Annotated in this window: 50 protein-coding genes, 2 tRNA genes, 1 other RNA gene and 1 pseudogene (1 of these 54 running past the window's edge); 46 read left to right on the top strand and 8 right to left on the bottom strand. The window is 45.2% G+C overall.

Going from position 1 to position 57671, the window contains the following annotated elements; all coding sequences use genetic code 11:
* Positions 1-117: the final stretch of a DNA alkylation repair protein gene (locus tag NSA57_RS01770; RefSeq protein ID WP_257463815.1), read on the top strand. 636 nt of this gene lie to the left of the window's left edge; the window shows 117 of its 753 coding nt (coding positions 637-753); the start codon falls outside the window, past its left edge; the stop codon is at positions 115-117.
* Positions 95-922: a TrmH family RNA methyltransferase gene (locus tag NSA57_RS01765; RefSeq protein ID WP_257463814.1), complete on the top strand. Its 828-nt coding sequence runs from the start codon at positions 95-97 to the stop codon at positions 920-922. The genes NSA57_RS01770 and NSA57_RS01765 overlap by 23 nt, the downstream gene beginning before the upstream one ends.
* A gap of 103 nt (positions 923-1025) precedes the next feature.
* Here the strand turns inward: NSA57_RS01765 and NSA57_RS01760 are convergent, their stop codons facing one another.
* Positions 1026-1898 carry a phosphoribosylaminoimidazolesuccinocarboxamide synthase gene (locus tag NSA57_RS01760; protein WP_257463813.1) on the bottom strand — a complete coding sequence of 291 codons (873 nt, stop codon included), beginning with the start codon at positions 1896-1898 and terminating at the stop codon, positions 1026-1028.
* Between the two features lie 214 nt (positions 1899-2112).
* Here NSA57_RS01760 and NSA57_RS01755 point away from each other — a divergent pair, with 214 nt between their 5' ends.
* The 9 genes from NSA57_RS01755 (at position 2113) to NSA57_RS01715 (ending at position 12090) form a co-directional block, all read left to right on the top strand.
* The gene (locus tag NSA57_RS01755; protein ID WP_022068618.1) at positions 2113-2892 is read left to right on the top strand and encodes a 4Fe-4S binding protein; all 780 of its coding nucleotides are present in this window, start codon (positions 2113-2115) and stop codon (positions 2890-2892) included.
* Positions 2889-3647: a TraX family protein gene (locus NSA57_RS01750; RefSeq protein WP_257463812.1), complete on the top strand. Its 759-nt coding sequence runs from the start codon at positions 2889-2891 to the stop codon at positions 3645-3647. The genes NSA57_RS01755 and NSA57_RS01750 overlap by 4 nt, the downstream gene beginning before the upstream one ends.
* 118 nt (positions 3648-3765) lie before the next feature.
* Positions 3766-4464, top strand: coding sequence for a response regulator transcription factor (locus tag NSA57_RS01745; RefSeq protein WP_257463811.1), 699 nt, complete (start codon positions 3766-3768; stop codon positions 4462-4464).
* The gene (locus NSA57_RS01740) at positions 4461-5483 is read left to right on the top strand and encodes a sensor histidine kinase (RefSeq protein ID WP_257463810.1); all 1023 of its coding nucleotides are present in this window, start codon (positions 4461-4463) and stop codon (positions 5481-5483) included. The genes NSA57_RS01745 and NSA57_RS01740 overlap by 4 nt, the downstream gene beginning before the upstream one ends.
* A gap of 13 nt (positions 5484-5496) precedes the next feature.
* The gene (locus NSA57_RS01735; protein ID WP_257463809.1) at positions 5497-6189 is read left to right on the top strand and encodes an ABC transporter ATP-binding protein; all 693 of its coding nucleotides are present in this window, start codon (positions 5497-5499) and stop codon (positions 6187-6189) included.
* Entirely contained in the window at positions 6173-7405 is a 1233-nt protein-coding gene (locus tag NSA57_RS01730; RefSeq protein WP_257463808.1) for an ABC transporter permease, read from the top strand. The genes NSA57_RS01735 and NSA57_RS01730 overlap by 17 nt, the downstream gene beginning before the upstream one ends.
* A complete protein-coding gene (locus NSA57_RS01725) occupies positions 7392-8714 on the top strand; it encodes an ABC transporter permease family protein (RefSeq protein WP_257463807.1) in 1323 nt (440 codons plus the stop codon). The genes NSA57_RS01730 and NSA57_RS01725 overlap by 14 nt, the downstream gene beginning before the upstream one ends.
* A gap of 121 nt (positions 8715-8835) precedes the next feature.
* Positions 8836-9507, top strand: a complete 672-nt coding sequence (locus tag NSA57_RS01720) for an ABC transporter ATP-binding protein (RefSeq protein ID WP_257463806.1) — start codon at positions 8836-8838, stop codon at positions 9505-9507.
* Positions 9508-9522: 15 nt separating this feature from the next.
* Complete coding sequence (locus tag NSA57_RS01715; protein ID WP_257463805.1) at positions 9523-12090, top strand: ABC transporter permease; 2568 nt, start codon at positions 9523-9525, stop codon at positions 12088-12090.
* 144 nt (positions 12091-12234) lie between these two features.
* On the opposite strand, the gene NSA57_RS01710 is transcribed toward NSA57_RS01715, so the two are convergent.
* Positions 12235-12804, bottom strand: a complete 570-nt coding sequence (locus NSA57_RS01710) for a TetR/AcrR family transcriptional regulator (RefSeq protein WP_022068622.1) — start codon at positions 12802-12804, stop codon at positions 12235-12237.
* A 250-nt stretch (positions 12805-13054) separates the two neighbouring features.
* Between NSA57_RS01710 and NSA57_RS01705 the strand changes: the two genes are divergently transcribed.
* The 5 genes from NSA57_RS01705 to NSA57_RS01685 are packed head-to-tail and all read left to right on the top strand — an operon-like array spanning position 13055 to position 19774.
* On the top strand, positions 13055-14773 hold the full coding sequence (locus NSA57_RS01705; RefSeq protein ID WP_257463804.1) for an NAD(P)/FAD-dependent oxidoreductase: 1719 nt from the start codon (positions 13055-13057) through the stop codon (positions 14771-14773).
* The gene (locus NSA57_RS01700) at positions 14770-16044 is read left to right on the top strand and encodes an NAD(P)/FAD-dependent oxidoreductase (protein ID WP_257463803.1); all 1275 of its coding nucleotides are present in this window, start codon (positions 14770-14772) and stop codon (positions 16042-16044) included. Before NSA57_RS01705 ends, NSA57_RS01700 begins: the two co-directional genes overlap by 4 nt.
* Positions 16041-16469: a DUF1667 domain-containing protein gene (locus NSA57_RS01695; RefSeq protein WP_147599083.1), complete on the top strand. Its 429-nt coding sequence runs from the start codon at positions 16041-16043 to the stop codon at positions 16467-16469. Before NSA57_RS01700 ends, NSA57_RS01695 begins: the two co-directional genes overlap by 4 nt.
* On the top strand, positions 16462-18207 hold the full coding sequence (locus tag NSA57_RS01690; protein ID WP_138270496.1) for an FAD-binding oxidoreductase: 1746 nt from the start codon (positions 16462-16464) through the stop codon (positions 18205-18207). The genes NSA57_RS01695 and NSA57_RS01690 overlap by 8 nt, the downstream gene beginning before the upstream one ends.
* 22 nt (positions 18208-18229) lie before the next feature.
* Positions 18230-19774: an FGGY-family carbohydrate kinase gene (locus tag NSA57_RS01685; RefSeq protein WP_257463802.1), complete on the top strand. Its 1545-nt coding sequence runs from the start codon at positions 18230-18232 to the stop codon at positions 19772-19774.
* A 287-nt stretch (positions 19775-20061) separates the two neighbouring features.
* Here NSA57_RS01685 and NSA57_RS01680 read toward each other — a convergent pair whose 3' ends face one another.
* Positions 20062-20940, bottom strand: a complete 879-nt coding sequence (locus NSA57_RS01680; RefSeq protein WP_147599086.1) for an aldose 1-epimerase family protein — start codon at positions 20938-20940, stop codon at positions 20062-20064.
* 259 nt (positions 20941-21199) lie between these two features.
* On the opposite strand from NSA57_RS01680, the gene NSA57_RS01675 reads away from it, so the two are divergent.
* Positions 21200-21385, top strand: a complete 186-nt coding sequence (locus NSA57_RS01675) for a helix-turn-helix domain-containing protein (protein ID WP_257463801.1) — start codon at positions 21200-21202, stop codon at positions 21383-21385.
* A gap of 701 nt (positions 21386-22086) precedes the next feature.
* On the top strand, positions 22087-23427 hold the full coding sequence (gene eno, locus NSA57_RS01670; protein WP_257463800.1) for a phosphopyruvate hydratase: 1341 nt from the start codon (positions 22087-22089) through the stop codon (positions 23425-23427).
* Positions 23428-23599: 172 nt separating this feature from the next.
* Here the strand turns inward: eno and NSA57_RS01665 are convergent, their stop codons facing one another.
* Positions 23600-25588, bottom strand: coding sequence for a hypothetical protein (locus tag NSA57_RS01665; protein WP_257463799.1), 1989 nt, complete (start codon positions 25586-25588; stop codon positions 23600-23602).
* Between the two features lie 165 nt (positions 25589-25753).
* Here NSA57_RS01665 and secG point away from each other — a divergent pair, with 165 nt between their 5' ends.
* The 21 genes from secG to rnpB all read left to right on the top strand — a co-directional run bounded on the left by secG (position 25754) and on the right by rnpB (position 46176).
* Complete coding sequence (secG, locus tag NSA57_RS01660) at positions 25754-25990, top strand: preprotein translocase subunit SecG (protein ID WP_022068631.1); 237 nt, start codon at positions 25754-25756, stop codon at positions 25988-25990.
* Positions 25991-26108: 118 nt separating this feature from the next.
* The gene (gene rnr, locus NSA57_RS01655; protein WP_257463798.1) at positions 26109-28139 is read left to right on the top strand and encodes a ribonuclease R; all 2031 of its coding nucleotides are present in this window, start codon (positions 26109-26111) and stop codon (positions 28137-28139) included.
* A gap of 3 nt (positions 28140-28142) precedes the next feature.
* The gene (smpB, locus tag NSA57_RS01650) at positions 28143-28613 is read left to right on the top strand and encodes an SsrA-binding protein SmpB (protein ID WP_147599092.1); all 471 of its coding nucleotides are present in this window, start codon (positions 28143-28145) and stop codon (positions 28611-28613) included.
* Positions 28614-28856: 243 nt separating this feature from the next.
* Entirely contained in the window at positions 28857-29792 is a 936-nt protein-coding gene (locus NSA57_RS01645; protein WP_257463797.1) for a hypothetical protein, read from the top strand.
* 39 nt (positions 29793-29831) lie between these two features.
* Complete coding sequence (pyrH, locus tag NSA57_RS01640) at positions 29832-30527, top strand: UMP kinase (protein WP_257463796.1); 696 nt, start codon at positions 29832-29834, stop codon at positions 30525-30527.
* 56 nt (positions 30528-30583) lie between these two features.
* On the top strand, positions 30584-31135 hold the full coding sequence (gene frr, locus NSA57_RS01635) for a ribosome recycling factor (RefSeq protein ID WP_138269865.1): 552 nt from the start codon (positions 30584-30586) through the stop codon (positions 31133-31135).
* Between the two features lie 84 nt (positions 31136-31219).
* Positions 31220-31927, top strand: a complete 708-nt coding sequence (locus NSA57_RS01630; RefSeq protein ID WP_257463795.1) for an undecaprenyl pyrophosphate synthase — start codon at positions 31220-31222, stop codon at positions 31925-31927.
* A gap of 3 nt (positions 31928-31930) precedes the next feature.
* A complete protein-coding gene (locus NSA57_RS01625) occupies positions 31931-32725 on the top strand; it encodes a phosphatidate cytidylyltransferase (protein ID WP_257463794.1) in 795 nt (264 codons plus the stop codon).
* Between the two features lie 34 nt (positions 32726-32759).
* Positions 32760-33902 (top strand): 1-deoxy-D-xylulose-5-phosphate reductoisomerase, encoded by a 1143-nt coding sequence (locus NSA57_RS01620; protein WP_257463793.1) that lies wholly within the window; start codon positions 32760-32762, stop codon positions 33900-33902.
* 1 nt (position 33903) lies between these two features.
* Positions 33904-35190: an RIP metalloprotease RseP gene (rseP, locus tag NSA57_RS01615; protein WP_257463792.1), complete on the top strand. Its 1287-nt coding sequence runs from the start codon at positions 33904-33906 to the stop codon at positions 35188-35190.
* Positions 35191-35246: 56 nt separating this feature from the next.
* Complete coding sequence (locus NSA57_RS01610; RefSeq protein ID WP_173752268.1) at positions 35247-36590, top strand: phosphodiester glycosidase family protein; 1344 nt, start codon at positions 35247-35249, stop codon at positions 36588-36590.
* Between the two features lie 63 nt (positions 36591-36653).
* Positions 36654-37940: a peptidoglycan-binding protein gene (locus tag NSA57_RS01605; RefSeq protein ID WP_147599099.1), complete on the top strand. Its 1287-nt coding sequence runs from the start codon at positions 36654-36656 to the stop codon at positions 37938-37940.
* 136 nt (positions 37941-38076) lie between these two features.
* Positions 38077-38161, top strand: a tRNA-Leu gene (locus NSA57_RS01600).
* 106 nt (positions 38162-38267) lie between these two features.
* Positions 38268-38352 (top strand) — tRNA-Leu (locus NSA57_RS01595).
* Positions 38353-38581: 229 nt separating this feature from the next.
* Positions 38582-39589: a deoxyguanosinetriphosphate triphosphohydrolase gene (locus NSA57_RS01590; RefSeq protein ID WP_147599100.1), complete on the top strand. Its 1008-nt coding sequence runs from the start codon at positions 38582-38584 to the stop codon at positions 39587-39589.
* Positions 39590-39608: 19 nt separating this feature from the next.
* Positions 39609-41405: a DNA primase gene (gene dnaG, locus NSA57_RS01585; protein WP_257463791.1), complete on the top strand. Its 1797-nt coding sequence runs from the start codon at positions 39609-39611 to the stop codon at positions 41403-41405.
* 39 nt (positions 41406-41444) lie between these two features.
* Complete coding sequence (gene rpoD / locus NSA57_RS01580) at positions 41445-42569, top strand: RNA polymerase sigma factor RpoD (RefSeq protein ID WP_022068647.1); 1125 nt, start codon at positions 41445-41447, stop codon at positions 42567-42569.
* A gap of 10 nt (positions 42570-42579) precedes the next feature.
* Complete coding sequence (locus NSA57_RS01575) at positions 42580-43278, top strand: tRNA (adenine(22)-N(1))-methyltransferase (protein ID WP_257463790.1); 699 nt, start codon at positions 42580-42582, stop codon at positions 43276-43278.
* Positions 43268-44050, top strand: coding sequence for a Nif3-like dinuclear metal center hexameric protein (locus NSA57_RS01570; RefSeq protein WP_147599103.1), 783 nt, complete (start codon positions 43268-43270; stop codon positions 44048-44050). Before NSA57_RS01575 ends, NSA57_RS01570 begins: the two co-directional genes overlap by 11 nt.
* A 59-nt stretch (positions 44051-44109) precedes the next feature.
* Positions 44110-45777, top strand: coding sequence for a nucleoside kinase (locus NSA57_RS01565; RefSeq protein WP_257463789.1), 1668 nt, complete (start codon positions 44110-44112; stop codon positions 45775-45777).
* 48 nt (positions 45778-45825) lie between these two features.
* Positions 45826-46176: RNase P RNA component class A (gene rnpB / locus NSA57_RS01560), an RNA gene on the top strand.
* A gap of 116 nt (positions 46177-46292) precedes the next feature.
* Here rnpB and NSA57_RS01555 read toward each other — a convergent pair.
* From NSA57_RS01555 to NSA57_RS01545, 3 genes are all read right to left on the bottom strand, one after another.
* Positions 46293-46730 carry an aspartate carbamoyltransferase regulatory subunit gene (locus NSA57_RS01555; protein ID WP_022068651.1) on the bottom strand — a complete coding sequence of 146 codons (438 nt, stop codon included), beginning with the start codon at positions 46728-46730 and terminating at the stop codon, positions 46293-46295.
* Positions 46724-47647, bottom strand: a complete 924-nt coding sequence (gene pyrB / locus NSA57_RS01550) for an aspartate carbamoyltransferase (RefSeq protein ID WP_257463788.1) — start codon at positions 47645-47647, stop codon at positions 46724-46726. Before pyrB ends, NSA57_RS01555 begins: the two co-directional genes overlap by 7 nt.
* Positions 47648-47732: 85 nt before the next feature.
* Positions 47733-48119: a putative ABC transporter permease gene (locus NSA57_RS01545; protein WP_147599106.1), complete on the bottom strand. Its 387-nt coding sequence runs from the start codon at positions 48117-48119 to the stop codon at positions 47733-47735.
* Between the two features lie 184 nt (positions 48120-48303).
* On the opposite strand from NSA57_RS01545, the gene pheA reads away from it, so the two are divergent.
* The 7 genes from pheA (at position 48304) to NSA57_RS01510 (ending at position 57212) form a co-directional block, all read left to right on the top strand.
* Positions 48304-49452: a prephenate dehydratase gene (pheA, locus tag NSA57_RS01540; protein ID WP_257463787.1), complete on the top strand. Its 1149-nt coding sequence runs from the start codon at positions 48304-48306 to the stop codon at positions 49450-49452.
* Positions 49453-50763, top strand: a complete 1311-nt coding sequence (locus tag NSA57_RS01535; protein ID WP_257463786.1) for an ATP-binding protein — start codon at positions 49453-49455, stop codon at positions 50761-50763.
* Complete coding sequence (locus NSA57_RS01530; protein ID WP_173752262.1) at positions 50760-52295, top strand: Ppx/GppA phosphatase family protein; 1536 nt, start codon at positions 50760-50762, stop codon at positions 52293-52295. The genes NSA57_RS01535 and NSA57_RS01530 overlap by 4 nt, the downstream gene beginning before the upstream one ends.
* 45 nt (positions 52296-52340) lie before the next feature.
* Positions 52341-54497, top strand: a complete 2157-nt coding sequence (locus NSA57_RS01525; RefSeq protein ID WP_257463785.1) for an RNA degradosome polyphosphate kinase — start codon at positions 52341-52343, stop codon at positions 54495-54497.
* 46 nt (positions 54498-54543) lie between these two features.
* Complete coding sequence (locus NSA57_RS01520; protein WP_173752260.1) at positions 54544-55680, top strand: PTS sugar transporter subunit IIC; 1137 nt, start codon at positions 54544-54546, stop codon at positions 55678-55680.
* A gap of 209 nt (positions 55681-55889) precedes the next feature.
* Complete coding sequence (locus tag NSA57_RS01515) at positions 55890-56435, top strand: GNAT family N-acetyltransferase (protein ID WP_173752259.1); 546 nt, start codon at positions 55890-55892, stop codon at positions 56433-56435.
* Positions 56436-56465: 30 nt separating this feature from the next.
* Entirely contained in the window at positions 56466-57212 is a 747-nt protein-coding gene (locus NSA57_RS01510) for an N-acetyltransferase (RefSeq protein WP_147599112.1), read from the top strand.
* A 279-nt stretch (positions 57213-57491) separates the two neighbouring features.
* On the opposite strand, the pseudogene NSA57_RS20025 reads toward NSA57_RS01510, so the two are convergent.
* Positions 57492-57671, bottom strand: a pseudogene (locus tag NSA57_RS20025) (IS91 family transposase); the annotation flags it as partial.

Here is a 57671-nt window from a genome sequence, read left to right as displayed (position 1 = left end):
GAAAGTTACCGGATCACGCCGGAACAAAAGGCTTATCTGAGAACTCTGAAGGTAAAAAAAGCCCGGTCACAAAAAATAATACAGAGGAATAGTTATGAACAGGATAATAGAGATTAAAGATTTTCAGAGCCCGGAGTTGGACGTTTATGCAAGGCTTTCGGAGGTACAGCTTTTAAGAGCCTGTGAGCCAAAGCCCGGACTTTTTATTGCGGAAAGCCCGAGAGTGATCGAGAGAGCCATTCAGGCAGGATACTGCCCGATTTCTTTTCTGGCAGAAAAAAAGGAGTTAAAAGGTCCGGCGGGAGAGCTTACAGAAAAATTTCCGGACATTCCGGTTTATACAGCCCCACAGGAGATTCTGACACAGCTGACCGGCTTTGCCCTTACCAGAGGAATGCTGTGCGCCATGAAAAGAAAAGAGCTCCTGTCTCCGGAAGTCATCTGCGCAGACGCACAGCGCATTGTCATTCTTGAAGATGTGGTGAATCCCACAAATGTGGGAGCAATCTTCCGGTCAGCGGCAGCCCTGAATATGGATGCGGTTCTTCTGACTGCAGGATGCAGCGATCCCCTGTACCGGAGAGCTGCCAGAGTCAGTATGGGAACTGTGTTTCAGATTCCCTGGACCAGATTTGGAAAAAAGGACTGGCCGGAAAAGGGGATGGGCTGTTTAGCCGGTATGGGATTTAAAACAGTTTCCATGGCTCTTTGCGAGGACTCGGTCAGTATTGATTCTCCGGAACTGCAGGCAGAAAAAAAGCTGGCAGTGATCCTTGGCACAGAGGGAGAGGGTCTGGCAGCCGGTACTATTGCCGGCTGCGATTATACAGTACGTATTCCCATGGCTCATCAGGTGGATTCTCTGAATGTGGCAGCTGCTAGCGCGGTAGCTTTCTGGGAGCTTGGAAAAAGAACAAAATAAAATGCAGCAGGTTTCACAGATCCAGGAGAAGCCTGCATAAGAAAAACACTGTACAGACACTCAGTAAAAGAGCTGCTGCACAGTGTTTTTTTCGTCAGAAGATTTATTTCAGTTTTTCGCCTGTAAGCATTTCATATGCCTGAAGATATTTGTCGATAGTCTTGTCAACGATCTCCTGAGGAAGAGTCCAGTCATGACCGTCATTTTCTTTCAGCCAGTCGCGGGCAAACTGCTTGTCAAAGGAAGGCTGACCGTGTCCCGGTTCATATCCGTCAGCAGGCCAGAAACGGGAGCTGTCCGGTGTAAGCATTTCATCACCGATCACCATGTTTCCGTTTTCGTCAAGACCAAATTCAAATTTTGTATCTGCAATGATGATTCCTTTGCTGAGTGCGTATTCTGCGCATTTTTTGTACAGAGCAATGGTGTTGTCACGAAGCTTTTCAGCAAGCTCGCGGCCTTTTCCGGGGAAGTATTTTTCCAGATGATCAACGCTCTGCTCAAAGGAGATGTTTTCGTCATGATCTCCGATCTCAGCTTTTGTGGATGGTGTGTAGATTGGTTCAGGAAGCTTGTCAGATTCTTTCAGGCCCTCCGGCAGTTTAATGCCGCAGACTGTGCCGTTTTCCTGATAGCTTGCCCAGCCGCTGCCGGTAATGTAGCCGCGGACAATACATTCGATAGGAAGCATGCTCAGCTTTTTGCACATCATGGATTTTCCGTCATATTTTTCATTCTGGAAAAATTCCGGCATATCTTTTACATCTACAGAAATCATGTGGTTTGGCAGAATATCTTCTGTCATATCAAACCAGAATTTAGACATCTGTGTAAGGACAGTGCCTTTTTTGGTAACCTCGTTGTTCAGAATTACGTCAAAGCAGCTGATGCGGTCAGTTGCAACCATGATCAGGCTGTCGCCGTTATCGTAGATCTCGCGTACCTTACCTTCTTTGATCGGTTTTAAATTCTGCATGTGTTCACACCTCATCATTAGATTTTTGTTTTTCGTTTCCCTGTAAAAAGTAGCACTGTTTGACAGTTTCTGTCAAGAGCAATTTCAAAACTTCTTTCGGGTTCTTTTAAAAATACAAAAATACAAAGTGAACAGTCAAATTCAACAGGATTCCGATTGAACGGGGAATTTGTTTGCAGTATAATAATATTCGACAAAAAATAAGGAGGACACCATGATGGCAGTGTATGAGATCACATTCAGCCCCACAGGGGGAACCGATAAAGTAACAGAACTTCTGACGGAAGCAATGGACGGCGAAAAAAGAAGGATAAGTCTTTTGCCGGAAAAGGAAGATTACAGCAGACATGTATTTAAAAGCGGGGATATCTGTTTTATTGCAGTTCCTTCTTTTGGGGGAAGAGTTCCTCAGGAGGCTGCAAAAAGGCTTGGAATGATGAAAGGAAATCAGGCCCGGGCGGTTCTGGTATGCGTTTACGGAAACAGGGCGTATGAGGACACGCTGATTGAATTAAAAGATGTGGCTGATAAGGCAGGATTTGTCCCGGCAGCGGCAGTGGCAGCCATTGCAGAACATTCCATTATGCATAAATTTGCAGCGGGAAGACCGGATGAAACAGATCAGAAAGAACTCCGGGAGTTTGGAAAAAGGGTCAGAGAATATCTGGAACATCAGGAAAAAACAGGAGAGCTCAGTGTTCCGGGAAATCATCCTTACAAAGAGCTGGGGACGATTCCTTTTATTCCGAAGCCGGGAAAAGCATGCAATTCCTGCGGACGGTGCGCGGCGCTCTGTCCGGTGGGCGCTATTGACCTGAATAATGTAAAGAAGGTGGATGAAGAGAAATGTATCTCCTGTATGCGATGTATTGCGGTCTGTCCGAAACATGCACGCAGCCTGAATAAAGTGGTTCTTTTTGCAGCAGAAAAGAAAATGGCAAAGCTGTTTGAAACAAGAAAAGAAAATGAGCTGTTTCTGGGGGAAGCTGAATGACGGACAGCAGAAATCTTACAGAAAAAAGAGGAATGAACCGGGACACGATTAAATATATTGCCATGATCACCATGCTTTTGAACCATGTTTCCTTTATTTTTCTGGAACCGGGAACTGTATTGGCTGAGATATTAACAGCTGTGGGGTATTTTACCGCTCCTGTGATGTGTTATTTCCTGGTGGAGGGAATGACTTATACCAGATCTCCGAAAAAATATGGACAGAGACTGCTTTTGTTTGCTGTGATCTCGGAGCTTCCCTATTGCCTGGCCATGACAGGGGAAGGAATCATAGGCTTTGCGGGAATGGATATGCTGTTTACGCTGTTTTTATGTTTTCTGATCATAAAAGCCATGAGAGAGATCATCAATCCTCTAAGCAGAAATCTTGCTCTGGCAGGGCTGATTCTTCTGTCTCTGTTCTGTGACTGGGCAGTTCTTGCGCCTGCGTTTACCATTCTTTTTGTGAATGCAGGCAGGGATCACAGAAAGCTTAAAAGGGCGTTCCTGACAGGAACTCTGGTATTCGGGGCATTCAACTTCCTGGGCGGCTTTGGAAGATTTTCTATGGACATTAATATACTCTGTACGATTCTGAGTATGGCAGGACCGGCTGCGGCAGGTATCTGTATCCTGCGGTTTTATAACGGCAAAAGGGCAGAAACACACAGGAATTTTTCCAAGTGGTTTTTTTACTGGTTTTATCCGGTACATCTTTTGATACTGGGACTTGTGAGAGTGCTTTTGTTTGTCTGACAAAAAATAAGCTGGATCTGGCAGGCTTTATATCTGCCGGGTAAGGCTTTGTTTCCGGTTTGATGTAAATAACGGACGGACATAAAATTTGATAAACAGATATTAAAAAGAAAAAGGAATGGACAGAAAAATGAAAATACTTGTAGTGGAGGATGACCTTGCATTAAGCGCAGGCCTGTGCTTTGAGCTGGATGCCGGCGGCTATCTGACTGTAGCGGCATATACAGTCAGAAAGGCAGTCCAGCTTTTGGAAAATGAAGAATTTGCTCTTGTGCTTCTTGATGTAAATCTGCCGGACGGAAATGGATTTGAATTGTGCAGGGAGATCAAAAATAAGAAGCCGCAGCTTCCGGTGATCTTTCTGACAGCAAATGATCTGGAGGAAGATGTGCTGAACGGATTTGATCTGGGGGCAGAGGATTATGTGACAAAGCCTTTTAATATGAACATTCTTCTTCGGAGAGTCGAAGTTGCGCTCCGCAGGGGGAAGAAGGAACAGAACACAGATAAAAATCAGTGGAGCGACGGCTTCCTTCTTCTTGACTTTAAGACGCTGACTGCAGTCAGGGGAAAGGAACGGCTGCCTGTTACACCAAATGAATATAAGCTTTTGAAGGTTCTGACAGAAAACGCGGGGAACATTCTGCCACGAAAAAACCTCCTGGAACAGCTCTGGGATGCAGGAGGAAATTTCATTGACGATCATACTCTGACTGTGACCATGAACCGTCTTCGGGGAAAAATTGAGGATGAAGCTCATACTTATATAAAAACTGTGCGCGGTATGGGATATATATGGACAGGAGGGGCGCAATGAAAGAAAAAAAGATCACTGCAGTGCGGGTGGGAGTGCTTCTCCTGGCTGCACTTTTTTTTGCTGTTTTGCACTGGATACTCAGAGAAAAGGTTCCAGAAAGGCAAGTCAGACTGGCCGTCCTTGCATGTACAGCAGGAATCAGCGGCGCATCCTTTTTCTGGGTACGGTTTCATCACAGGCAGGTGGCTTTGTTTGCAGATGATATCTGTGAAATGTTGGATGCCCTGATGGCAGGACGGGAACCGGAAAATTATTTTCCATACGAGGATTCTTTGTCTGCCAGAGTTCAGGGAAAGCTGATGCAGTACTGCGACATGATGAAGGAGGAAGGGCTTCAGAACCGCAGGGATAAAGAAACTATTCAGGAGCTTGTCAGTGATATTTCCCACCAGGTAAAAACACCTGTTGCAAATATTAAAATGTTTACCGGAATCCTGAAAAAGCACGCTCTGTCAGAGGAAAAACGGGAGGAATTTCTGTCAACTCTGGAAGGACAGATCAATAAGCTGGATTTTCTGATGCAGTCTCTGATTAAAATGTCGCGTCTGGAAACAGGAACCTTTGTACTTCATATGAAAGAAGCGCCTTTAAGCGAAACCATTGCCAGGGCAATGAGCGGAGTATGGGCGGCAGCAGAAAGAAAACATATTTCTCTTGAGGTACAATGCCATGAAGAACTGACTGCCCTTCATGATCCAAAGTGGACTGCAGAGGCAGTGGGTAATCTTCTGGACAATGCGGTAAAGTACACGCCTGATGGCGGAACCGTACAGGTGACGGTAGAACCGTGGCAGTTTTATACAAAGCTTACGGTTTCTGATACGGGAATTGGGATTGATGAAAGTCATTACCATGACGTGTTCCAGAGGTTCTTCCGGGAAGAAGAGGCGGCAGATAAGGAAGGCGTAGGACTTGGACTTTATCTGGCAAACGGAATCATTAATAAGCAGAAAGGATATATCAGTGTAAAATCACAAAAGGGGAAGGGTACGGCTTTCTCCGTATATTTATTAAGCTGAGAGGACTATTTTTATGGACATCGTAACAGTACATCATCTGAAAAAATATTACGGAAAAGGGGAAAAGCAGGTGCGGGCTCTTGACGGGATCGATCTTTCCATTGAAAAAGGGAAATTCACAGCAGTCATTGGCGCCAGCGGTTCCGGAAAAACAACACTTTTGAATATGATAGGCGGAATGGATGTTCCGGATGAGGGAGAGGTGATCGTGGACGGCATCAGTCTTCGGGGAATGAAGGAAAAGGAACTGGCAGTATTCAGGAGAAGAAAGGTGGGATTTATCCACCAGAATTTTAACCTGGTGTCTGCACTGACTGTCAGAGAGAATATTCTGTTTCCTTTAAGTCTGGATGGCGCTTCTCAGGATAAGATGCTTTTCCGGGAGATCACGGAAATACTGGGACTGGAAGACAGGCTGGATGCCTGGCCGGATCAGCTTTCCGGAGGCGGACAGCAGAGAGTTGCTGTTGCAAGAGCCCTTATCTCACGTCCTGCCATTATCTTGGCAGACGAGCCTACAGGAAACCTGGACTCAAAAAACAGCCAGAATGTTATGGGATTTTTGAAAATGTCAGTAGAGACATATCATCAGACCCTGGTGATGATCACGCATAATCTGGAAATTGCTCAGATGGCAGACCGTGTAATACGAATTGAGGATGGACGTATCTTCGGACAGGAGGAAACACATGCTGCTCAATTTTAATCTGAAGATCTGCCGTACTCTTGTTTACAGAGAAATGAAACGGAGAAAAATAAAGTCATTTCTTCTTGTTTTTTCCGCGGCTCTTGTTGCAGGAATGTATACCTTTCTGTTCCTTCTGGGAAATGCCATAGAAGGGGCTTATCTTCTGAAATTTGAATACAATTATGGATCTTCCAGCCACATTATTTATAAAGGGATGACAGAGCAGCAGGCAGAGTCGGTAAAAGAGAATCCGGCAGTAAAAAGTACGGTGTCTGTTTCGGAAATCGGGACTCTCACAGACGAAATGCTCGGCTACCGTTCTGTAATTCTTGCTCCGGCAGACGAAGCATATGCCAAAAGTGTAAGCTCTGTTCCGGAAAAGGGAAGAATGCCGTCAGGCCCGGAGGAGATCGCTTTGGATGTATACACCATGGACTCCCTGGGAATTCCCAGAGAACAGGGAACCCCGGTTTCTCTTCAGTGGATGGACAGGGAAGGAACTACGCATATCTCTGATTTTGTTCTCAGCGGCTGGTGGGAAAGCTCAGCGAATTTCGCCGAGGCTTGCGCGTGGATCACAGAGGAACGGGCGGAAAAGCTTTGTCCGGGATTTCAGAATAAAAAGACAGAAAACAGGACTGTGGGCGTGACACTTTATCAGCCGGAAAATCTGGAACAGCAGGCGCAGACAATCCTGACTGCACAGGGAGCCGGTGAAATCCCTTTTTCTGTAAACTCATCCTATGATCAGATGAACAGGATGTATGCGCGAATAAAAAGCGCACAGTATTATCCATCTGTGTTTCTGGTTCTGATCTGCGGGTTTTTACTGCTGTACAATATTCTTCGAGTATCGCTTCCTGAGGAACTGCAGTCATATGCAGGACTGAAGATGCTTGGAATGACGCCTCGGCAGATCAGGAAGTGCTTTTTTGAGCAGGCATGGGCAGTAACTGTTCTGTCAATGATTCCCGGCTGGATGATTGGCTTTGGCATACATTATCTGGTCACTTCCAGAATGATAGAGGGAATGGAAGAAAATCCGGCGTTATATTTTTTGAGCGCAGGTCCGTTTATTCTGGCTGCCCTTTGCACAGCGGCAACATCAGGCCTTGCCTATTTTTCTTTTAGCTTTCGTATTAACGGGATGCTTCCGGCAGATGCGGCATATTTTGGGAAAACAATGAAAAGGCGTTCAGGAAAGAAGGGGGGCTGGAAAGGTGACATTGTTTAAACTGGCTCTTCGTTTTCTGAAAAAGGACTGGAGGCATATGGTCTTTGTGGCAGCGCCTCTGTTTCCGGCCCTTCTGATTCTATGTACTGCCTGGGTACAGTATATCAGTTATGATGAGGATATTTACCTGTCTGCGTATTCGCCTTGGGATTATATTCTGTTTGACGGATCGGCTCAGATTTCTGTACAACGTTACAATGAAAAGAATCAGAACCTTACAGAGCGTACTGTTGAAAAAATAAAAGAACAGGCTGAGGTGACGGATATCAGTGTTATGAAAACACATGAAACAGAGCTTACAGCTTCTCCGGAGCTCCGGGAATATCTGGTTGAATTTTATAATAAAAAAACGGAAGAGGGTATCAGCCGAAAAGAGATGATGGCAAATCAGAAGGGATGGATAAATGGCCTGGAACGTCTGGAAAAAACAGGAAAATATACAGCCATTGTTGTGGGGACAGAAGGGGCGTTTCTTGATTATATTCTTCATGATCAGCCGATAGTCCAGGGAGAATTTGACCAGGAAAAGTTTTTAAGCGGAGATTATGCGCTGACGGCAGGAGCGGTAGATACAGAGCTTGCTTCCCTTCCGGCAGGGGCTCAGGTGGAGATCGCAGGAAAGAATCTTGAGATTATGACAGTAGCCCAGGTGGCCAGTAATTTTTTCTGCGGAGCAAACAGCCCGGACGCAGAATTTAACCTGATTTACTGTGTGCCTCTGGAAACCTTTGATCAGATGTTTCCCGGACAGGCATACCGGCAGGCTACTGTAAATATAAAAGAGGGAAAAGAAAAAAGCTTTGAAGCCTTTCTCAGTCAGTATCAGGAAAGTGTGAATACGGGAATCGGTTTCCGTTCTAAAGGGGAATACCGGGAAAATTTTTATACGGCAAGGCTTAATGAGGTTCTGGCCTTTTTTATCATAGGAACAGTGATCCTTGCAGCCGGACTGATCAATTATGGAAACATTCTTCTCACAAAGATCATTGTAGAAAAAAGGGAGTTTGCAGTGTACGAAAGCCTGGGTATGACAGTGGGGCAGCTGAAAAAACTCCTGATCACGGAGGGACTTCTGCAGGGAGGCGTCCTACTTCTGATATTGATCCCTTCTGTATTTCTGATTACCTGGCCGGGGGTTCCGGTCTGGTTTTCTCAGATGGGCTCCTGGTGTATGGTTTACCGTTATTCTCTGCTTCCTTTATGGATTGCCGCAATGATTCTGGTGCTGATGTCTGTTCTGATTCCTCTTCTGGGACTTGCGGCAGTGAGAAAAGGAACGATCCATGACAGAATGGGGATCCGGGAATAAAAAATTCTAATGTTACAAAAATGTACCTTTGCTGTACCTTTGTTTTGACATTCCTCTGATAAACTGTAATTACTTGAGAGGGAGAAAACACTTCCGCAGAGAATTACAGGAGGAGAGACATATGAGTACAGTTTTAAAAGCCAGAGGGCTGAAAAAATATTATGGAAAAGGCGAAGCGCAGGTCCGGGCTCTGGACGGAGTGGATCTGGATATTGAAAAGGGGGAATTTACTGCGATCATCGGAACCAGCGGTTCCGGAAAATCAACCCTTCTTCATATGCTGGGAGGCCTTGACACACCTACAGCCGGAAAGATTTTTGTGGGAAATACAGAGCTGTCCGCGCTGAAAAGTGAGGAGGCAGCAGTTTTTCGCAGAAAACAGATCGGATTTATTTTTCAGAATTATAATCTGATCCCGGTGCTCAGTGTATGGGAAAATATTGTGTTTCCCATCTCTCTTGACAGGCAGAAGCCGGACAGAAGATTTATTATGGAGATCGTAAAACTGCTGGGACTGGAAAAGAAACTGGACAGCCTTCCAAATAACCTGTCAGGTGGACAGCAGCAGAGAGTGGCCATTGCCCGAGCTCTGGCAGGAAAGCCGTCGATCATTCTGGCAGATGAGCCTACAGGAAATCTGGATTCTCATACCAGCGACGACGTGGTTGGTCTTTTGAAAATGACAGCAAGAGAGTTTCATCAGACGATTGTTATGATCACTCACAACCCTGAAATTGCGCAGATGGCTGACCGTGTGATCCGTATTGAAGACGGACGCATTGCAGCCGATTAAGGAGGGGATGAGAGGATGAAAGCAGGAAAAGAAAAAAGGTTTGACGGGATCCGTGTGCTGAATCAGAGAACCTTCCGCAAAAACAGGGGAAGAAATCTGGTTGCAGTTCTTGCAATCCTGATGACTACAATGATGTTCACTACCTTATTTACTCTTGCGCAGAGTATGAACAAAAACCTGATTGAAATGACATTCCGCCAGACCGGATATGACGCACAGACTTCTTTTAAAACAATCGCGCCGGAACAGGCAGAACGTCTGGCGGCCCATTCAGAGGTAAAAGAGCTGGGACAGAGTATTGTTCTGGGGCTGGCAGAAAATAAACAGCTTGCCGGTCATCAGACGGAAATCCGATGGGCTGATGAAAGCTATGCAAAACATTCCTTTGCCATGCCGTCAGAAGGCGGACTGCCTCAGAAGAGGGACGAGATTGCGCTGGATACCCTTACTTTAGACAAGCTGGGAGTGGAACATCAGCTGGGTGAAAAAGTTACTCTGGAGTGGAGAAAAGATCTGTCAGCTCCTGATGGGGAAGTGATTTCCTCTGAATTTACTCTCTGTGGATTCTGGGAAGGAAACGCTTCCAGTTATTCCAGTATGGCATGGGTCAGCCGGGAATACGCAGATGAAATGACAGGCGGAAACTATAATCAGGAGGGACAGGTTTTAGGACAGTATATGGCGCAGGTCACCCTGCATGGCGACAGCCATATAGAAGAAACCATGAATGGAATTCTTGCAGATACCGGAATGACGGAACTGGAATACGGTGTAAACCTTGCGTATTCTCCGGAAATGGGAGCAACGGCTCTCCAGGAGACACTTCCTATGTATCTGGGAATGATCCTGGTATTTATTGCTGGTTATCTGATTATTTATAATATTTTTCAGATCAGTGTTACTGCTGACGTACAGTTTTATGGAAAGCTGAAAACTCTTGGCTCCTCCAACCGTCAGATCAGAAAGCTGATCTACGGACAGGCCCAGCGTCTTTGTATCATAGGAATCCCTGCAGGGCTGATTGCAGGCTGGGGACTTGGAATGGTGCTTGTTCCTGTTCTTACAGGTATGGTAGAGGGAGGCGGCAGCGTCTCGGCAAATCCTGTCATCTTTATAGGCTCCGCGGTGTTTGCAGGCCTGACAGTTCTGATTTCCTGTATGCGCCCGGCAAGACTGGCCAGCAGGGTTTCCCCGGTAGAAGCTCTGAGGATGAATGATGCAGATGGAAAAATCAAAAAGAAGAAACGCCACAGAACAGGAAGTACTTCTCTGGAAGCCATGGCCTGGGCAAATCTTGGAAGAAATAAAAAACGTACCGTTACAGTAATCTGTTCCCTCAGTCTGGGACTGGTGCTTTTAAGCTGCTTTTATGCAAAAAGCGCTTCATTTGACATGGAAAAGTATCTGGCGGATCTGACTCTTTCAGATTTTGAGCTGGAGGAGGTTACAAGTGAAGATTATATAGGAGGCTACGATCCAAAAGGAACCACCTTAAACAGTGAGCTGACAGAAAAGCTGGAATCCATGGAAGGAGTGGAGGCCTTAGGACATCAGTATTCTCATCAGTTTATATGGGAAATGAATGAAGATACAGTTCAGAATCTGAAGGATTTTTATACGGAAGATATGCTGAAAGACTGGTCTGAATATGATCCGGAAGGACCGGAACAGTTCAGAAAAGCAGTAGATACCGGAGAGGCCAATGCAGTTGTATATGGACTGGATGGGATCCCGCTGGATGGAATCACTCAGGAAAAGTATCTTATGGACGGAGAGTTTGACGGGGCTGCTTTTGCCGGAGGCGATTATGTTCTTGCAGTTGGTCCGGCAAATGACCCGGGGCAGAAATTGCCTGTACTTCCCGCGCCGTCTGTGGGAAGTAAAATAACTCTTGAAGGAAAGGAATATACAGTAATGGCAGTGGTGTATCCTCTGATGCCTGTAGACAATGGCGCATCAGAAGTGGGCGCGCCGAATGCTATGGAGCTTCATTTTATTATGCCTTCAGATACATTCCGCAGTCTATGGCCGGAAAATACACTGCGCAGATTATTTGTTAATGTAGATGACGCTCATCTGGAGCAGACTCAGGAATGGTTGGATGAGTATACAGAAAATGTGGATAGCAGCCTTCCGGTTACATCAAGACAGACCATGGCAGAGCAGTATGAGAAGGAGACACGTTCTTCTGCTGTAATGGGAAATGCCATTAGTATCATTATTGCTCTTGTTGGAATTTTGAATTTTATCAATTCTATGGTAACCGCCATTGTATCACGAAAAAGAGAGTTTGCCATGATCCAGAGTGTGGGAATGACAAAACGGCAGCTCTGCAGGATGCTGGTATATGAAGGGCTTTATTATGCAGGGATCACCCTGATCGTGTCTTATGTTCTCAGCTCTTTTGCAGTGGGAGTTGTGATCCGGGCTATGGTGGAGGGCGGTTTTACTACTTTCCGTTTTACCCTTCTGCCTTTACTTATCTGCACGCCTCTGCTTTTGATCTTTGCAGTTCTGATTCCCTGTTGCTGCTTCAGAAATCTGGAAAAACAGAGCATTGTTGAGAGGCTGAGGATGGAATAAGAAAACAAAGGTTTTATATGGAACTGCTGCTGTACAGGAAATATTGTTAAAAGAAAAGAGCACTTCACATATACCGGTTCCTCAATGGTCGAAACTGAACTCAGACCATTGATGCTTACAGGAAAAATGTGATCAGCGCTCTTTTTATTTTTTCGGAAAGAACTGTTCAATATAAGCGGCGGTCTGACTGATAAATTTTTCTGTATCAAGGTGATCGTTCTGTATTGTTTGATGCATGGAAAGACCGTCAGAAAGAAGGAGAAGAAGCCAGGAAAAATATTCGCCTGAAACCTTGTCTGTACGTTCTGAAATTTTTTTGGCGATCAGAGAAGCGAAACACTGATAGCGGCGTATCAGATGAGTCCTTATTTCCTCATTGCCGATCATAGCATCATAAAAAAGAGGCAGGCGGAGTTTGACACCGGCTACGTCGCGTTCCAGAACATAACGGACAAGACGGTGAAGGGAAGTATCTTTATCTGCATTGTCTGTCCACTGACAAAGCTCTGTCCACTGCTCGTCCAGATATTTGTCTGTGATCGCAAATAACAGTTCATTTTTGTTTTTAAAATGATAGTAGAGAGTTCCCTTGGATATTCCCGCTTCAGATGCAAGCTGAGAAAGAGAAATCTCAGAAAAGGGTTTTTCTTCCAGAAGTTTTTCGGCGGTACTGACGATCAGACTGCGGACATCTTCTTTTCTGGGTGCGGCCATTAAGTTACCTCCTGAAAATAGTTGATTACTGTTCATTTATTGTAACGTGTTTTGGGTGTTTTGTCCATAAACATTAAAGGAAAAAGAATGTTCCGGATGCGGATTCAGAGCATTGTTTTATGGAAGGATGTGGATATATTTTATATTAAAGTGATTGAATATATCATGTTTTTGTTGACTTTGCATAAAAATATGATACTATAAAAGAAAAAGTCGTACATACGACCGACTTGTGAAAGAAGGGATATGAGTGGATTGTCAGAAGCTTCAAAAAAAGGTACGGAGCATCTACGGAAACAGTATCCGGGTAACTGAGAAGGATGGAAATATAGTTCTGTCCGGAACTCTGAAAAAATGGGAGGATATTGTAGGGGCCTGCTCTTTGTGCGTGGATAAAAAGAGAAGATATCATGTAATCAATAATCTGAAGCTGGAAAATACAGAGCTTCCCAAAATGAAACTTCCTCATATTCAGGATCAGGCTCTGGAAGGCAGAAAACCGGATGTTCTGGTGATCGGCGGCGGAATTTCAGGCGCCAGTATTGCCAGAGAACTGATGAAATGGAAACTGGATGTACTTCTGGCAGAAAAAGAAAGTGATGTTGCCATGCATGCTTCCGGTCGCAATGACGGAGAAGTTCATCCGGGGATCGATCTTGGAAAAGGAACTCTGAAACAGCATTACGTGATTGCCGGAAACCGGATGTATGGAAAAATCTGCAAAGAGCTGGACGTACCTTTTAAAAGATGCGGTCAGTATGTGGGTATGATGCACTGGAGCGAGCTGCTTCCCGCATATCTTTATGCATGTCAGAGAAAATACATGTGCGGTGTTTCCGATACACGGGTGATTTCAGGAAAAACTCTCAGAAAGCGGGAGCCTCATCTGAATCCGGATATGAAATTTGCAATTTATAACAGTATGGCAGGAAGCGTCTGCCCCTATGGTCTTACCATTGCCTATGCAGAAAACGCTGTGCAGAACGGGGCGGAGGTGGCTTTGAATACAGCGGTTTTGTCTATGGATGTAAAAGACGGAAAAATCAGAAGTGTGCTTACCAACAGAGGGCGGATCTATCCGGAGATCGTAATCAATGCTGCCGGAGTTTTTGCAGAAGATGTGGCTGAAATGGCAGGGGACAGATTTTATTCTATTCACCCCAGGCGGGGAACCAATGCCATTCTGGATAAAAAGGCCGGAAAACTTATGGGCGGGATCGCCTCCTGGAAAACTCTTAAAAAAACTTCCGGCCATACAAAAGGCGGAGGGATTGTCCATACGGCTCATGATAATCTTCTGGTTGGTCCGGATGCAGTGGAAACTTATGAAAAGGAAAATTTTGCAACCCAGGCATCCAGCATTGAGAATAATTTTAAAAAGCAGCAGGGTACTGTTAAAGAACTGTCCCAGAGAGATATCATTACATATTTTACCGGGGTAAGAGCTCCTACTTTCGAGGAGGATTTTGTAATTGAGCGGGGCAGAAAAACAAAGAATCTGATTCACTGTGCAGGAATTCAGTCGCCGGGGCTTACCACTGCTCCGGCAGTTGCAAAAGATGTGGCGAAAATGGCGGCAAAAATGGTATCAGCTTCACATCCGGTAAAGAAAAATGAGAGCTATAACCCTTACAGAAAAGGTGTTCCGAGACTTCGTGAAATGTCTCCGGAACAGAGAAATAAACTGATTCAGAAACGACCGGATTACGGGGTGATGATATGCCGCTGTGAGGAAATCAGCAAGGGGGAGATTGTGGATGCGCTGTGTTCGCCTCTTCCTGTATATACTGTTGATGGAGTAAAAAAGAGGGTACGTCCGGGAATGGGACGCTGTCAGGGCGGTTTCTGTATGCCTCTTGTGGCGGAAATCATCAGTGAGGTCACAGGCCAGCCATTGGAGAAAGTGAAAAAAAGCGGCGGTGACAGTTATCTTTTATTCGGGAAAACAAAGGCAGGTGACGGAAAATGATTTATGATGTGATCGTTATCGGCGGAGGCCCGGCAGGACTTGCGGCTGCAATAGCCGCAAAAAAAGAAGGGGCACAGGTTCTTCTGATCGAAAGAGAAGGACGGCTGGGAGGTATTCTGAAACAATGTATTCATGATGGCTTCGGTTTGCAGCGTTTCAAGGAAAAGCTGTCCGGACCGGAGTATGCAGAACGGTTTATTGAGGAGTTTCACAGTCTGGAAATTCCGGCGAAGCTGTGGACGTTTGTTACAAAGATCCGGAAATCAGATCAGGATTTTCAGGTGTGGACAGTCAGCAGAAATGGAGTGGAAATGCTGGTATCCAGAACGCTGATTCTGGCTACAGGCTGCCGTGAGCGTACAGCAAAACAGGTATCCATTCACGGAACAAGACCGGCCGGAGTTTATACGGCAGGGACAGCGCAGCATTTTACCAATCTGCAGGGGGTGATGCCTGCCCGAAGATGTGTGATTCTGGGAAGTGGTGATATCGGCCTTATCATGGCAAGAAGACTGAAACTGGAAGGGGCAGATATTCTCGGCGTTTATGAGGTGAGGCCGGAGCCTTCCGGACTTACCAGAAACATGATCCAGTGCCTGGAGGATTTTGATATTCCTCTTCATTTATCGGAAACAGTCACAAGAATATTTGGGGATGACCGGCTGACAGGTGTGGAAATTGCCAAAGTGGATGAACAGATGCAGCCTGTTCCGGGAACAGAAAAGAGAATTGACTGTGATACCCTCATTTTATCGGTTGGACTGATTCCGGAAAATGAAATGGCAGAAAGTCTCCGGGTTACTATGGATCCCCGGACAAAAGGCCCTGTCTGTGATTCATGGGCCATGACGGATGTGCCGGGAGTATTTTCCTGTGGAAATGCTTTTCATGTCAATGATCTTGTAGATTATGTGTCAGAAAGCGGAGAGCTGGCAGGAACTTCTGCGGCCAGATATTTCAGAGAACTGAAAGGAGAGGCTGACAGAACAGCGGAAAACTGGATTTCCGTGGAGACAGAAGGAGGGCTTGCTTATGTGGTTCCCCAGAAGATACGGAAAAGCGATCTGGACAAAAAGCTTGTTTTTTATTTCCGGTGCAGAAGGACTATGGGAGAAAGTATGCTTGCAGCGATTTCAGCAGGAAAAACAGTTTTTGAGAAAAAATATCAGGCAGTAAGGCCTCCGGAAATGGAGCGGGTTGTCATTGATCTGTCAAAAGCAGACATAGTCGGAACGTCCCTTGTTTTTCAGCTTGGGGAGGTGCAGGCATGAAGGAATTTGTTTGTATTACCTGCCCTAACAGTTGCCGTATGCAGGCAGAGTTGGAAAATGGGCAGTGGAAGGTAACTGGAAATAAATGTAAAAGAGGGCAGCAATTTGCGGAAAGTGAAATGACCTGCCCAAAAAGAACTTTTTCTACTACGGTAAAAACTGCCTGGGATTCAGTTCCGGTGATTCCGGTCCGTGTGTCCCGGGAGATACCAAAAGATAAAATTTTTCAGATTATGGAAGAAATCAATCATATGACGGTCAGAAAATCCATGGGAAGGGGCGATGTTCTTATTCCTGACGTACTTGGCCTTCATGCGGATGTGATCGTTACCAGCAGTGTTCTGAAGGAGTATCTGGAGGAAAATAATAAGGAGAATACCTATATGCACAAAGACTGCGCGCAGGAAGGAGGAAATTATGAGTAAGCCATATAAAGGATTTGAGCCGAAATGGGTGAAGGAAGCAGCGCCTACAGACAGCTGGCGTTCTGTATTCAGATGGGGAGATCCGGATTTTGTAAAATATCCAAAAGAATCTCTTTACAAAATGATGAAAGAAAAATTTAAGATGACAGATGACGATTTCCGACATTATGACGGAAGCATCGGAATGGAAAAGATAGAACTTACAAATTGTCCGGTACGTCTGGAGCAGAAGCATATAGATGCTCTGAAAGAGATCGTTGGTGAGAAGTATGTGCGTACAGACGATTATGCGAGGGTGTCTGTAGCCTATGGAAAAACAGCCTATGACGCCATGCGTCTGAGAGAAAAACGTCTGGATTCACTTCCTGATGCAGTGGTTTATCCGGCAAAAACAGAAGAGGTAGAGGCTATTGTGGCTTATTGTACCAAAGAAAAAATCCCTCTTTATGTTTACGGAGGCGGAAGCAGCGTAACCATGGGTGTGGAGCCGGTAAACGGCGGAATCTCTCTGGATATGCGTCTGCGTTTTAATGAGGTTGTTTCTTTTAATGAAACAGATCAGACAATTACTGTTCAGGCTGGAATGTCAGGGCCAAAACTTGAAAAAATATTAAATAACGCACAGACTGTTTTTGGAGCCAGACGCGCCTATACCTGCGGGCACTTTCCACAGTCCTTTGAGTACAGCAGTGTAGGCGGATGGGTTGTCACAAGAGGAGCCGGCCAGAACAGTACTTACTATGGCTGTATTACAGATATTGTGCTGTCACAAAAATATGCTACCCCTATTGGCAACATACAGACCAGTCACTATCCCAGAGAAGCTACCGGTCCGAATCTGAACCAGATCATGATGGGAAGCGAGGGGGCTTTTGGTGTTCTGACAGAGGTGACCTTAAAGGTATTCCGCTACATGCCGGAAAACAGAAAACGTTTCTCCTATATTTTTAAAAACTGGAAGGTCGCCATGGCGGCAGCCAGAGAGATGATGCAGTGTGAGGCAGGATTTTCTTCCGTATTCCGTCTGTCAGACCCGGAGGAAACAAACCTTATGCTGAGACTGTATAATGTGGATGAGACGCCGCTTTGGAAACTTCTGGATATCAGAGGCTTTCGGGATATGGAGCGCTGTCTGTTTCTTGGATTTACAGACGGCGGAAAGGGCTATTCCAAAAATGTGGCTGCAAATATCAGAAGGATTGCTCATAAATATAAAGCAATGAGCCTTACCTCCTACGTTACAAAAAGCTGGGAAAAAGGTCGGTTTAATGATCCGTATCTGAGAGATACCATGATGGATTTTGGTATTGTTACAGATACACTGGAATGTACGGTGAACTGGTCAAATATGGCAAAGGTACACAGGGAAGTGAGAAAAGTCTGCCATAAGCTTCCAAATACCATTGTGACAACTCACATGTCCCACTGTTATCCACAGGGGGCAAACCTGTATTTTATTTTTATTACAAGGATGAGCGGAGCGGATAAATTCCGGGCATATCATACAACGATTCTTGATGCCATTCAGAAGTCCGGGGCAGCGATCAGCCACCACCATGGAATCGGAAAAATGTTTGCGCCGTGGCTTGAGGGAAGCCTGGGACATACAGAGTACGGTGTGTTTAAGGTTCTGAAGGATTATTTTGATAAAGACTATCTGATGAATCCGGGCGGCACTCTTGGACTGGATCTGGATGAGGATAAAAAGAAATACCTGAAAGAAGGGATTACACGCTGATCTGCATAGGGAGGGAGTACCTGTGAAAAAAACATCAGTTGTCCTTGTTTTTGATATTGGAACTCAGAGTACAAGAGCTCTTCTTGTTTCCTCGGAAGGGAAAATACTGGCAAAAGCCCAGAAGGGCCATCATCCGGCTTATGTTTCAAGAAAATCCGGATGGGCAGAACAGGATCCCGATTTTTATTACCAGAATCTGTGCCGTGTTTCCAGACAGCTTCGGGAGAGCTTTCCGGATATTTTTGCTCAGATCCGGGCAGTAACGCTTACAACGATCCGTTGTACCAGTGTCTGCCTTGGACGGGACGGGGAACCTTTGCGCCCTGCAATTTTATGGCTGGATCAGAGAAGAGCTTTAGGTACGCCTGCGCTGAAGCCCTGGATTTCTGCAGCGGTAAAAGCAGTGGGAATGACAAAAACCTTAAATCTCCAATACCAGAAATCTCATTGTAACTGGATTCGGGAAAACGAACCTGATATCTGGGCAAAAACAAAGAAATATGTTCTTCTGAGTGCATATCTGAATTACAGGCTTACCGGAAGGCTGGCAGATTCTACGGCGTCCATCGTGGGATATGTTCCTTATGATTTTAAAAACCGTTGTTGGAAAAAGAAAAATGATCTGGTTCGGCCTGTTTTTGATATTCCGGATGAAATGATGTGCGAGCTGGTGGATCCCGGCGATTATATCGGCTCTCTTACAGAGACTGCTGCAGAAGATCTGGGACTGAATAAGGATCTGAAGCTGATCGCCACTGGTACAGACAAGGCCTGCGAAATTCTGGGTCTTGGCTGTGTCAATAAAAAAAAGGCGGCTTTCAGTTTTGGAACCACAGCTACGGTTACGTTTACCACTTCTGATTATCTGGAACCGGAAACGTTTATACCGCCCTATGATTCTATCCTTCCCGGGCATTATACTCCGGAAATAGAAATCTTCAGAGGATACTGGCTGATTTCCTGGTTTAAAAAAGAGTTTGCCCAGAAAGAAGTTATGGAAGCGCTGGAGTCAGATATTCAGCCGGAGGAGCTTCTGAACAGACGCCTGAAAGAGATTCCTGCAGGCTGCGACGGGCTTTTGCTCCAGCCGTATTTTACACCAAACCTTACCATGCCTGAGGCAAAAGGTTCCGTAATAGGTCTGTCGGATGTTCATACCAGAATCCATTTTTACCGGGCAATCATAGAAGGAATCAATTTTGCCCTGATGGATGGAATGCGTCATATGGAGAAAAAAGGAGGATTTCGTTTTGAAGAGATTCGCGTAGGCGGCGGAGGCGCTCAGAGCAGTGAAATCTGTCAGATCACTGCAGACATGTTCGGTTTGCCGGTAGTAAGAACTCAGACTTATGAAGTGTCGGGGATCGGCAGTGCGATTTCTGCATTTGTGACGCTGGGCGTGTTTGAGGATTACAGAGAAGCATTGAGGTGTATGGTTCATAAAAAAGATGTATTTAAACCAAACCGGCGGCAGCATGCAGTATACCGGAAACTTTATGAGGAGGTATATCAGCAGATATATCCCAGCCTGTCAGGAATTTATGAAAAAATGAGCAGGATCAAATGATGGAGAAAGTCTGTTAAAAGCCGGATGAGTTCCGGGGCTGCCAGGAAAATACAGGAACTGTAAAAGCAGAATATAAAATCAGAAACAGCGCGTTTCTGTACAGAAAAACTCCGGGGAAGGGGCTGTCGGGAAATAGATAGTTCCAAACAGGAGCAGATTTGGCTCATGGGAGTCAAATCTGCCCCTTCCCCGGAAGTTTTTTGTATTATTTAAAGAAGTATTAGTGATTCAAGTATATAAAAACATAAAGCTTACACGGAACAAAAATCGGATACAGAAGGCTTTTTCTATTTCACAGATATGGTATAAAACTGTTTGAAGGTCTCTCCGGCAGCCAGGGTGTTGATGTCCTGCTTGGAAGAAAGCTCATCGGCAAAGCCGGTGTTGTCGCAGCGTCCCATCCAGGGTTCCAGGCAGACGAAGGGAGAGTCCGGCGCGCTCCAGATACCAAAGTTCGGAAATCCCTTACAGGTGATTTCCACATAAGGAGTTCCGTCCGGAAAGGCGATTCCTGCCCGGGTTACCTGCCCGTTGTCAAATACCAGAGTATCGTTGTCAAAAAGCTCTCTTTTGATATGACAGCGTCCGTGTTCCAGAGCAAGCGGATAGGTTTTTCCCTCAAATACAGTTCCGTGGGAAAGGTCCAGGAGACTGCAGGTAAGCTCTGATTCATGGTTAAAAGTAAGATAATACTGATCCTGGGAAGTACCCGGAACCGCAGGCACATTAAAGGCAGGATGTCCTCCGATAGTAAAGTACATGGTCTGAGAATCCTCATTGATCACGGTCCAGCGTACAGTCAGATCTCTTCCGGAAAGCTCATGGGTGATAAGAAGACGGAAATCAAAAGGATAAGTTTCCCTGGTTGAATCAGAAGAGGTCACAAGATGGGTGACAGAGGTCTGTGAGGACTCTGTACAGGTAAATTCCATATCACGGGCAAATCCATGCTGTCCGCAGTGGTAGGTGTTTCCGTTAATAAGACATTTATTTTCATAATAGCGGCCCACATTTGGGAACAGGACAGGGGCATGGCGGTTCCAGTAAGAAGGATCTGCATTCCAGAGTACCTGACGGTCATTTGTTTTGTCATAGATTTCAGTCAGCTCAGCGCCAAGATCATTGATCTGTACCCGAAGCTGATCGTTTTCCAGTGTACGAATCATGATATATCCTCCAATAAAAAATTTGATGTATCAAGTATACCAGATTTCTGAAAAAATAACGAGAAAAACTGCACAAAAATAAGAATAAAAATATGTTGTTTTTTACTTGGCACTCAATTGCAGGATTAAATTCCAATCTTCTGTGGAATTTAATCCTGCAAATCTATCTTCTCTTAACCATGGAATTTAATTTTTCCAAACGTTCTGTTAAAACCATTCTATAAATATGGCTATTCCTCCCGGCAGAAAGGAAGTCCTTATGAATAAACAAAAACATTTAACTCTTGCTTCACGAATTATCATTGAAGCCATGTTAAACAAGGACGAAAGCTTTAACACGATTGGTCGGTTTTTAAACAAGGATTGCATAACCATCTCCAAAGAAGTGAAAAATCACATTTGTTTTGAAAAAAGTGGAGTCTACGGCAGAACCTTCACTGATTGATGACTGACTTTTCTGCATCAGTGCTCTGCACGATAACGTATAATTAATTTCGCAAATTCAATTTCATAAAAACAGACATGGTCTATAGCCGTTTGGTAGAATAAAGTTACCACACAAAATTCACCATAGGAGGTACAGAACGATGTCTGATAACTTTATACAACTCAATGAAGATTTAATAAAGCACGATTTAAAGGATCTTGTCCGTAGCAGCGTCGAGGAAACTCTGTCCTTCTTTTTATGCATATGACAACAAAAATAAGAGCCATCAGATTTGATTTTCTGTTGGCTCTTTTTAATGTTCACTGTCCAATGGATTAGTCCTCCTTAAATTTTTATAAAACATTCTGGAATTAAATTTGTGTTCTCGGTGGTCTGTACCTTCCTTTCATAGATTATGATGAATTATTTTACGTTTCTGGTGGTCTGTACCTCCTTGTTGGATTATGAGATTTCGTTTATGTTTTCGGTGGTCTCACTCCTTTTTGATTTATTTTTAAGTTCCTTTTGTTTTATGAGCTTACTATAACAGATAAAATGAGATTTGTCAATAAGAAAATTGATAAAATTAAAATAAATATTATTTTAACTGCTAAAAATAACTTTATACACATAATTAACTGAAAATATTGATGAATTCCGGTGAATAGAAAAAGGGATTCAGGATAAGATAGGATTATCAAGTCTTAGGAGGTAAAAATATGTTGCGTTATTTACCTGTACGCAGAATTCACGCAAGACAAGTCCTGGACTCCAGGGGAAATCCTACGGTTGAGGTTGAAGTTACAGCAGGAGAAGGGATTGTTGGAATCCATGGATATACAGCAAGAGCCATAGTTCCCTCCGGGGCGTCTACCGGAAGATTTGAGGCAGTGGAGCTCCGGGATGGTGAAAAAGGAAAATACCTTGGGCTCAGTGTGGAAAAAGCTGTAAATAATGTAAATACAAAACTTGCGGAAGCAATTGTGGGAGAAAATGCGCTTGATCAGATGAATATAGACAGACTTCTGGCAGAAGCCGATGGAACAGACAATAAAAGCAGCATAGGAGCCAATGCAGTTCTGGGTGTTTCTCTGGCAGTGGCAAGGGCGGCTGCGGAAGGTCTGAGAATTCCTCTTTATCAATATCTGGGCGGCTGTCATACCAGAAAGCTGCCTGTGCCCATGATGAACATTCTGAATGGAGGACGCCATGCAGATAATACCGTGGATCTTCAGGAATTTATGATCATGCCTGTGGGGGCGGAAGATTTTTCAGAAGGAATCCGCATGTGCGTGGAGATCTATCAGTTTCTGAAGATCATTCTCAAAGAAAAAAATCTGTCTACAGCAGTAGGCGATGAGGGAGGCTTTGCGCCGGATCTTGAGGATTCCAGAGATGCGCTGGCGCTGATCATCCAGGCAGTGGAAAGGGCCGGATACGAACCGGGAAAGCAGATCGCGATTGCCATAGACGCAGCGGCCAGTGAATTGTATGAAGAAGAAAAAGGGGTTTACTATTTTCCCGGAGAAAGCAAAATGAAAGGAAAAGATGTATTCAGAGACTCTTCTGAGATGATTGAATATTATGAGGGATTACTGGAAGAATTTCCTGTGGTATCTCTTGAGGATGGGCTGGAGGAAGACGACTGGGAAGGCTGGAAGAAACTGACAGAGCGGCTGGGAGACAAAATACAGCTGGTAGGAGATGATCTTTTTGTAACAAATAAAAAGAGACTGACCTGCGGGATCCGACTTCAGGCAGCCAATGCAGTGCTTGTAAAAGTAAATCAGATCGGTACTCTGACAGAGGCTATGGATACGGTCCGGCTGGCGCAGGAAAACGGATACCGGGCAGTGATCTCCCACAGATCAGGAGAAACAGAGGATTCCTTTATTGCAGATCTGGCAGTTGCCACAGGTGCAGGCCAGATAAAAACAGGAGCGCCCTGCCGTTCTGACAGAAATGCAAAGTATAACCAGCTTCTCCGCATTGCAGAGCAGCTTGGCGAGAATGGAGAGTATCAGAATCCTTTTAAGGGATTTTCGGAGGAAACTGTATAGCAGCAGGCAGGGGACTGTTATATGACAAAAGCAGAATGTATTTGAAAATAAAAAATCCTCCGCGGCGCTTTTGGCAGAACGGAGGATTTTTATTTTGTCAGGAAAGTAACACATTATGTGCTGATCTTCCCGGTAAATAAAAATGCTTTGTTCAAAAACAACGTACACATTATTATTTTAAAGTAAAATACTGAAGTACAGCTCCTTTAAATTCAAATTCCCGGGAAATTTCATAGGTATCCAGAAGCCACTGGCTTTTTTCTTTGGAGCTGTATTTTTCCAGACGGCTGATGGTTCCCTCTCCGGCAAGAAAGGCAGGAATTTTTTTGGCTTTGATATCATCCATAATATAGTCTCCTGCCTCCGGTCTCAGAGAAAGATCGGCCAGATCCAGCGTATAGCATCCAGTATCCCAGCGGAGGATGGAATAAATCTCCGGTACACCGATTCCAAAGGCGTAGGTGTTTTCCGGGATATTTGCAGCAATATGGGCGGCGAAATCATTCAGTTCCTGCTCATTGTGGAGTTCCTCTCTGAGAGCTGTGTTCTGACCGTACTGAATGATGTTTCCGGTAGAGACGGTCATCAGAACAAGCAGGGAAACAGCAGTAAAAGTACCTTTAAAAATCTGCATTCCGCTGAAACTGTTCATATTTTTTATGCGGAACGTCTGGAAAGTATTCATTCCTTCTTCAGCAAAAATACACAGAAGCAGAATACATGGAATGTGAATGATCTCCAGATTGTGATAAGCCGCTCTGTTGATAAAATATGTGATCTGCCCTAATGAAAGGACAGCGGCAGCAAAAGTGAAGCAGATGAGAAGGAGATGACGGCTGTCTGTTTCATCCTGTGCGCGGACAAAACATATGTGGGAAATACCCCATGCGCAGGCCATAAAAAACAGCACAAGGATTATCATATAGGCGCTTGCAAACTCCGGAAGATCCACTCTTAACAGACCATCCATGTAAGAGGACTGAAGAAGTGGGAAAAGGAATTCGCGGATTCCGGTAATCTGTCCTCCGTTCATTATGTTATACAGCTCAACCACAGCATAGGCGCCCAGAAAGCTGAGAAGGATCCCTGCAAGGTGCAGAAGACAGGTTTTTAAAACCGGCAGCCAGGAGTCTTTTTTGTGGCAGAGGCAGCGGAGAATCCAGAATGCTGCCCAGGAAATCGCGCAGAAAAGTCCTGTTTCTGTATTCCACAGGATTCCCAGAAGCGAAAGCACATACCCCAGAATACAGATGAGACGACCGCTTTTTTTGAAACGGACACAAAAGGCAATCCAGAAAAGCATCAGGCACATAAAAAGGATTCTGTGTGGCCATAGCTGCCAGTAGATTCCGCTTCTCATGGAAAGAACGGGAAAGGTCAGGGCAATGGAGCCCAGAACTCTTAAAAGATCATTTTTTACAATAAAATGAAGGGTCAGAAAAGCTGCAAGGAAACAAAGGGCGCCGATGATGGTATTCAGAAGAATAAAATCAATCAGATCGCCTCCAAGGATCTTCATGGGAAGCTTGTATAAAATTCCGAAGTGACCGTAAATACTGGTGGTATATTCCGTGTAAGGGCTTCCGTGCAGTACATTATATATGGAATTGAAATATGCATCCATATGAAGACGGTCCGGTTCGTTTCTGAGAAAAACCTCCGGGGTATAAAAGTTATAGGCAGCCAGAAGTGTGAGAAGCCCATAGAAAAGGGACATGGCCCAGGTTTTTACAGAAAAGTTATTATTTCTGGCAAAATGAAGAAAAACGAGCCCTTCTGTCACAAGGCAGATCAGTACAAGCCAGAAAGGAATGGAATGCCAGACGTATCTTGCGGAAACAGAACCGTAAACATCTACTTCCAGGCGGTACATGCGGATAAAGAAAAGAATATTTACCGTTATAAGAAGTACTACTGTAAAAAAAGCGTTTCTGGGCGTGTCAAAAAAGCAGGGCTTCTCTGTGCGTGCCAGAAGAATTGAAAAAATAAGATAGGAAACGCAGAATAAAATAACTGTCATTGCATAAGTGAGAAGATTTACATTTCCAATGGAACTGACAGCCGCTGACAGAGCCGGTATTCTGAAACAGCATACTGCAAAGCCGGCAGACAGTATAAGAGAGGCAAAAAAAGCCATAATTCTGTTTGTTGAAGTTTTCATGTTGACCATCCTTTAAATGTAATAGGTTTCATAAAACAGCATAAGCCATTCCTGTATATCATCCCCGAAAGAAGTTCTGTTGTCAAGGTTTTTAGAGAAAAACTGTTGAAATCCCAAAAGCCATATGATACAATAAAAAACAGTTGATTAGGAGGTGTAACCTGAATGGAGATCTTAAGAATTATCCTTACGGTAATTTTTGTCTTAGATTGCATAGGTCTTACAGTCATTGTACTGATGCAGGAAGGTAAGCAGCAGGGACTTGGCTCTATTGCCGGTGTTGCGGATACCTACTGGGGAAGAAACAAAGGACGTTCTATGGAGGGTGGTCTGGTAAAGGCGACTACTGTCATGGCAATCCTGTTTTTTGTTCTGGCTGTCATTTTGAATATGAATTTCTAAGAATCATGGAAGGCAAAATGGAGACACTCTTGTAAATTCGCAAGAGTGTTTTTTTGCCTGAGTACGCAGAAACGGCAGTTCTGACAGGACTGTCTGTGTTTACAGAAAAGGAGTTCAAGTGAGCAGAAAAAAAATATGGGAAAAGAAAAAAAGATTCCCAAAAGAAAATCGCGCATCATTTAAGAAAAAAAACATAAAGAGTCTGAAAAAACAGGGCCTTCTGGCAGAGGGCGTTTTTATCGGAAATGCCAGGGGCTTTGGATTTGTGGAAACAGGAGAGGATGAAGAGGATATTTTTATTCCTGCAGATGCTGTAAATACAGCGCTTCATCAGGACCGGGTACAGGTTCTGCTGAAAAAAGAACAGAAGCCTGGAAAGCGCAGAGAGGGAACGGTTATAAAAATTCTGGAAAGAGGTACCACAGAGGTTGTGGGAACTTTTCAGCGAGAAGGAGATTATGGCTTTGTGCTCTGTGATAACCAGAAAATATCCCGGGACGTTTATATTTCTCCGAAAAATTCTCATGGAATCAGAGATGGAGAAAAGGTAGTTGCCCAGATCCTTGATTATGGCTCTGAGAAGCGTAAGCCTGAGGGAAAGATTACAGAATCCCTGGGAAATATCCATGCTCCGGGAGCGGATATTCTGGCTGTTGTAAAAAGCTATGGCATCCCTTCTGAATTTCCGGTCCGTGTAATGAATCAGGCAATGAGAGTGCCGGATCATGTTCTGGAAGCGGACTGGGACGGAAGAGACGACCTTACCGGACTTATGACAGTTACCATTGACGGTGAGGATGCAAAGGATCTGGATGATGCAGTTTCTCTTACAAAGGAGGGGAATCTTTATCATCTGGGTGTGCACATTGCAGATGTAAGCAATTATGTTCAGGGCGGAAGCGCAATTGACAGAGAAGCCCTGAAAAGAGGAACCAGTGTTTATCTGGCAGACCGGGTGATCCCCATGCTTCCGGAGCGTCTGAGCAACGGAATCTGTTCGCTTAATCAGGGTGTGGAGCGTCTGGCTCTCAGCTGTCTGATGGATATTGATGAAAACGGAACCGTAGTATCCCATAAAATTACAGAAAGCGTCATACGTGTAGACCGCCGTATGAGCTATGAACAGGTGCGGTGTATTCTGGAAGACGGAGAAACAGAGACCAGCAGAGAATATCAGGAATTTGTTCCCATGTTTTTTCTGATGAAAGAGCTGTCCGGAATCCTCAGAGGATGCCGCCACAACAGAGGCTCCATTGATTTTGATTTTCCGGAGAGCAAGATCATTCTCAATGGGGCAGGCCGCGCCATTGATGTAAAACCCTATGAAACCAGTGTGGCGACAGAGATCATTGAAGACTTTATGCTTCTGGCAAATGAAACAGTGGCCAGAGAATACTGTAAGGGCGAATATCCTTTTGTTTACAGAACCCATGAAAATCCGGATCCGGACAAGGTGGAGGAGCTGCTGATGCTTCTTCACAATCAGGGGATCGACGTGCGGAAATCCGGACAGGAGATCACGCCCAAAGAGATTCAGGAAATTCTGGAAAGCATTCAGGATCTTCCGAATGAGACAATGATCAGCCGGCTTACACTTCGCACCATGAAGCAGGCAAAATATACCACGGAATGCAGCGGACATTTTGGTCTGGCGGCCAGATATTACTGTCATTTTACTTCTCCTATCAGACGGTATCCGGATCTTCAGATACATCGGATCATCAGAGATAATCTCAGAGGAAGGCTGACCCGGGAAGGAAAGACAGAGCATTATCGGGAGATTCTGGAAGAGGTGGCTCGTCAGTCAAGTGTGTGCGAGAGAAGAGCCCAGGAAGCGGAACGGGAATCTGACAAAATGAAAAAGGCAGAATATATGTCCTATCATCTGGGAGAGGAATTTGACGGGATCATTTCCGGGGTGACCGGATATGGCCTGTATGTGGAACTTGGCAATACAGTAGAGGGACTGGTTCATATTACAGCTTTAAAGGATGATTATTATACCTTTGATCAGGAGACTCATGAACTGAGAGGCGAACTGACGAAAAAAGTATATCATCTCGGGCAGAAAATCCGCGTCCGTGTGGCAGATGCGGATGCGGTAAAAAGGTCTGTGGATTTTACGATTGCGGAAGAGCAGGAGGAATAAGCTATGGCGAAGAAACAGGGAATCAGACTGATTGCAAATAATAAAAAGGCTTTTCACGATTATTTTATAGAGGATACCTTTGAGACAGGGATTTCGCTGGCAGGAACTGAGGTGAAATCTCTCCGTATGGGCAAATGCAGCATAAAAGAGGCTTTTGTCAGAATTGAAAAAGGCGAGGTCTGCATTTACGGCATGCACATCAGTCCCTACGAAAAAGGAAATATTTTTAACAAGGATCCTCTTCGTGTAAGAAAGCTTCTGCTTCACAGATATGAGATCAATAAACTGGAAGGTAAATTAAAGGAAAAGGGCCTGACTCTGGTTCCCCTTAAAGTGTATTTTAAGGACAGCCTTGTTAAGGTGGAAATCGGTCTTGCCCGGGGCAAAAAGCTTTATGACAAGCGCCAGGATATTGCAAAAAAAGACCAGAGGCGTGAAGCGGAACGGGATTTTAAAGTGAAAAATCTTTACTGATATATTATATAAAGAAGTGCTGTTGTCAGACAGGTACAAGATCAGAACGGACATGGGCTGGCTGTTTTGTTTACAGAACCGGAAACTGTTTCTGCGAATGAAGTGAAACTGAACAGAATCGAAAGTCTTAAAATTGTGTGAATTTACCTGACATTTAGTTGACAAGAAAAAGATACTAAGTATAATTATAGTAATGAAACTATGTTCAGAGATTTCCATTAATACGAATGGGAGGTTTATAATATGAAAAAAAGATATCTTGCAATAGCCGGATTGCTGGTACTTGCAGTTGTAGCGGCCGGCTGTGGAAAAGAGAAGGATAAACCGGCCGAACAGCAGGTTCAGGCAACTCCGACAGTTACGCCACAGGTGACAGAGGCTGCAGATCTTGTAGATATGGAAGTATCCGATGAAAAAAATGTGATCGGAGAAAAAACCGCCACAGCTTCTAAAGTTGCGATCGTTAACCGGACAGGCTCGGAAATAGGAGCTATTTATATCCGTCAGCATCCGGAAGATGAGGAAGAGACAGATGATGACGAGTGGGGCGATGATCTGGTAGACGGAATGTTTACGCTGAAAAACGGGGAACAGGCAGTATATTATTACAAGAAGCCTTCTTCCGCAGGAATTACCTATGATATCCGGATCACCTATACAGACGAGGATAAGAATGAGTGCTTTTTCCGGGATCTTCCTCTTGCATCCATGAAGCAGATCACTCTTCGCATGAGCGGAACCGGTGAGGACAGCATTCCTTATGCTACTTATATGACAGCTACAGGCAAAAAAGAGATTTCCACTCTTAAGGATGTCAAGGAGCGTCTGGGACTGACAGAGGATGAGGAGGATGACGATACAGATAATCCGGATCCTACATCTGCACCGAATCCCACATCTGCGCCGGATCCTACATCCGCACCGGATCCTACACAGGCTCCGGATGATGGCGATGATGATCCGGATGATACTCAGCCTACGGACGATACCATTGACAAGGCAACCGGATATATCGGGCAGTCCATGGATGATCTGATCGCAGCGATCGGTTCTCCTCAGTATGATGAATATGAGGATGAGCCGGATACAGGAAAAACCGGCTACCACTATTATTCAAACTTTACGGTATCAACTACTGTAGATGAGGATGGCAATGAGATTGTTACCGGCATCTGGTAAAAGTCTTTTGTACGAAAAGAAACAGGAGAGGATAAGATTATGAAGCGTATTTTACTGAAATTAAGCGGAGAAGCTCTTGCAGGAGCAAAAAAGACCGGTTTTGACGAGGAGACAGTAATTGCTGTGTCCAGACAGATCCGTACCATTGCAGAAGAGGGAACTCAGGTGGGAATCGTGATCGGTGGAGGAAACTTCTGGAGAGGACGTACAAGCGAGACCATCAACCGTAATAAAGCGGATCAGATCGGTATGCTTGCCACAGTGATGAATTGTATTTATGTTTCTGATATCTGCAGATATCTGGGACTTGAAACAGAAATTTTTACTCCGTTTGTATGCGGAGCATTTACGAAACTGTATTCCAAGGATACAGTGGAGGAAGCGTTTAAGGCAGGAAAGATTCTGTTCTTTGCAGGCGGAACCGGACATCCGTATTTTTCCACAGACACGGCAACTGTGCTGCGTGCAGTAGAGATCGAGGCAGAAGCCATCCTTCTTGCAAAGGCAGTAGACGGAATTTATGACAGCGATCCAAAGGTGAATCCGGAAGCAGTAAAATACGATGAGATTTCTATTGAAGAGGTTGTAGACAAGAAACTGGCTGCAATGGATCTTACAGCATCTATTATGTGTCTTGAGCAGAAAATGCCTATGCTGGTGTTTGGTCTTGAGGAAGAGAACAGCATTGTCAATGCGGTTCACGGTAAGTTTTCCGGTACAAAAGTAACGGTTTAAGCTGCCGTATATGATGCAGCGAGGCTGCAAAAAACAAGGAGAGGGAGATTAGACAAATGGATGAAAGAGTTCAGAAGTATGACAGCAAAATGACAAAAACTTTAAACGGATTTGAGGCAGAGCTTTCTACAATCCGTGCAGGACGTGCAAATCCGCATATCCTTGACAAGATCACCGTAGATTATTACGGAAGCCCCACACCGTTGCAGCAGGTGGCCAATGTTACTGTGCCTGAGGCACGTATGATTCAGATCCAGCCGTGGGAATCAAGCCTTATCAAAGAGATCGAGAAAGCGATTCTTACATCCGATCTTGGACTGAATCCAAACAATGACGGAAAGATCATCCGTCTTGTTCTTCCGGAGCTTACCGAAGAGCGCCGTAAGGAACTGGTAAAGGATGTTAAGAAAAAGGGAGAAGCAGCTAAGGTTGCTGTCCGCAATGTCCGCCGTGATGCCAACGACGCATTTAAAAAGCTTACCAAGCAGGATGTGTCTGAGGATGAAGTAAAGGATCTGGAAAACGAAGTTCAGAAGCTGACAGATAAATATATCAAAGATATCGAGGCAGCAGTAGATAAAAAAGCAAAAGAGATCCTGACTGTATAATTAATTCAGCGGGAAAGAGAAAGGAGAGCTGTAAAAGATAGCTCTCCTTTTGCCATAACATAAAAATTACCGGGAGGAGCGGCAATGAGAGTACCGAATCATATAGCGATCATTCTGGATGGCAACGGACGCTGGGCAAAAGCCAAAGGAATGCCCAGAAGCTATGGTCATGTAAAGGGCTGTGCAAATCTGGAAACGATCTGTGACGATATGAAAGAGCTTGGAGTCAAGTATCTGACAGTGTATGCATTTTCAACAGAAAACTGGAAACGCTCAAGAGAAGAAGTGGATTCCTTAATGAACCTGTTCCGGAATTATCTGAAAAAATGTATAAAGATTTCCAGGAAAAATAAAATGCGCGTGCGTGTTCTGGGAGATATTACTGCTTTTGATGAGGATATCCAGCAGAAAGTCAGAGAGCTTGAGGAATTTTCAAAGGATTATGAGGAACTGTTTTTCCAGATTGCCCTGAACTATGGCGGACGTGATGAGATTGTAAGAGGTATCAGGAAGCTTGCGCAGGATGCAGTGGACGGAAAGGTCAGTCCCGGGGAGATCACGGAAGACGTTTTTGAAGGATATCTGGATACGGCAGGTATTCCTGACCCGGATTTTCTGATTCGTACAAGCGGGGAGCAGAGACTTTCCAATTATCTTCTGTGGCAGCTTGCATACACAGAATTTTATTTTACAGATGTGGCATGGCCGGATTTTCATAAGCCGGAGCTGATAAAAGCCATAGAAAAATACAACGAACGAGACCGAAGATACGGCGGAGTGAAGGAGGAGTAGACAATGTTTAAAACAAGACTCTTAAGCGGCATTGTTCTGGTGATCATTGCCCTTTTGACGATCATGAGCGGAGGATATGTTCTGCTTCTGACACTGCTGTGTGTTTCGCTGATCGGCATGAGAGAGCTGTACAATGCCATGGGCGTGCATAAAAGCGGAATGGATCTTCTGGAGCTGGCCGGTTATCTGGGGGCAGTTCTTTATTATGGCACAGTTTTTCTGGGATTTGAAAAATATGGAATGATGGCAGTAATCCTTTCCCTTGTGCTTTTGATGTTTGTCTATGTATTTACCTATCCTAAATATCAGGCAGAACAGGTGATGTCTGCATTTTTCGGACTGGTATATGTTGCAGTTATGCTGTCTTTTATCCTCCTTACAAGAAATCTGGAAAACGGACATCTTCTTGTGTGGCTGATCTTTTTCTGTTCCTGGGGCTGTGATACCTGCGCATACTGTGTGGGCGTACTGATCGGAAAACATAAAATGGCGCCGGTGCTGAGCCCTAAAAAATCAATAGAGGGAGCAGTTGGAGGAGTTGCAGGAGCAGCAGGTCTCGGAGCTGCCTATGCGGCAATCATTCATGCCCCGGTAGTGGAATATGCGGTGATCTGCGCAGTGGGAGCCCTGATTTCCATGGTTGGCGATCTGGCAGCATCCGCCATTAAAAGAAACAGAGGAATCAAAGATTATGGAAAGATGATCCCGGGACATGGAGGCATTCTTGACCGTTTCGACAGTGTGATCTTTACTGCTCCTGTTATCTATTACATGGCAAAATTTATTCTGGGTATATAAAAACAGATTACAAAATATCCTATAAGGAGTCAATATGAAAAAAATTGCAATTTTAGGTTCTACAGGCTCTATCGGAACACAGACACTGGAGGTTGTCCGTGCCAATGGAGATATTCAGGTTCTGGGAATCAGCGCCGGAAGAAACATAAAAAAGCTGGAGGAGCAGGCAAGAGAATTTTGTCCCAGGCTTGTTGCTGTGTGGGAGGAAGATGCGGCCCGGGAACTGAGGGTAAAGCTTCAGGATACAGATGTAAAAGTTGTTTCAGGAATGGAAGGACTTCTGGAACTGGCTTCTATGGAAGAAACGGAAATCCTGGTAACTGCTATCGTGGGAATGCTGGGCATCCGCCCTACCATTGAGGCGATCCGGGCAGGCAAGGATATTGCGCTTGCCAATAAGGAGACTCTTGTTACGGCAGGCCATCTGATCATGCCTATGGCGGAAAAATACGGTGTCAGGATCCTTCCTGTTGACAGTGAACACAGCGCAGTGTTCCAGTGCCTGAACGGAGAACGGCGGGAAGAAATACATAAGCTTCTGATCACAGCGTCCGGCGGTCCTTTCCGCGGCAGAAAAAGAAAAGATCTGGAGCAGGTGACTCTGGCTGATACGCTGAAGCATCCCAACTGGGTAATGGGACAGAAGATCACAGTAGATTCTGCAACTCTTGTCAACAAGGGACTGGAAGTGATGGAAGCAAAATGGCTTTTTGATGTGGAGCTTGACCGGATCCAGGTAGTGGTACAGCCTCAGAGCGCCATTCACTCTATGGTGGAATTTAAGGACGGAGGTATTATGGCGCAGCTGGGAACGCCGGATATGCGTCTGCCTATTCAGTATGCTCTTTATTATCCGGAAAGAAGATACCTGGACGGTGAGAGACTTGATTTTGCAAAGCTTGGGCAGATTACCTTTGAAGAGCCTGATATGGAGACTTTTCTGGGACTTCCAATGGCAATTCAGGCAGCCCGGGAGGGCGGTTCCATGCCGACTGTTTTTAATGCGGCAAACGAGCTTGCAGTAAAGAAATTCCTTCATGAGGAAATACGTTTTCTGGATATTTATGATATTATCGGGCAGTCTATGGGAAGACATAAAAAAACAGAGTCTCCTGATCTGGATGAAATCCTGGCAGTAGAAAACGAGACATATCAGTGGATTGAAAGCAGGTGGTAAATTGAAGATTCTGATTGCTGTCATTATATTCAGCGTGATTATTATCATACATGAGCTTGGACATTTCCTTCTGGCGAAAAAAAACGGAATTGTGGTAACAGAGTTTTCTCTTGGCATGGGTCCGCGGCTTTTCAGCACGCAGAAGGGAGAAACCAGGTATTCCATTAAGCTTTTTCCTATTGGCGGATCCTGTGCTATGCTGGGAGAGGATACAGGTGAAGAAGAACTTCCCGGAACCTTTAATGCTGCTCCGGTGTGGGGGAGGATTTCTGTTGTAGCGGCAGGTCCGATATTTAACTTTGTTCTGGCTTTTCTTTTATCAGTGATCATTACCGGATTTGTAGGGTATGATCCGGCAGAGATCATGGAAGTGGAAAAAGGTTCTCCTGCGGCAGAAGCCGGGCTTCGGGAAGGAGATATTGTTACAGAGTTTGACGGCTATACGGTGGATGTAGCCCGTGATCTGTATGTATATTCTTATCTGAATGAACTTCAGGAAGAACCGGTTACCATGAAGGTACTCCGGGGCGGCGAAGAAAAAACATTTACTTACACTCCGGACGTGTCGGTTCGCTATCTTCTGGGCTTTAATCGCTCCGGTACAGATTCCATGGAGGTTCTTTCTCTGATCGAGGGAATGCCTCTGGAGGCTGCAGGGCTTCAGGCAGGAGATGTGATCACTTCCATTGACGGAACCAGGATTCCTGATGGAAAAGCATACGAAAACTATATTGCAGAGCATCCCCTTTCTGACAAAGAAGTCGAGATTACCTATGACCGTGACGGACTGGAATATTCTGCAAAGATTACTCCAAAGGAGTACAGAACTCCGATTCCCGGATTCTCCTATAATATGGGGTATATTAAGGCAGAGGGCTTCCAGGTTCTGAAATATGCTGCTCTGGATGTAAAATATATGATCCGTACCACGCTTCTCAGCCTGAAAGAGCTGGTGACAGGTGGACTTGGAGTAAAGGATCTCAGCGGTCCTGTAGGGGTTGTGGATGCCATTGGAACTACCTATGAAGAAAGCAAAAGCGCGGGAACTCTGATGCTCTGGATGAATATGCTGAATATGGCAGTACTTCTTTCGGCAAACCTTGGAGTTATGAATCTTCTGCCGCTTCCTGCACTGGATGGCGGAAGACTTGTATTTCTCTTTATAGAGGCAGTGCGTAAAAAGCCTGTGAATCGCGAAGTGGAAGGTATGGTTCACTTTGCAGGGCTGATGCTTTTGATGGCGCTGATGGTTGTTGTTATGTATAACGATATTCTTAAAATATTCTGATCGTATAAAAGCCGGAGAATCCGGCTTTTGTGCTACTGTGCTGACGGAGGAGCAGATTGAAAAAAAGATGTGGCAAGGGTATGCTTGTCCTGCTGATGGCAGCTCTGGTGTCTGTGGGAGGAATTGGAGCAGCCTGTTTTTTCAGCCGACAGGCAGGGAAAGAAAAATTCCAGGAAGAGGAAGCAGAAAAACTGAAGGCGGAGAGAGAATATCTGGAAGCAGGGGCACCGGAAAAAGCCGGTCCCTATCCGGAATACCAGAGTGAATCCGGGAAAATGGAAAAGAGAGAAGAACTGCAGGATACAGAAACTGAAAAGGAGAAAAAGCAAAAAGCAGAGGAAGACCGAAAAAAGAAAGAAGAAGAGAAAAGGCAAAGGGAGGAAGCAGAGGCCAGGATAAAGAAAGTAGAAAAAATGCTGGCAAAGCTGTATGATCCGGATTCTGATTCTGTTGCAATGAATACGTCAAAAAACAGTAAAATTTTTCAGGATGCACAGACAGAAATGTGGAAGCTTCCTCTGTCTTATGACCGGAAACGTCAGGAATTTCAAAAAATCGTAGACCGTATATCAGATGAATGGGATTACATAAATGACGATCTGCATTATGAGACAGAAACATTGAAAATATCCGCGCAGGAAAAAGACACCGGCTATACAAAATACTGGGTCTGTCATGTGGAAACCTTCAGTCCCCGGCAGCTGTGTTCGGCTCTTTGCGGAGGAACCTACGGAAATCCCCGCAAACCGGTTTCAGAGGAGCTTGCTGCTCATAACGGAGTGATCGGGGTAAACGGAAGCGGATTTTCTTATGGAACGGGCATACCTGCTCCTGGAAAAACCATGATCAAAAACGGAAAGATTTATAATGATGTGTATTCCAATGGAAATATTTTTTGTGTGACCCAGGATGGCGGCATGTTTACTGCGGCAGCCGGAATGACGGCTGAGACTATGATAAACCGGGGCGTGAAGGATACCTACTGTTTTGGCCCTACCCTCATAGAAAACGGAAAAGCATCAGAAATATCCGGTCAGTTTACCCAGACAGCCCGATATCAGAGAACGGCAGTGGGAATGGTGAATCCGGGAGAATACTATCTTGTGGCAGTTGACGGAAAAGGAGCCGGAGGCTCTGAGGGCATGACTTATCAGGAGCTTCAGCAGGTGTTTCTGGATCTGGGATGTGAGTATGCATATCATCTTGACGGGGGAGGCTCCACAACCCTTGTGTTTAAAGGCAGGGTTCTGAACATACTTACCGATGGAGGAAAAGAACGTCCCTGCGGTGACATTCTGTATTTTATTGATGCAGGAGACGGCGCAGAAGGGGAAGAAATTGTAATTCATGAAAACGAGGCAATGATACGCCCTTCCAGTGGAAAGAGCAGTCTGAAATAAGTCTGTGTATAAACAAAGAGAAAAACGCATAAAATGCTGTAAAACTGTTTTTTGGAGAACAAAATGGATCAGTCATATCCCTACAGAAAATACAGCGGCCTGAGAATGCAGCAGGAAAATACTTCCAGAGGAGGGCTGCAGGTAACCGTTCTTACAGAAGACGGAACAAGGCCGGTAGAAGACGCAGTGGTAAGAATCTCCTACACAGGAGAGCCTGACCGGACTGTAGAGGAGATAAAAACAGATTCTTCAGGTCAGACACCGGTTCTGGAACTTAAGTCCCCTCCTCTGGAATACAGCATGGAACCATCGGAAGAACAGCCTTATGCCGAATATACTATTCAGATAGAGGCGGAGGGATTTGAAAGAGAAGAAATTGCAGGAACAGAAGTTCTGCCGGATGTTCTTGCTCAGCAGCCTGTCAGACTGAGATTTCAGTCACGGCAAAGCTTTGACAGGATCGTGATCGGTCCCCATACGCTGTTTGCGGAATATCCGCCCAAAAATCCGGAAGCGGAGATCAAACCTGTCAATGAAACGGGAGAGATCGTTTTAAGCAAGGTTGTGATTCCGGAATATGTAATTGTCCATAACGGTCCGGTAGGAGATCAGTCGGCAGGAAATTATTATGTGCGTTATAAAGATTATATAAAAAATGTGGCAAGCAGTGAAATTTATGCCACCTGGCCGGACGATACCATACGGGCCAATGTTCTGGCTATTATGTCGTTTACTTTGAACAGGGTGTATACAGAATGGTACCGGAATAAAGGCTATGATTTTACCATTACCTCGTCAACCGTCTATGATCATAAATGGATTTACGGAAGAAATGTGTTTGACAGCATTTCCAGAATCGTAGATGAGTTGTTTGAAAATTATCTGTCCCGTCCGGATGTGCGTCAGCCGATTCTTACTCAGTACTGTGACGGACAGCGTGTACAGTGCAGGGACAGAGGCTGGATGACCCAGTGGGGCAGCAAGACCCTTGGAGATCAGGGCTATTCTCCCATAGAGATCCTTCGGTATTTTTACGGGGATGATATGTATATTAATGTGGCAGAAGAAGTTTCCGGAGTTCCGGCTTCCTGGCCCGGATATGATCTGGATATTGGGGCTACCGGGGCAAAGGTTCGGCAGCTTCAGGAGCAGATCAACACAATTTCCCAATCCTATCCGGCGGTTCCCTCTGTGAATGCAGACGGTATTTACGGACAGAGGACAGCAGATGCAGTACGGCGTTTTCAGGGGGTATTTGGTTTGCCTGAGACAGGAATCACCGATTATCCCACCTGGTATAAAATACAGGAGATCTATGTGGCGGTCAGCCGGATCGCGGAGCTGAACTGAGATAAATATTGTGAAAAAGCAAAACATTTGCGAAAAATAAAAAAATATAAAAAAGGTATTGACTTTGTCTGCTGGTTTTGATATACTACAATTCGTCGCGAGGGAGAAACAAAATAATCCCAAAGAAATGCGATATGCGGAAGTGTCGGAACTGGCAGACGAGCAAGACTAAGGATCTTGTAAGCATTGCGCTTGTGTGGGTTCAAGTCCCATCTTCCGCATTCACAGTAAAAACTGTGAAAAAAGTTATTGACAAATTTGTTGATGACTGATATACTAAAATCTGTCGCGAGGGAGAAACAAAATAATCCCGAAGAAATGCGATATGCGGAAGTGTCGGAACTGGCAGACGAGCAAGACTAAGGATCTTGTAAGCATTGCGCTTGTGTGGGTTCAAGTCCCATCTTCCGCATTCTGATTTAGAACTCTTGATATCACAGAGATTGATGTGATGTTAAGAGTTTTTTGCATACTGACAAGATCTTTTTAATAAGTCTGAGAGTTTATATAGTCTTGCCTGTTTAATAAACCCGTGTCGGGAAAAATCCATATGCTTATTTTTTTGAAAAAAGAGGAATTTGAAGCTTTGTGTAGAATATAATTAATAAGGGGTATTTTGTCATTCTGTGGAGGAATTGCCTATGAATATAAGAGAAAGCATGGAAAAAAGGGAACTGGAGCTTTTAAGTCCCTATGCTTCCTGCAGTGTCCGATCCATAGGACGGGAACGGGCGGAAGAAGAATGTGATGTGCGCACTGTATTTCAGCGGGACAGAGACAGGATTCTTCACAGTAAGGCGTTTCGCAGACTGAAGGATAAGACTCAGGTTTTTCTGGCGCCTCAGGGAGATCATTACAGAAACCGTCTCACTCACACACTGGAGGTTTCTCAGATCGCCCGTACTATTGCCAAGGCTCTCAGACTGAATGAGGATCTGGTGGAGGCCATTGCGCTGGGACATGACCTGGGACACACGCCTTTTGGTCATGCTGGAGAAAAAGCTCTTAATGAGATCAGTCCGGGCGGTTTTGCTCATTATAAACAGAGCGCCCGGGTAGTGCAGGTTCTGGAAAAAAACGGTGAAGGTCTCAATCTGACCTGGGAGGTCATTGACGGGATCCTGAATCACCGTACCAGCGGGAATCCTTCTACTCTGGAGGGACAGGTGGTAAGGTTTTCTGATAAGATCGCCTATCTTCATCATGATATGGACGATGCGCAGAGAGCCGGCATTATTACAGAGGACGATATTCCCGTAACCATGAGAATGCTTCTGGGCTACACCACAAGAGAGAGGCTGAATACCTTTGTACATGACATTATAGAAAACAGTATGGACAGAGACCGGATCCAGATGTCAGAGGAGATACAGGAAGCGCTTATGGATCTCAGGGAGCTGATGTTCCGGAGCGTTTATGATCACCGGGAAGCCAAGCGCGAGGAAAAAAAGGCGATCAATATGCTGAAGGAGCTGTATCGGTATTATATAGAGCATCCGGAGGCAATGTCCAGAGAATACCGGGATCTGCTTCTAAAAGGAGAGTCCACAGACAGAGCGGTCTGCGATTATCTCTCCGGAATGACAGATCAGTATTCTATGACAAAGTTCCGGGAAATTTACATACCTCAGTCATGGGACAGCTATTAAATAACAGAGGAGGATGTCTATGCGCTATTCAGACGATATCATTGAAGAAGTACGAAGCAAAAATGATATTGTAGACGTAGTATCCCAATATGTAAGACTTACAAAAAAGGGAAATTCCTATTTTGGTCTGTGCCCTTTTCATAACGAAAAAACTCCTTCCTTTTCCGTAACGCCCGGCAAACAGATGTATTACTGCTTTGGCTGCGGAGCAGGAGGGAATGTATTTAATTTTATTATGGAGTATGAGAATTATACTTTTGGAGAGGCCTTAAAGTATCTGGCAGACAGGGCGGGGGTGGAGCTTCCGAAGATCGAATACTCCAGAGAAGTCAGACAGAAGGCTCAGGAAAAAGCAGAGCTTCTGGAGATCAATAAACAGGCGGCGCAGTATTTTTATTATCAGCTTCGCACAGAAAAAGGTCAGACGGGTCTTGATTATCTGAAAAACCGGGGACTCAGCGAGGAGACTATGAGAAAGTTCGGGCTGGGGTATTCGGACCGGGCCGGCGGAGGCCTGTACCGCTATCTGAAAGCCAAAGGCTATCCGGATGACCGGCTGAGAGAGTCTGGGCTTTTTAATGTGGACGAACGGCACGGAATGTATGATAAATTCTGGAACCGGGTGATCTTTCCGATCATGGATGTAAATAACAGGGTCATTGGCTTTGGCGGACGCGTTATGGGAGATGCGAAGCCTAAATATCTCAACTCTCCGGAAACAAAGATTTTTGATAAAAGCAGGAATCTTTACGGGCTGAACATTGCCCGGACCACAAGGAAAAAATATCTGATCCTCTGCGAGGGCTATATGGATGTGATCTCCATGCACCAGGCTGGCTTTACCAACGCGGTGGCATCTCTGGGAACAGCGCTTACATCAGGACATGCAAGTCTTCTGAAGCGCTATACTCAGGAAGTGCTGCTTTTATATGACAGTGATGAAGCGGGAATCCGGGCGGCGCTCAGGGGAATTCCGATCCTTCGGGAGGCAGGGGTAAATTCCAGAGTTGTCAGTCTGAAGCCCTATAAGGATCCGGATGAATTTATCCGGAATATGGGACCGGAGGCCTTTGAACAGAGGCTTGAAGAGGCCAGGGACAGCTTTCTGTTCCGGGTTGAGGTTGCGGAAAACGAATTTTCCATGAATGATCCTCAGGGTCAGAATCAGTTTTTTGAGCGGTGTGCACAGATGCTTCTGGAACTGAAGGATGAGCTGGAACGAAATCTTTACATCGACGCTGTCGTTAAAATATACAGAGGACGTTATGGGATCAGCAGTGAGGATTTGAGAAAGCGTGTGAATACGCTAGCTTTAAAGGGGACTCCTGCAGAGCACCGGACTCAGCCGAAATCCGGTTCGCCGGAAAAAAAGAAAAAGGAGTCGGCGTCAGACACTTCCCAGAAGCTTATGCTTACCTGGCTTGTCACTTATCCGAAGATATTTGACAAGGTAGCCCAGTATCTGACTCCGGAGGATTTTGTTGTTCCCCTTTACCGGGAGGTGGCTCAGATGCTGTTTCAGCAGAGAGAAGAGGGCGAAATAAATCCTGCAAGACTTCTGAACAGCTTCCCGGACAGCGAGGAACAGAGAGAGGTGGCTTCTTTATTTAACGCCACGATTCATCTGGAAACGCAGCAGGAACAGGATCAGGCATTTGCGGACACGCTTCTCCGAATCAAGCAGGAAAGCCTTGCGGAAAAGAACAGAAACTGGGATCCGTCCGATCTTCAGGGTCTGCAGAAGCTTGTAAAAGCAAAAAAAGAACTGGAGGATCTTGGCAGAAAACGCCGGGAACTGCATATTTCTTTTGAATAAGGATAAAATATAAACACTATATGGAGGGATTAAGCACCTATGGAAATGAATATGGGTAAATTCAGTGAGAAACTGGTAGAACTTCTGGAGCTTGCCAAAAAGAAAAAAAATGTGCTGGAATATCAGGAGATCAATGACTTTTTTAAGGATCAGAATCTGGAAGTGGACCAGATGGAAAAGGTGTTTGACTTTCTTGAAGCAAGTGGGGTAGATGTGCTCCGCATTACAGGAAATGACGAGGAACTGATCCTGGATGACGACATGGACATTGACAAGCTGGACGACGAGGAAGAGGTGGAGCTTGACAAGATCGATCTTTCTGTTCCGGAAGGCGTCAGCATAGAGGATCCTGTCCGCATGTATCTGAAGGAGATCGGTAAGGTCAGTCTTCTGACTGCAGACGAGGAGATCGAGCTTGCGCAGCGAATGGAAAAAGGCGATGAAAATGCAAAGAAACGTCTTGCAGAAGCAAATCTTCGTCTTGTTGTCAGCATTGCAAAGCGCTATGTGGGAAGAGGAATGCTTTTCCTTGATCTTATCCAGGAAGGAAATCTGGGTCTTATCAAGGCGGTAGAAAAGTTTGATTACCGCAAAGGATATAAATTCAGTACCTATGCTACCTGGTGGATCCGCCAGGCTATCACAAGAGCCATTGCAGACCAGGCCAGAACCATTCGTATTCCGGTTCATATGGTAGAGACCATCAATAAGCTTATCCGTGTTTCCCGTCAGCTGCTTCAGGAGCTTGGACGCGAACCAAGTCCGGAGGAGATCGCAGAAGAAATGGATATGTCTGTGGACCGTGTACGCGAGATCCTGAAGATCTCCCAGGAGCCGGTTTCTCTGGAAACACCGATCGGTGAGGAAGAGGACAGCCATCTTGGTGACTTTATCCAGGATGATAATGTCCCGGTTCCGGCAGACGCTGCAGCCTTTACTCTTTTAAAGGAGCAGCTGATCGAGGTCCTCGGAACCCTGACAGAAAGAGAGCAGAAGGTTCTTCGTCTCAGATTCGGTCTTGATGACGGACGCGCCCGCACTCTGGAAGAGGTGGGAAAAGAATTTAATGTTACCAGAGAGCGTATCCGTCAGATTGAGGCAAAGGCGCTGCGCAAGCTCCGTCATCCAAGTCGCAGCCGCAAGCTGAAGGATTATCTGGATTAAGGAGCAGGACATGCAGTTATCATTGAGACTGTCTGCCATTGCAGAGATGGTGACGGAAGGAAACCGGCTGGTAGATGTGGGATGCGATCATGGATATCTGCCGGTATACCTGATATTTGAAAAAAAGATTCCCCGGGCGATCGCCGCAGATGTGGGGAAAGGACCTTTGTCCAGAGCCAGGGAGCATATTCATCAGTATGGACTGGATAACTACATAGAAACAAGACTTTCTGACGGATTGAAGGAAATCGGCAAAGAAGAGGGGGACACTCTTGTGATTGCCGGAATGGGAGGCCCTCTGATGGAAAAAATCCTGACAGAGGGAGAAGAAACCCGAAAGGGCTTCCGGGAGCTGATCCTTCAGCCCCAGTCAGACATTCCTCATGTAAGGAAATTTCTTTTTGAAAATGGATACCATATTGTAAATGAAGAAATGGTTCTTGAAGAGGGAAAATTTTATCCGTTGATGAAGGCTGTTCCCGGAAAAGCAGACAGAGAGTGGACAGAAGAAGAGCTGGAATTCGGAAAGTTTCTTCTGGAAAAATGTCATCCGGTTCTGAGACAGTATCTGGAACGGGAACTCAGGATCCGAAAGGAGATCCTTGAGCGCCTGAAGGATGCTCCGGGAGCTTCGGCAGGACAGCGCAGACAGGAAGTAGAGGAGGAAAAGCGGAAGCTCCTTACCGCTTTAAGACGATATGAAGGTTAGAGAACTGACAGACTGGCTGGAGGGAGAATATCCCGGAAACATGGCAGAAGACTGGGACAATGTAGGACTTCTGGTAGGAGATGACGGGCAGGAGGTACATCATGTGTTTCTTGCTCTGGATCTTACGGAGGCTGTGCTGGAGGAAGCTGTGAAAGCGCAGGCGGATATGATCATTACTCATCATCCAATGATTTTCCGTGGCATGAAAAAGATCAATAATCACGATTTTACAGGCAGAAAGGTGCTGTCACTGATCCGCCATAATATTTCGTATTTTGCCATGCACACCAATTATGATGTAATGGGAATGGCAGAACTCAGCGCGGATTATCTGAAACTGAAAGAACGTCAGGTTCTTTCTGTGACAGCAGAAACAGAGCAGAGGCCGCAGGGGTTCGGACGCGTGGGAAAACTTCCTGAACCAATGAGCCTTAAAGAATGTGCTCTTTATGTAAAGGAGGCGCTGTCCCTGAATGACGTAAGGCTTTATGGTGAGCCGGAACAGATGGTAGAAACAGCAGCGGTATGTACAGGCAGCGGAAAAAGCATGATTCCGGATGCGCTGAAAAAGGGCGCCCAGGTCTATATTACAGGAGACATTGACCACCATACAGGAATTGATGCCACAGCGCAGGGGCTGGCAGTGATCGATGCCGGACATTACGGAACAGAATATATTTTTATGGAAGCAGTAAGCAGGAAGCTTTCAGCAGAATTTCCGGAGCTGAAGGTTTCATGCGCCCGTATAGTAAGCCCATATACTTTATTATAACCTAAAATTCACAGAGCCTGAAAGGCTGCGGAGAGCGAAGGACAGGAGGCGGAGGCTTTATGGAACAGAATATGCGAAAGGTCGAACTCGGCGGGACAGTAAAAGAGTATCCACAGGGAACTGCGTATGGAGAGATTGTAAAAGACTTCCGGGAACTCTGGGATGCTCCCGTGATCCTTGTGACAGTCAACGGGAAGCTGGAAGAACTGCACAAGAAGCTGAAGAAGGACTGCAGGCTGGAGCTTGTGACAACAAAGGACAGTATTGGACATGAGACCTATAAAAGAAGTGTGTGCATGCTTCTTTTAAAAGCGATTTATGATGTTGCGGGCAAGGATGGCGCAGACAATGTGGTGATCCATTATTCGGTAGGCTCCGGATATTATTTTACCATAAAGCAAAGTACAGCCCCTGACCAGGAGTTTCTGGATCGGGTAAAGGCCAGGATGCATGAGCTTGCAGAGGCAAACCTTCCCATCCAAAAGCGTTCTGTCAGTACCCATGAAGCGGTCGAGCTTTTCCATAAACACGGGATGTATGACAAAGAGCAGCTTTTTCGCTATCGGAGAGTATCCAGGGTAAACCTTTACAGTATTGGGAATTATGAGGATTACTTTTACGGATATATGGCAAGCCATACCGGTTATCTCAGATATTTTGATCTGAAGTCTTATGACGAAGGCTTTGTACTGGAACTTCCGGAAAGGAACAGACCGGATGAGATCCCGCCTTTTGCGCCTGAGGAAAAAATCTTTCGGGTTCAGAAAGAATCTCAGGAATGGGTGGAAAAACTGGATATTGCCTGTGTGGGAGATCTGAATGACAGGATCACAGGCGAGGGGATCCAGAATATCCTTCTGGTTCAGGAGGCTCTTCAGGAGGCAAAGATTTCCGGGATTGCAGAAAGGATCGCAGAAGCCGGCAATAAAAAATTTGTCATGATCGCCGGTCCTTCTTCTTCAGGAAAAACAACGTTTTCTCACAGACTGAGTATTCAGCTGAGAGCCCATGGCATGCGGCCTCATCCCATTGCCGTGGATAATTATTTTGTGAACAGAGAGAACACCCCTCTGGATGAGTTTGGAGAAAAGAACTACGAATGTCTGGAAGCCATTGACGTAGAGCAGTTTAATAAAGACATGCTGGCGCTTTTAAGCGGCGAGAGAGTGGAGCTTCCGGTATACAATTTCAAAACCGGCATGAGGGAATACAGAGGAGATTTTCTTAAGCTGGGGAAAGAAGACGTGCTTGTGATCGAAGGTATCCACGGGCTGAACGACAGATTAAGCTATGGGCTTCCGATGGAAAACAAGTTTAAAATCTACATCAGCGCTCTGACGCAGCTGAATATTGACGAGCATAACCGGATCCCTACCACAGACGGACGGCTGATCCGCAGGATCGTCAGGGACGCCCGGACAAGAGGCATCTCAGCAAAGGAAACCATTGCCCGCTGGCCTTCTGTGCGCAGAGGCGAGGAGGCGAATATTTTTCCGTTCCAGGAACAGGCGGATGTAATGTTTAATTCAGCTCTGGTATATGAGCTGGCATGTCTGAAGCTTTATGCAGAACCTCTCCTGTTTGGAATTGATCAGAAGGAGCCGGAATATGTGGAGGCAAAACGTCTCCTGAAGTTCCTGGACTATTTTGTAGCAGTTCCAAGCGAGGCGGTTCCCCATAATTCCATTTTAAGAGAATTTGTAGGAGGAAGCTGTTTTGACGTATAGAAATCTTTCTTTACATCTTGAGTAAACCGTGTTAAAATAGCTTTTGCGCAAGCAGGCCAGGTGATCGCGGCTGTACAGACGAAAGGGTGCAGACGAGGAAAGTCCGGGCTTCACAGGGCAGGATGCCGGATAACGTCCGGTGGAGGTGACTCCCAGACCAGTGCAACAGAAATAAACCGCCTTCTCTATGAAGGTAAGGGTGGAAAGGCAGTGTAAGAGACTACCGCCGTTGTGGTAACAGAACGGGCACATGTAAACTCCATTTGAAGCAAGACCGAGAAGAAAGCGATACGGCTGCCCGTCGTGCTTTCAGGTGGGTCGCTTGAGCCGTCCGGTAACGGCCGGCCTAGACAGATGATCACTCAACGACATAACCCGGCTTATCGGTCTGCTTGTGCATATATTACGATAAAATAAAAATATGGATGGAAATAAAAAGAGACAGATGTTTGATCAGAGGCCTGCAGCAGGCTGATCTTCATCTGTCTCTTGTTTTGCCGTCTATAAATGGAATTTTATTTGTTGCGTTTTCCTCTGTATTTTTCTTCGCAGTACTGGCAGCGGTAAATCTCTTTTTCTTCATCTGCCAGGAAGAATACATGATCCAGCCCCTGCTCAATGGAAGTAATACATCTGGGGTTTTTGCATTTGATCACATTGGTGATCTTTTTTGGAAGCTTCAGCTCTTTTTTGTCAACAATCTTTTCGTCCTTGATGATATTGACAGTGATATTGTGGTCAATAAAGCCAAGGATATCCAGATCCAGCTTTTCGATAGGACATTCAACTTTGATGATATCCTTAACACCCATTTTGTTACTGCGGGCGTTTTTGATAATGGCAACTGTACAGTCAAGCTTGTCCAGTTTCAGGTCATGATAGATCGTCATGGCTTTGCCTGCCTTGATATGGTCAAGAACATAGCCCTCGCGGAGTGCTCCTACGTTTAACATGTTACATCCACCTCCAGTAATGTGAGAATCAGGGCCATACGGACATAAACGCCGTACTGTGCCTGTTTAAAATAAGCGGCTCTCGGGTCGTCATCCACCTCAACAGCGATTTCGTTTACACGGGGAAGAGGATGCAGGATATACATATCCTCCTTTGCAAGCTCCATCTTTTGCCTGTCCAGTATGTAGAAGTCTTTCATGCGGACATAGTCCTCTTCATTGAAGAAACGTTCCTTCTGAACACGTGTCATGTAAAGAATGTCAAGTTTCGGAAGGGCATCCTCAAGCCGTTCTACCTCTTCAAATTCAATGTTGTGTCTGGTCAGCACATCCTCGCGGATATAGCTTGGAACACGAAGCTCTTCCGGAGAGATCAGTACAAATTTTACATTGCTGTAGCGTACAAGAGCCTCGATCAGAGAATGTACGGTGCGTCCGAACTTCAGGTCTCCGCACAGACCGATGGTAAGGTTGTCCAGTCTTCCTTTCAGAGAGCGGATAGTAAGAAGATCGGTAAGTGTCTGAGTAGGATGCTGATGACCGCCGTCTCCGGCATTGATAACAGGAATGGAAGAAGCCATGGAAGCTACCAGAGGAGCGCCCTCTTTGGGGTGGCGCATGGCGCAGATATCTGCATAGCAGGATGTGACGCGGATGGTATCTGCAACACTTTCGCCCTTTGCAGCGGAGCTGGAATCAGCCGAGGAAAATCCAAGCACGTTGCCGCCCAGATTCATCATGGCAGCTTCGAAGCTTAAACGGGTACGGGTACTTGGCTCATAAAACAAAGTAGCAAGTTTTTTTCCGTCGCAGGCATGGGCATATTTTTCAGGGTTCTTTTCAATGTCGTTGGCCAGGGTAAGAAGTTTATCAAGCTCTTCCACAGAAAAGTCCAACGGGCTCATTAAATGTCTCATTTGTTACCTCCTTAACTGGAATCAGATTCAGAACTGTTATTTCTGAAATTATCACTTTCAATGATATAATAGAAAAAGTGTTTTTTCAAGATGATTTTGAAAGTATTTTCTCAAAAAGGAGGCCGGTAACAAACCATACCGGCGCATAGTCCAGGCGTATGACTCCTCTGTAGTGAAAAGGGGTGTGGCTATAATCCCAGGGGCAGATCCCAAGGTGCTTCAGAAAGCTTCCGGCAAAGAATTCAGTAACAAAAATACCAACCGTATAAAGGCAGCCCCGGACAGCGGCGGGAATGGATGCAAGTCTGTGATAAAGAGGGGCGATCACTGCAGCGCAGCCGTAAATAGGAAACATCAGAAGAGAGGTCTGCCCCATCATGGTGGGCTGACCGTTCAGAAGAGAGTGAAGGCCTGTCCAGAACACTTCCAGACACCAGCCCAAAGAGCCGCAGAGCAGAAAATTTCGTTTCATATACAGCAATCCTTTCCTGTTTTTTTACATAAATTTAACTTCTTTATAGCATGCCCCGGTCTTGAAAAAACAATACGCAGATGCTACACTTACTGTAAAAGTTCCGGAAACAGAAGCGGGACATTGCTGTTCGCCAGGGATACTGCCCTGTGGACGGCAGCAGTTTTATCAGGGAGGAATACAGATGACAGATTTGCAGGAATGCAGAAGACAGATAGATGAGATAGACAGTGAGATCCTCAGACTTTTTGAAAAAAGAATGAAGGTCAGTGAAGATGTGGCAAACTATAAAATCCGTACCGGAAAACCGGTATTTGACGCAGTAAGGGAAAGAGAAAAACTGAAATCACTGGGAGAGCAGGCCCATGGAGAGTTTAATGCTTTGGGAATCCAGGAAGTTTTTCAGCAGATCATGGCCATCAGCCGCAAACGTCAGTATCAGCTTCTCACTTCAAACGGAAAAGAAGAGAACAGAGATTACGAAATGGTAGACACCCTGCCTCTTAGAAATGTTACGGTTGTTTTCCAGGGAGTGGAGGGCGCATACAGCTATGCAGCCATGAGAGCATATTTTCCGGAGGAGATTAAAAGCTATCATGCGGAAACCTTCCGCAACGCAATGAAAGAGGTTGTGTCAGGAAGGGCGGATTATGCAGTTCTTCCTATTGAGAACTCCACTCAGGGCATTGTGACAGATATTTATGATCTTCTTACAGAATACCAGCTTCATATTGTAGGAGAGCAGGTGATACGGGTGGATCATGTTCTTCTTGGGATTCCGGGAAGCTCCCTGGAGGATATCAGAACAGTATATTCTCATCCTCAGGCTCTTGCCCAGTGCAGACGTTTTCTGGAAGAGAATCCCGGATGGAAAACAGTAAAAACGGAAAACACAGCAGCCTCGGCAAAAAAAGTCAGTGAAAAACGGGATCCGTCCTGCGCAGCCATTGCAAGCAGAGAAGCAGGGCAGCTGTTCGGGCTTGAACTCCTTGCAGAAAATATCTGCCATAATGAGCAGAACGTCACAAGATTTATCATTGTCAGCAACAGAGCAGTCTATGAGAAAAAATCCCAGAAGGTCAGTGTCTGCTTTGAGCTTCCCCATGAGAGACGGACTCTTTATAATATGCTTTCCCATATTATATATAACGGACTGAATATGTCAAAGATCGAGTCCAGACCTATTCCGGGAAAAACCTGGGAATATCGTTTCTTTGTGGATTTCCAGGGGAATCTGGAGGATCCGGCAGTAAAAAACGCTATCCGGGGACTTGAGGCGGAAGCCAATCGGGTAAGAGTTCTGGGAAATTACGGATTACAGGAGGAAGCCTGAATGTCAGAAATACAGGAATGTGTTCTGTACAGAGATATGGAACACGGTGAGATTTTACTGGAAATGGCAAAACTGATGGATGCGCTGTCTGATGACAGGAAAGATCCGGACAGTCTGAAGCCTGTATTTTTCCGGTGTGTAGGAGAACTGGTGGAGATGGCGGGAGCTTACGGCTTTTCGGGAAATCTCTGGCATGATTATCTGACGCTTCTTTTGGTAAATCACGAAAATGCATTCAGTACAGCCTGTGAGATCAGGGGAGCTGTGGGGGGAAGCATTCAGGAGCTTGCCCTTCATGATTTTGAGATATTCAGGAACCTGTATGCCTTTGACCTTACCGCTTTTGACAGACTGTTTCATACATCGTGCTGCAGGATCATCTGCAGCTATCAGGCGGCAGAGAACACCGGGAAAATGTTTAACAGGCGCGTCAGAGACCGGATCTGTGATATGAGCAGAACCCTGGCGCAGACAGAAAACAGTACAGAATTTATGGAGGATATGGTCCGGTTCTATAAGGATTTCGGAGTTGGCAAGCTGGGACTTCACAAAGCCTTCCGGATCGAGCATGACGAAAAAGGAAATGTGGTGATCGCCCCCATAAAAAGAATTGCCCATGTAGCGCTGGATGATCTGGTAGGCTATGAAATTCCCAAACAGAAGCTGATCGAGAATACAGAGGCTTTTGTAAGAGGAAGAAAAGCAAATAACTGTCTCCTGTTCGGGGATGCGGGAACCGGAAAGTCTTCCAGCATAAAAGGCATTCTGAACCGGTATTATGACGAGGGGTTAAGAATCATCGAGGTTTACAAGCATCAGTTTAAGGATCTGAATCAGGTAATCTCTCAGGTCAAGGACAGAAACTACAAATTTATCATTTATATGGACGATCTTTCGTTTGAGGAATTTGAGATTGAATATAAATATCTGAAGGCAGTGATCGAAGGCGGACTGGAGCGGAAGCCGGATAACATTCTGATCTATGCAACAAGCAACCGGCGGCATCTGGTACGGGAACGCTCCGGAGACAAGCTGGAGTTAAATGATGAGGATGATCTTCATTCTTCCGATACCGTTCAGGAGAAGCTGTCTCTTGTATATCGTTTTGGGGTTCGCATTTATTTTGGAGCTCCGGGGAGAAGGGAATTCCAGAATATTGTAAAAGTGCTGGCAGAGAGAAATGGAATTAAAATACCGGAGGAAAAGCTGCTTCTTGAGGCAGGGCAGTGGGAGCTTTCCCACGGAGGACTGACAGGCCGCACAGCCCAGCAGTTTATTGACCATCTTTTGGGAAAGGAGAGTGAATCATGACAGTAACAACCTTTGCAGCAATTGATATCGGATCCTATGAGGTCTGTATGAAGATTTTTGAGCTTTCCAGAAAAAACGGATTTCGCGAGCTGAACCATGTAAGATATCGTCTGGAAATCGGAAAAGGCGCATATTCTTCCGGGCGTCTGGAACAGGGAATGGTGGACGCTATCTGCGAAAGGCTGAAAGATTTCCGAAATATGATGCTGGAGTTTGGCGTAACGGAATATCGCGCCTGTTCCACAAGCGCTTTTCGTGAAATGGTAAATCCTGTGATCATTCTGGAACAGATCTATCAGAGAACCGGAATCCGGGTGGAGATATTAAGCAATGCGGAGCAGCATTTTCTGGGGTACAAATCCATTGCGGCCATTGAATCAGGCTTTAAAAAGATCATACAAAAGGGAACCGCAATCCTTGACGTAGGAGGCGGCGGTCTTCAGGTTTCTCTTTTTGACAAAGATACGCTTGTGACTACTCAGAGCCTTAAAATGGGAAGTATGCGTATCAGGGAACGTCTGAAAGAGCTGGAAAAAGCCAATACTCATTATGACCAGCTGATCCGGGAGTTTATCCGGAACGATCTGACGGCCTTTCAGCGGCTTTATCTGAAGGACAGAGACATCAAAAATGTGATTCTGATGGGAGATTTTCTTACGGATACGATTTTCCGGGAAGAAATTTATGACCATATTATCACAATGTCAGAATTTACTGCGCGTTATGAGGATACTGTTTATAAGACGGATCAGATGCTTGCAGCAGAAATGGATATTGATCCGGAATATGCTTCCCTTGTTGTGCCTACCATGGTTATCTGCAAAAGCTTTCTGGATGTATTTCAGGCAGAGGCTGTTTGGGTTCCCGGTGTGTCGCTTCTGGACGGTATTGCGTATGATTTCTGCGAAAAGAAAAAATATATAAAAAGTGCCCATAATTTTGAAAATGACATTCTGGTCGCTTCCAGAAATATTGCCAAAAGATATTCCAGCAGTAAAAATCATATTCAGGGGACAACGAAGCTGGCTCTGACTATTTTTGACAGCATGAAAAAAGTCCACGGAATGGGAGCAAGAGAACGGCTTCTTCTTCAGATCGCTGTCCAGCTTCATGACTGCGGAAAATACATAAGTATGGCAGATGTGGCAGAATGCTCTTACCGCATTATCATGGCAACAGAGATCATAGGTCTTTCCACAGAGGAACGTCAGGTGATCGCAAGCGCAGTCCGGTATAATACAACGGAATTTGTGTATTACGAAAACTTTGATGACGGAGCGGGAATGGACAGAAACCGTTATCTTCTGGTTGCAAAACTCACGGCCATTCTCCGGCTTGCCAACGCCATGGACAGAAGCCATTATCAGAAGGTTGAGGGGCTTCGGGCAGTGCTGAAGGACCGGGAACTTCATCTGATTATTGATTCCAGCCGCGATATTTCTCTGGAGCTGGGACTTTTAAAAGACAAGGTGGAATTTTTTGAAGAAGTATTTGGCATTCATCTGATCCTTAGAAGAAAGAGAAGAGTATAAAAGGAGCGGGAAATCTGATACAGAATCCAGGGAGGATATTGCAGAATGGATACAAAAAAATTTGAAAAACCGGAATATTATGTGAACAGAGAATTAAGCTGGCTGAAATTTAACGAAAGGGTGCTCAGCGAGGCAAGGGATAAGTCTCTTCCGCTTTTTGAAAGGCTGAAATTTCTGAGCATCACTTCTTCAAACCTTGACGAATTTTTTATGGTCCGGGTGGCATCCTTAAAGGATCAGGTTCATGCAGGGTATGAAAAAACAGATATTGCAGGTCTGACCCCGAAAGAGCAGCTTCGGGAGATCAGTGAGCAGACTCATGAGCTGGTACGTGTCCAGTACAGTACCTTTACACGTTCGGTCATGCCTGCGCTTGAAAAGGCAGGACTTCATCTGATCCTTGCCCATGAGGAGCTGACAGAAAAGCAGAAAGAATTTGCAGACCGTTATTTTGAGGACAATGTGTATCCGGTGCTTACTCCGATGGCAATGGATTCATCCAGGCCGTTTCCTCTGATCCGGAACAAAACGCTGAACATCGGCGCGCTGATCTCCAAGAAGGACAAAAAGAAAGGGAAAGAGGTTCTGGAATTTGCTACAGTTCAGGTTCCTTCTGTACTGCCAAGAGTGATCGAGATCCCTTCCGGTAAACAGGGTGTCAGAACTGTGATCCTTCTGGAAGAGATTATTGAGAGAAATATCGGCAAGCTGTTCCTCAGCAATGATGTGATATGCGCCCATCCTTACCGGATCATGAGAAACGCGGATCTTTCTATTGATGAGGACGAGGCGGAGGATCTGCTGGTGGAAATCCAGAAACAGCTGAAGAAACGTCAGTGGGGCGAGGTTATCCGTCTGGAAGCAGAAGAAAAAATGGATAAGCGTCTTCTTAAGATCCTGAAAACAGAGTTTGACATCAGAAACGAGGATATTTTCAGCATAGCTGGACCGCTGGATCTTACTGTGCTTATGAAGGTCTATGGGCTGGAAGGCTTTGAAAAATATAAATCCGGCAAGTATGTACCTGCACCGGTTCCTCAGTTCCAGACCGACAAAAATATTTTTGAAGTGATCCGTGAAGGCGATGTTTTCCTGCATCATCCTTACATGAGCTTTGATCCGGTGGTGAACTTTGTACGGCAGGCTGCAAAAGATCCGGGAGTCCTTGCCATCAAGCAGACGCTTTATCGCGTCAGCGGAAATTCTCCTATCATTGCGGCGCTGGCTCAGGCGGCGGAAAACGGCAAGCAGGTCACTGTTCTGGTGGAGCTGAAGGCACGGTTTGATGAGGAAAATAATATTGTATGGGCAAAAATGCTGGAAAAGGCCGGCTGTCACGTAATCTACGGCCTGGTAGGACTGAAAACTCACAGTAAAATCACCCTTGTAGTAAGAAGAGAGGAGACAGGAATCCGCCGTTATGTTCATCTTGCGACTGGAAACTACAACGATTCTACTGCGAAGCTTTATACAGACTGTGGCATTTTTACCTGCGACGAGCGCTACGGAGAGGATGCTACGGCGGTATTTAACATGCTGTCAGGTTATTCTGAGCCTAAACGCTGGAATCGACTGATTGTTGCTCCGATCTGGATGAAAACACGATTCCTGGAAATGATTGAACGGGAGGCGGAAAATGCCAGAAAAGGAATTCCCGGCCATATTATGGCAAAAATGAATTCTCTCTGCGATCCTGTGATCATGCAGGCCCTTTATTATGCATCCTCCTGCGGAGTTAAGGTGGAACTGGTGATCCGTGGAATCTGCTGCCTGAAGACCGGTATTCCGGGAGTCAGCGAAAATATCCATGTGCGTTCTATCGTAGGCGATTTCCTGGAACACAGCCGTATCTTTTATTTTTATAATGGCGGAATTGAAGAGTTTTATATGGGAAGCGCAGACTGGATGCCGAGAAATCTGGACCGTCGTGTAGAGATTGTTTTTCCGGTAGAGGATGAAAAGATCAAGGCGCAGATCATGCATGTGCTGGAACTGGAATTAAAAGACAATGTAAAAGCCCACATCCTTCAGCCTGACGGAACCTACGAAAAACAGGACAGAAGAGGAAAACAGCCTGTGAATTCTCAGATGGAATTCTGCAGGGAAGCTCAGGAACTGTCAGGAAAAAAGAAAAAAGAGCAGAAAGAAAATTCCAGAGTGTTTATTCCGGCTGAGCCTTTAGAGGATTTTCAGGAGGAATAAAAAGCTTAAAGTACAGTTCGGGGGGACGAAAGGGAGACAGAAGGCAATGAGAAATACAAAGAAAACTTTTCTTGAAAGAAAGAATGTAATCATATCGTTCAGAAGATACGGAATTGACGCCATGAGCGCTATGGCGCTTGGTCTGTTTGCGTCGCTTCTGATCGGCACTATCATCAATACCATAGGACAGAATGTGGCGCCGGGAAGCATGATTTCCCAGAGACTTCTGGAGATCGGCGGCTATGCCACTTCCGTCACCGGTCCTGTAATGGCTCTGGCTATCGGCCACGCGCTTATGGCGCCGCCTCTTGTGCTGTATTCACTGGCGGCAGTAGGAGCAGCCTGCAATGCTCTGGGCGGCTCCGGAGGACCCCTGGCTGTGTTTTTTATTGGAATTATTGCCTGTGAAGTGGGAAAGCTGGTGTCCAAAGAAACAAAAATTGACATTATTGTGACCCCGGCGGTGACTATTATCACAGGCGGGGCTCTTGCAATTGTTTTTGCGCCCATGTTCAAGTCCGTCTGTGATGCGCTGGGAGTCTTTATTGGCTGGGCTACAAATCTTCAGCCGCTTCTGATGGGCATAGTGGTTTCTGCTGTGGTAGGGGCAGTTCTGACACTCCCTATCAGCTCAGCGGCAATCTGCGCCGCCATCGGCCTGGGCGGCGGAGCAGTTCTTTCCGGACTTGCCGACGGTACTGTGACAATGGAAATCTGGAACGGACTTTCTCTTGCAGGCGGAGCGGCAACCGCAGGATGCTGTGCTCATATGCTGGGATATGCGGTGTTAAGCTTTCCGGATAACGGAATCGGCGGATTTGTGGCGCAGGGGCTTGGAACTTCCATGCTTCAGGTGCCGAATCTGATGAAAAAGCCTGTGCTGTGGATTCCGCCTACCATTACCGCGGCTGTTACAGGCGCTCTTTCTACCTGCGTGTTCCGGATGAGGAATAACGGGCCTGCAATATCTTCCGGTATGGGAACCTCCGGACTTGTGGGACCTATTGGAATCATAACAGGATGGTCACAACTGCCAAAGGGATATGAAGCAGGCGCTTTCCAGTGGGCTGGAATGATTTTGATCTGCTTTGTGCTTCCGATCGTGATCACCTGGGCGACAGGGAAAGTGTTCCGGGCAAAAGGAATCATTAAACCGGGAGATCTGAAGATTGACATGGGCTGATTGAGTGAGAAAGGCACATGGGAGAAGAAGAGCTGTTGTCAGGGAAAATGTTTAAGTGATTGGTATAATGCAGAAGAATTGTTATGTTTTTTGCGGCCACAATGGTTGCTGTGGGACAGCGTAATAAGAGGTAAAGTGGATACAGGAAAGAATAAAAGTCTTTTAGAGTTATATCTAAAATCTGACAGGATTTACGGAGGAGAGCAGAAATGCAGTATGAAAAAAGTGTATTGTTAAAGAATAATAAGGAATGTTGCATTAGAAATGCCGTTGGTGATGATGCGCAGGAGGTTTTAGATATTTTTCTCCTGACTCATGAGCAGACAGATTTTTTGGCGTCCTACAGGGATGAGGCAACTTTTGATACAGCGTTTGAAAGGCAGTTTTTGGCGGACAGAGAGCGCGCAGACAGAGATGTTTATCTCTGCGCTGTCGTAGACGGACATATTGTCGGAACAGCGGGCGTAGGCAGTATGGGATCAAACAAGATAAGACACCGTGCAGAATTAGGGGTTGCGGTTGATAAAGATTTTTGCGGCATTGGAATCGGCCGCGCGTTGATCGCAGCCTGCATAGATTGTGCAAAAAAAGCAGGCTATTCTCAATTGGAATTGGAGGTTGTAAGCGAAAACAGCCATGCAATTGCTTTGTATAAAAGTATGGGATTCGTGGAATTCGGTCGCAATCCAAGGGGCTTTTGCTCACGTTACCAGGGCTGGCAGGAATTAATTTCAATGAGACTGGAACTGGACTGAAAAATTAGAATTTAGAAACAAGGTGTTTTTATGGAATATATCAGAGTAACCAATGAGAATATAGACAAAGAGCATATATGCTGTGCGATTTCAAATAACAATGATATTCAAGTATCATCAAAAAAGGATTGGCTAAATGAGCGATTTGATGAGGGGTTAGTTTTTCTAAAGAGTAAAGAACGAGGAAAATGTTTTATTGAATATATTCCTGCTGAAAACGCTTGGAATCCTATTGTTGCAGACAGCTATATGTATATTAACTGTCTTTGGGTAGCTGGTTCTTTTAAGGGACATGGATATTCAACTGACTTATTAAATGCGTGTATTGAAGACAGTAAAATTAAAGGGAAGAAAGGGTTATGTATCCTATCTTCCAAAAAGAAAAAACCATTTTTAGCTGACCCTAAATTTTTAAAACACAAAGGTTTTACCGTTTGTGATGAGGCTGATAATGGTATTCAATTATGGTGTTTATTCTTTGGTGAAAAGACTTCTTTACCTAAATTCAAAGAAGGTGCTAAACACCCTCATATTGATGAAATTGGATATGTTTTGTATTATACCAATCAATGTCCGTTTAATGCGAAATATGTTCCTGTCGTAGAAGAAATCGCAAAAGAAAAGGGTATACAGTTTAAAGCTATTCATTTGCAAAGTAAAGAGCAAGCACAAAATGCACCTACACCAATTACAACTTATGCTCTGTTTTATAACGGGGAATATTTAACAAATGAACAAATGAATGATAAGAGATTTTTAAAGTTGCTGGAAAAATAAATTCTTTAGGTTAGAATCGATGATGGGGTAAACGAAAAAGCAGTTTTGGCATTCCAGTGAACTGCCCCTTCGTTTACACCATTTTCGATTTGACCTAATTGAACAAAGTGAGCGTCCGGGTAGCTACTACCTATGGACTTTCAATCTTTTGTTCTTACCCATGATTATACAGGAGTTCCTGTGCAGAAGCTACAGAAATCAAGTGTTTTCAGATAAATTAGGTACGACAACAAAACCTCAAGCTTTGAGGCTTTAGAAAATGTATGAAAGAATAAGATTTTAACATCTTTGTGGTATTCGAAGCTGTGGTTTTCCAAGATGCCCACCACAGGATTTACACACACAAATATTTATTTCATAAAGCTGTTTTAATATTTCCGGCATCTCCTTACCTCGAAGCTTCGAGAGATACTTTTGGCATCCAAGGAGATTCCGGCATAAAGTAAGCTTCTTGTGTTT

This window comes from Blautia caecimuris (genome assembly GCF_024622975.1).
In the GTDB taxonomy this organism is placed as follows: domain Bacteria; phylum Bacillota; class Clostridia; order Lachnospirales; family Lachnospiraceae; genus Blautia_A; species Blautia_A caecimuris.
Note: the sequence above shows the minus strand (reverse complement) of the source record. Positions and strands in the feature narration are given on the sequence as shown.

Coding starts and splice junctions, on each gene's coding strand:
- NSA57_RS01765 (WP_257463814.1), top strand. CDS start 95: ATGAACAGGATAATAGAGATTAAAGATTTTCAGAGCCCGGAGTTGGAC.
- NSA57_RS01760 (WP_257463813.1), bottom strand. CDS start 1,898: ATGCAGAATTTAAAACCGATCAAAGAAGGTAAGGTACGCGAGATCTAC.
- NSA57_RS01755 (WP_022068618.1), top strand. CDS start 2,113: ATGATGGCAGTGTATGAGATCACATTCAGCCCCACAGGGGGAACCGAT.
- NSA57_RS01750 (WP_257463812.1), top strand. CDS start 2,889: ATGACGGACAGCAGAAATCTTACAGAAAAAAGAGGAATGAACCGGGAC.
- NSA57_RS01745 (WP_257463811.1), top strand. CDS start 3,766: ATGGACAGAAAAATGAAAATACTTGTAGTGGAGGATGACCTTGCATTA.
- NSA57_RS01740 (WP_257463810.1), top strand. CDS start 4,461: ATGAAAGAAAAAAAGATCACTGCAGTGCGGGTGGGAGTGCTTCTCCTG.
- NSA57_RS01735 (WP_257463809.1), top strand. CDS start 5,497: ATGGACATCGTAACAGTACATCATCTGAAAAAATATTACGGAAAAGGG.
- NSA57_RS01730 (WP_257463808.1), top strand. CDS start 6,173: ATGCTGCTCAATTTTAATCTGAAGATCTGCCGTACTCTTGTTTACAGA.
- NSA57_RS01720 (WP_257463806.1), top strand. CDS start 8,836: ATGAGTACAGTTTTAAAAGCCAGAGGGCTGAAAAAATATTATGGAAAA.
- NSA57_RS01715 (WP_257463805.1), top strand. CDS start 9,523: ATGAAAGCAGGAAAAGAAAAAAGGTTTGACGGGATCCGTGTGCTGAAT.
- NSA57_RS01710 (WP_022068622.1), bottom strand. CDS start 12,804: ATGGCCGCACCCAGAAAAGAAGATGTCCGCAGTCTGATCGTCAGTACC.
- NSA57_RS01700 (WP_257463803.1), top strand. CDS start 14,770: ATGATTTATGATGTGATCGTTATCGGCGGAGGCCCGGCAGGACTTGCG.
- NSA57_RS01695 (WP_147599083.1), top strand. CDS start 16,041: ATGAAGGAATTTGTTTGTATTACCTGCCCTAACAGTTGCCGTATGCAG.
- NSA57_RS01690 (WP_138270496.1), top strand. CDS start 16,462: ATGAGTAAGCCATATAAAGGATTTGAGCCGAAATGGGTGAAGGAAGCA.
- NSA57_RS01680 (WP_147599086.1), bottom strand. CDS start 20,940: ATGATTCGTACACTGGAAAACGATCAGCTTCGGGTACAGATCAATGAT.
- NSA57_RS01675 (WP_257463801.1), top strand. CDS start 21,200: ATGAATAAACAAAAACATTTAACTCTTGCTTCACGAATTATCATTGAA.
- eno (WP_257463800.1), top strand. CDS start 22,087: ATGTTGCGTTATTTACCTGTACGCAGAATTCACGCAAGACAAGTCCTG.
- NSA57_RS01665 (WP_257463799.1), bottom strand. CDS start 25,588: ATGAAAACTTCAACAAACAGAATTATGGCTTTTTTTGCCTCTCTTATA.
- secG (WP_022068631.1), top strand. CDS start 25,754: ATGGAGATCTTAAGAATTATCCTTACGGTAATTTTTGTCTTAGATTGC.
- smpB (WP_147599092.1), top strand. CDS start 28,143: ATGGCGAAGAAACAGGGAATCAGACTGATTGCAAATAATAAAAAGGCT.
- NSA57_RS01645 (WP_257463797.1), top strand. CDS start 28,857: ATGAAAAAAAGATATCTTGCAATAGCCGGATTGCTGGTACTTGCAGTT.
- pyrH (WP_257463796.1), top strand. CDS start 29,832: ATGAAGCGTATTTTACTGAAATTAAGCGGAGAAGCTCTTGCAGGAGCA.
- frr (WP_138269865.1), top strand. CDS start 30,584: ATGGATGAAAGAGTTCAGAAGTATGACAGCAAAATGACAAAAACTTTA.
- NSA57_RS01630 (WP_257463795.1), top strand. CDS start 31,220: ATGAGAGTACCGAATCATATAGCGATCATTCTGGATGGCAACGGACGC.
- NSA57_RS01625 (WP_257463794.1), top strand. CDS start 31,931: ATGTTTAAAACAAGACTCTTAAGCGGCATTGTTCTGGTGATCATTGCC.
- NSA57_RS01620 (WP_257463793.1), top strand. CDS start 32,760: ATGAAAAAAATTGCAATTTTAGGTTCTACAGGCTCTATCGGAACACAG.
- NSA57_RS01605 (WP_147599099.1), top strand. CDS start 36,654: ATGGATCAGTCATATCCCTACAGAAAATACAGCGGCCTGAGAATGCAG.
- NSA57_RS01590 (WP_147599100.1), top strand. CDS start 38,582: ATGAATATAAGAGAAAGCATGGAAAAAAGGGAACTGGAGCTTTTAAGT.
- dnaG (WP_257463791.1), top strand. CDS start 39,609: ATGCGCTATTCAGACGATATCATTGAAGAAGTACGAAGCAAAAATGAT.
- rpoD (WP_022068647.1), top strand. CDS start 41,445: ATGGAAATGAATATGGGTAAATTCAGTGAGAAACTGGTAGAACTTCTG.
- NSA57_RS01575 (WP_257463790.1), top strand. CDS start 42,580: ATGCAGTTATCATTGAGACTGTCTGCCATTGCAGAGATGGTGACGGAA.
- NSA57_RS01570 (WP_147599103.1), top strand. CDS start 43,268: ATGAAGGTTAGAGAACTGACAGACTGGCTGGAGGGAGAATATCCCGGA.
- NSA57_RS01565 (WP_257463789.1), top strand. CDS start 44,110: ATGGAACAGAATATGCGAAAGGTCGAACTCGGCGGGACAGTAAAAGAG.
- NSA57_RS01555 (WP_022068651.1), bottom strand. CDS start 46,730: ATGTTAAACGTAGGAGCACTCCGCGAGGGCTATGTTCTTGACCATATC.
- pyrB (WP_257463788.1), bottom strand. CDS start 47,647: ATGAGACATTTAATGAGCCCGTTGGACTTTTCTGTGGAAGAGCTTGAT.
- NSA57_RS01545 (WP_147599106.1), bottom strand. CDS start 48,119: ATGAAACGAAATTTTCTGCTCTGCGGCTCTTTGGGCTGGTGTCTGGAA.
- pheA (WP_257463787.1), top strand. CDS start 48,304: ATGACAGATTTGCAGGAATGCAGAAGACAGATAGATGAGATAGACAGT.
- NSA57_RS01535 (WP_257463786.1), top strand. CDS start 49,453: ATGTCAGAAATACAGGAATGTGTTCTGTACAGAGATATGGAACACGGT.
- NSA57_RS01530 (WP_173752262.1), top strand. CDS start 50,760: ATGACAGTAACAACCTTTGCAGCAATTGATATCGGATCCTATGAGGTC.
- NSA57_RS01525 (WP_257463785.1), top strand. CDS start 52,341: ATGGATACAAAAAAATTTGAAAAACCGGAATATTATGTGAACAGAGAA.
- NSA57_RS01520 (WP_173752260.1), top strand. CDS start 54,544: ATGAGAAATACAAAGAAAACTTTTCTTGAAAGAAAGAATGTAATCATA.
- NSA57_RS01515 (WP_173752259.1), top strand. CDS start 55,890: ATGCAGTATGAAAAAAGTGTATTGTTAAAGAATAATAAGGAATGTTGC.
- NSA57_RS01510 (WP_147599112.1), top strand. CDS start 56,466: ATGGAATATATCAGAGTAACCAATGAGAATATAGACAAAGAGCATATA.